Source organism: Mesorhizobium sp. P2_F5 (assembly GCF_056403715.1).
Genome location: NZ_JBFUEY010000007.1, coordinates 1 through 53,315, shown reverse-complemented (window position 1 = coordinate 53,315; position 53,315 = coordinate 1). Strand labels below are relative to the sequence as shown.

The window sequence follows — 53,315 nt, the reverse complement described above, 5'->3', positions numbered from 1 at the left end:
CGAGATCAACGCCGCCACCAGCGTCGAGACGACATCCTACTATGCCAGGGTGTTGTCCGACGACGTGCCGCTGGCCGTCGATATTCTTGCCGACATCCTGCAGGAGTCCGAATTCGATCCGCAGGAGCTGGAACGCGAGCAGCATGTGATCCTGCAGGAGATCGGCGCCGCGCACGACACGCCCGACGACATCGTCTTCGACCGTTTCACCGAGACAGCCTTCCGCCATCAGACGATCGGCCGCTCGATCCTCGGCACGCCGGAAACCGTCAAATCCTTCACCTCCAAACAGCTGCATAATTTCATCGAGCGCCAATATGGCGCCGAGCGCATGGTGGTGGTGGCGGCCGGCGACATCAAGCACGACAATTTCGTGCGCGAGGTGGAAAAGCAGCTCGGCGGCTTCCGCAGCAAGGCCGACAGCACGATGCCGCAATATGCGCAGTATGTCGGCGGCGATTTCCGTGAAGACCGCGACCTGATGGACGCCCAGATCGTGCTCGGCTTCGAAGGCCGCGCCTATCATGTGCGCGACTTCTACGCCTCGCAGGTGCTGTCGATGATCCTCGGCGGCGGCATGTCATCGCGCCTGTTCCAGGAAGTGCGCGAAAAGCGCGGCCTGTGTTATTCCGTCTATGCCTTCCACTGGGGCTTTTCCGACACCGGCATTTTCGGCGTGCATGCCGCGACCGGGCAGAGCGATATCGCCGAACTGGTGCCGGTCATCATCGACGAGTTGCAGAAGGCCGGCGAAAACATCCTGCAGGAAGAACTCGACCGGGCGCGCGCGCAATACCGCGCCGGACTGATCATGTCGGCCGAAAGCCCGGCCAGCCGCGCCTCGCAGATCGCCAGGCAGTTGCTTCTGTTCGGCCGGCCGATCGCCAAGGAGGAGTTGATGGAACGGCTGTCGGCGCTGACGATCGAGCGACTGACCGACCTGTCGTCACGGCTGTTTTCGACCAAGCCGACGCTGACCGCCGTCGGCCCCGTGGGTACGCTCGCGCCCTATGAGGCGATCCTCGATTCACTTGCGGGCACGCACACCACGGCCCGCAAGCTCGCCGTCTAAGTCCCCCTAAAGGCGCCCCGTGTTCGCGCTCCCTTTCTTTCGCCGTGACCTGCCGGCACTGAAGGGCGACCGGGTGACGCTGCGCGTGCCGTACACCAACGACTATCGCGAATGGTCGGCACTGCGCGGTGAAAGCCGCGGCTTCCTCGAACCGTGGGAGCCGCGCTGGACGCCCGACGAACTCGACCGCACCGCCTGGCGGCTGCGCATCGGCCGCTACCGCGAAGATTATGCGCAGGGAACCGCCATCGCTTTCTTCATCTTCGAGAAGGCCAGCGGCAAGCTCGCCGGTGGCATTACGCTGGGCAACATCCGCCACGGCGTCTCCCAAAGCGGCCATGTCGGCTACTGGATCGGCGAGCGTTTCGGCGGCCGCGGCCTGATGACCGACGCGGTCAAGGTGGTCTGCCGCTTCGCCTTCGATACGCTGAGGTTGCACCGGATCGAAGCTGCCTGTATTCCCGACAACGCCCGGTCGATCCGCGTGCTTGAAAAAGCCGGATTCCGGCGCGAAGGACTTTTGCGATCCTACCTCAGGATCAACGGCATCTGGCAGGACCACTACCTCTACGCCCGGATCGCGGACGATCCGCCGGGCGGTGGAACGAAGGACTGATTTTTGACGAATTTCCTGCGAAACGGGTCGCTGTTGGCCTTTGTTCTGGCGGCTGTCGTCACGCTCTGCGCGGCGCTCCCGGCCTTCGCCGTCGAGCCGATCAAGATTGCCCGTGACGATGTCGCGCTCGACCTGTCGCGCGCCGTCGAAATCTACGTCAATCAGGGCGAAAACTTCCAGGTGTCGACCGCGCCCGGCCCCGACGGCATCGTGCGGCGCATCGAGGTCGAGGCCAATGACGCGCGCTCGAGCGGTGACTGGGCGGTGTTTGCGCTCGCCAACACCACCGACCAGCAGCTCGACCGGCTGATCGTGGCGCCGCATTTCAGGCTGGTGAATTCGGGCATCTTCTGGCCCGATCTCGGTGCCACCCGCATCGCCGCGATCACACCCAGCGAGGGCTTCGCGCTCGACCGCCAGTCGAGCCCCGACGCCGACGTGTTCCGGGTGACGCTGAACCCGGGAACGGTGATCACCTTCATCGCCGAACTCGCCTCGCCCAAGCTGCCGCAGGTCTATCTCTGGGAGCCGGAAGCCTACAAGGACTCGGTCAATTCCTACACGCTGTTCCGAGGCATCGTCATCGGCATTGCCGGCCTGCTGGCGCTGTTCCTGACCATCCTGTTCGTCGTCAAGGGAACCTCGATGTTCCCGGCGACCGCAGCCCTTGCCTGGGCAGTGCTCGCCTATATCTGCGTCGATTTCGGCTTTTTAAACAAGATCATAGAGATATCGCCCGGAAATGAGCAGATGTGGCGAGCGGGAACGGAGGTGGCGCTTGCGGCGACCTTTGTGGTGTTCCTGTTCGCCTATCTCAACCTTAACCGATGGCACGGCCATTTCAGCTATGGCGCGCTGGTCTGGATCCTCGGCCTGGTGCTGATTGCGGGTGTGGCGATCGTCGATCCGGCCGTAGCCTCAGGCATCGCCCGTCTGTCCTTTGCCGCGACCGCGCTGACCGGGCTTGGCCTGATCATCCTGCTTGGTATTCGTGGTTATGATCGTGCGATCATGCTGGTGCCCAGTTGGGTGATGGTGCTGTTGTGGCTATGCGGTTCGTGGATGGCGATCACCGGCATGCTCGACAACGACATCGCCCAGCCGGCACTGGGCGGCGGGCTGATCCTGATCATTCTGCTCATCGGCTTCACCGTCATGCAGCATGCCTTTGCCGGCGGCGCGCTGCATCAGGGCCTGTTCTCCGATCTCGAGCGCCAGGCGCTGGCGGTGGCCGGCTCCGGCGACACCGTGTGGGACTGGGACGTGCTGCGCGACCGCGTCGTCACCAAGCCCGATGTCAGCATTCAGCTTGGCCTGGCGCCCAACAGCCTGGGGGGTGCGGCGCGCAACTGGCTGCCGGTGCTGCATGCCGACGACCGCGACACTTTCCGCACCACGCTCGACGTGGTTCTGGAACACCGGCGTGGCCGGGTGTCTCAGAATTTCCGCCTGCGCGGCGCTGACGGGCACTACCACTGGTTCTTGCTTCGGGCGCGGCCGGTGATCGGCTCGGATGGCGAAGTGATTCGCTGCGTCGGCACCATGGTCGACGTCACCGAGCAGAAAAAGTCCGAGGAAAGGCTGCTGCATGATGCCGTTCACGATAATCTGACCGGCCTGCCCAACCGCGAACTTTTGATGAACCGGCTAGAAGCCATCATCTCGATCGCGCGCACCGAAGAGAAGGTGCGCCCCACCGTCTTCGTCATCGACATCGACCGGTTCAAGCAGGTCAATGACGGGCTTGGCATCTCGGCCGGCGACACCATCCTGCTCACCATAGCGCGCCGCCTGCACCGGCTGTTGAAGCCGAAGGATTCGCTGTCGCGCTTTGCCGGCGACCAGTTCGCGCTGATGCTGCTTTCCGAACAGGACCCTTCGCGCATCGCCGCGGTCGCCGACGCCATCAAGCACGCCATCAACAACCCGATCACCTTCGCCAAGCGCGAGATCGTGCTGACCGCCTCGATCGGCCTGATCACCTGGACCTCGGCGCAGACTTCAGCGGAGGACATGGTCAAGGATGCCGAGCTTGCCATGCACCAGGCCAAGCGCTTCGGCGGTGACAGGATCGAGCCGTTTAGGCCCGCCTTCCGTACCGTCGGCACCGACCGGCTGCAATTCGAATCCGATCTGCGCCGCGCCATCGAGCGACGCGAATTCACCCTTGCCTACCAGCCGATCGTGCGGCTGGAGGACGGCAGCATTGCCGGCTTCGAGGCGCTGCTGCGCTGGGACCATCCGCGCCGCGGCATGATCCCGCCGGGTGATTTCATTCCGGTCGCCGAAAGCTGTGGCCTGATCGTGCAGCTCGGCCTGTTCGCCATGCAGCAAGCGGCCGAGGACCTCGCCGGCTGGCAAAAGCAGATCGGCGACACACCGCTGTCGGTGTCGGTCAACCTGTCCAGCCGCCAGCTGATCCGCCGCGACCTGGTCAGCGATGTCCGCTCGGTCATCGCGCGCGCCAATCTCAAGCCGCGCTGCTTCCGGCTCGAACTCACCGAGTCGCTGGTGATGGACAATCCCGAGCAGACCTCGCATGTGCTGACCAAGCTGAAACAGCTCGGCATCGGCCTGTCGCTCGACGATTTCGGCACCGGCTATTCGTCGCTCGCCTATCTGACGCGCTTCCCCTTCGACACCATCAAGATCGACAAGAGCTTCGTCGACGACGCGACGCCAAAGCGCGCGGTGCTGCTCAAATCCATGGTCAACATGGCGCATGAGCTCGGTCTGTCGGTGGTGGCCGAGGGCATTTCGGACGAAAGCGATGCGCTGGAACTGCGCCAGATGGGCTGCGAATACGTCCAGAGCTTCATGTTCGGCGCACCGATGCCCGGCGACCAGGTGCTGAAGGCGCTGAAGGAGCAGTATCCGATGACGCAGGCTTAGTGGGCCGACTCCAGCGTTTGGAGCCCTCTTGTTCGGGCTGCGACGATGGCGTCGGGTCTGCACGCCAAACGAATGGTTTTCATGCCCGGTTGTGCTCGGCGGTGAAGCGGTGGATGGTAGCCTGGAGGTCTGCAACCGACCGGAAGACGCTACGCTTGGGGAAGAATGGCCATGAAGCTCGGCTTTATTGGTGCGGGTGCAATCACCGAGGCCATCGTGCGTGGTCTGATGGAAGCGGAATTCCCACTTTCGGAGATTATCGTGTCGGCGCGTGGGGCTGCGACAGCAGCGCGATTGGCCGCATCTTTCGAAAAGGTGCGTGTTTGCAATGACAATCAGGAGATCGTCGATGTTTCCGATATCCTTTTTCTCGCGGTACGACCGCAAATCGCCGAGGAGGTCATTTCTCCTCTGGCATTCCCAGGGGACACGGCGATCGTCAGTCTAATCGCCATGCTGCCGGCCGAGAAGATCGCAGAGTGGATCGAGCACCCGGTCGATGTCACGCGTGCGATACCCTTGCCGTCTGTGGCCAACCGATCTGGCGTGACCGTAATCTATCCCGCTTCCGACCGCCTTACCCAGCTATTCGGCGCCCTGGGCACAGTGGTCAACGCGACTTCGATTGAGGAATTCAACGGCTATAGCGCCGCAGGCTCACTGATGGCGACCTACTTCGGTTGTCTGGAAACCGCAGTCCAATGGATGGTGGACCACGGCGCAGAATACGGAAGGGCAAGAACGTATATCGCACAGCTCTTTTTTGGTCTGGCGCAAACTTCGATCAAAGGCCACGCGACCTTCGAGACTCTCGTCGGCGCTCATTCGACTTCGCAAGGGCTGAATGAGCAGGCCTATCGCGTCTTCGTCGAAAGCGGTGGCACGGATGCCTTGGCGGCGGCAATGGAAAGCGTTGCAGCCCGGATAGACTCATCCTTCGCTTAGTGTTGCGATCGTGCGCACTGCCTCCCCCGATCGGACTCTTTCGTCTCGGTCAAACCACCCGATCAGGCGTGCCCAGCGGCGAGGCTGAGATGCGCCAGGTCGATGCCGATACTGGCCAGGATGCGGTCGTATTTGCGTTCGATGTCGGTGTCGAACAGAAGCTCCGGCGTGGCCGGACAGGTCAGCCAGCCATTCTCGGCGATCTCGGTTTCCAGCTGGCCGGCGCCCCAGCCGGAATAGCCGAGCGCCATCAGCGCGCGGCGCGGGCCACGGCCCGACGAGATGGCGCGCAAGATGTCGACGGTGGCGGTCAGGCAGATATCGTCGGAAACGGTGAGCGAGGATTCCACCCGGTAGTCGCCCGAATGCAGGACGAAGCCGCGGCTGCGGTCGACCGGGCCGCCATTGCGTACGACGAAGTCGCGGGCCTGCGCCGGCAGCCGGATCGCCTCCTGCTCGTTCATGATGCCGAGCTGCACCAGAAGATCGGGAAACAGCATCTGCTGCGTCTGGTTGATGATTAGGCCCATCGCGCCTTCGTCGCTGTGCGCGCAGATGTAGATGACCGAGCGCGTGAAGCGGTCGTCCTTCATGCCGGGCATGGCAATCAGGAACTGGTCGTCGAGAAAGCCGCGTCCGCCGGCCGTCTTTTTGTGGCGCAACAAGTCCATGGAAGGGAGCGTAACGCGTTTCCGACACGCCGAAAAGATGCGCCGCGCGCGATTCGCCCAAAGCCCAATGGCTGGAACAACGGATTCCTGATTACCAACTTCCCCCGGCTGATTGCTTGAACTCGACTGTTCCTTGCCCAAAGGTCACGCAAATATGATACGCAGAGCGCCATGAAAACATTGCGCGGCCATGAACTGACGATCAAATCACCGCCATGCAAAGCTTGAAAATCCTGCTGCTCGGCGCCGCAATCGGATGCGGAGCAGCCCTGCCCGCCGCGGCTTCCTCTTCGGACTGGTACAACAGCGAAGGCGGCAAGGTGCGCCTGGTGACCTCAGGCAAGGCCGATGAGGCCGGCCGTATCCATGGCGTGCTCGACATTGCGCTCAAGCCCGGCTGGAAGACCTATTGGCGCGATCCGGGCGATGCCGGCGTGCCGCCGCAGATCGATGTCTCGGCCAGCACCAACATCACCGATGCGGCATTTTCCTTCCCGCCGCCGCAGCGCCATGACGACGGTTACGGCAAATGGGCCGGCTACAACCATCCGGTTTCGCTGCCGGTGACATTCACCCTGTCGTCGCCTGGGGATGCAGCCGTCATCGATGCCGACATCTTTCTCGGCATCTGCGAGACGATCTGCATTCCGGTGCAGACGCGGCTGAGCGTCGATCCCGCCGCCGATCCCGACAATGCCGAGGATGCGGCACTGGTGAAGGCGGCCCTTGCCACCTTGCCCGCCCCTGCCAAGGCCGATTTCGGCATCAAGGTCTTGGCAGCTGACCATGAGACACTGGTCGTCGAGGCGACCTTTCCCGGCGATCCGGAGGCGGCGGATTTCTTCGTTGCCGGCGAACGCGACTACATGTTCGGCGCCCCGGCGCGCAGCGAAAAGGACGGCCGGCTGGTGTTTACCATTCCGATCCTCGACCGGCCGTCGACGACACCGACCGATGGCGGGTTGTATTATACGCTGACAAGTGCGCAAGGCGCGGTCGAGGGCGTCTTGCCTTTCCCATGATACATAACCCGATTCAGGCTTTCCCTTGATCCAGGGCTTGTCGGCGGTTGCGGGAGATGCCTGATTTCGCTATCGCAAGAAACCTTCCCTGCTTTTCACACGAGGACCATCATGACCATTGCCGTTGGCGATAAGCTGCCCGATGCGACCTTCAAGGAAATGACCGCCGACGGCGCCAAGGTGATCACCTCGGCCGAGATTTTTGCGGGCAAGAAGGTCGTGCTGTTCGGCGTTCCCGGCGCCTTCACGCCGACCTGCAGCAACAACCATCTGCCGGGCTATCTCGAGAACCACGATGCCATCCTGGCGCGCGGCGTCGACACCATCGCCGTCGTCTCGGTCAACGACGCCCACGTCATGGGCGCCTGGGCGAATTTCACTGGCGGTGAAGGTAAGATCCTCTATCTCGCCGATGGCAATGGCGACTTCGCCAAGTCGGTCGGCCTCGATTTCGTAAGCAGCGATATGGGGCTACGCTCGCGACGCTTCTCGATGATCGTCGACAATGGCAAGGTCACCGCGCTCAATGTCGAGACCAAGCCCGGTGTCGACACATCCGGTGCGGCTCACATTCTGAGCCAGCTCTAAACCGCGGCCGCGTCGGGTCATGCGCGCCATGGCCTGACCACGGCGCGCTTCCTGCCGGATTGCCTACTTTGGGGGACATCGACGATGTTTGACATCATCTGGCGCAGTGTTGCGATCGGCATCGGCGCCACGGTGCTGATGGATCTCTGGGCGATGTTCCTGCATCTGGCACTCGGCCAGCCATGGCCGAACTGGGGGCCGCCCGGCCGCTGGGTCTGGCATCTTAGGGAAGGCAAGGTCTTCCACGATGATATCGCCCATGCCGCACCCTATGCGCATGAGCAGGCGCTGGGCTGGGGCTTCCACTATTTCACCGGCATCGTCTACGGCTTCATCCTGGTGGCGCTGGTGGGCAGGGCATGGCTGGACGCACCGACCTTCCTGCCGGCCTTCATCCTCGGTATGGTCACCATTGGCGCCGGCTGGTTCCTGCTGGCGCCTGGCATGGGCGCCGGCTGGGCCGCCTCGAAGCGCCCCAGCCCGATGCAGATTCGCGCCTTCAACGTGATCTCGCACACGGTGTTCGCACTCGGCCTCTATGGCACGGCGCTGCTGATCCGTTAGGGACAACTCTATTCAGCGACGGCGCGCGGCTTCATCGCGGCGACAGTGTCGATGATCTCCTGACGCAGCGCGTCTTTCTCCGCCTCGAACTGCTCTCGTGTGATGCCCTGGCCGCCGGTGGCGGTGACACCGAATTCCTCCAGCGCGGATTCGTAGCGCGCCTTCCATCGGACCACGTGCCCGGTCACGGCCTGGGTGAGCGCCGGAACCGGGCCCGGATGAGCCGGCAGGCCGCATGACTGCGCGGTCCGCGCATCCGCCGCCAGCATGACGACGTTCCAATCGTCGAAGCCGATGAGATCCATCTGGGCATAGAGGAACGCCCCATGCTCGCCGTCCCAGATCGACTGGTCGATGACCAGAAAGGGCATGGCGCGGCAATGGCCGTGGCGTGCCGCCATCTCAGCGTTGAAGGTCTCGGTGCGCACCTGAAGCCGGTACCTGGCCGCAGCGAAGAGAGCGATGTAGTCATCCGCCGTGCGCATGATGTTGCGCTGGTCGTCCGGCGCGAAGCCGGCCTCACGCAGGAAGGAGCCGATCTTCGGATCGTCCCAGAGCTGCTTTGAGAAAACGCGCGTCACCCCGTCGCGATCCGGAGTCGGCCGCATCGTTTGTTTCAGCTCCGCAAAGCTTTGCTTGTCCTTGCCGAAAGTCCTGCGTCCGAACATCGCCGCAATTCCCCATACCGGGTTGATTGCCGCAATCTATCGCGCGGGCATGAAATCGGCTTTAAGCCAAAGCTTACAATTGCTGGTTTCTGGCCAACGCGAGCCGACTTAGCCAAAGGCGCATTTGGCATGCAGAAGCGATCAGAATAGACGGTTCAAATCTCGTCGCCCGTCGACCACCCGGACGATCTCCACAGCATCGACAGGGCCATCATCTGTATCCGGGTTCGTTTCGTAAAGCAGCAGGAACGGCGCCGCTACGAGCATTCGGGCCGAAGGCCTAATGTCGGGCCGCCTCACCCCCAAGCGCGGCTGATCCGAAAGCTGCATCGCCCGCGCTTCTATCCAATCATAGTAGCGGTCGGCGGCCCCGATATTCTCAACGCCGATTGTCGTATAAATGTCGATGAGGTCTGCTCTGGCCGCCGGCGACCAGACAATCCTAACGGTCGTTCGGCGAAGCTTCCGCCAGCTTTTGCCGGGCTTCCTTTCGCAGGGTGTCGAAGTCCAAGGGCTCGGGTTTTCCGCTTGCCTTGCCTTCATCCCAAAGCCGCCGCAACCGACCCACATCCTCCTGCCGCAGTTCGCGCTTGGCCAGCCAATCTCGCATCGCTTCGCGCACAATCTCGCTCGTGGTTGCGTATTCGCCCGCGTCCACAACCTCGCGCATGACGGCCGCCTGTCGCGTCGTGACGGCCACGCTTATTTTTTCAACATTTGCCATTGGGGCGTCATCCTTTGCTCAAAGGTAGTAAATAATACTCCTTTTGCTACCTGGGAACAATTGCTGGCTTGAGATTGACCGTATCCGAAGCCTTCGGCCAGATCAGCCACTTTGGAGCGGCGCCAGACTGTCGATTGGCCACCATCCGTGGACGACGCGAAGCGCGCCGACATCATAGGCGAAAAAGTTCCCACCTCCCGCCGGCTGGTCCGCCTCGCGGCTGATTTCGCGACCGCTAAGCGAGAGCAGCAGCAGCGTTCCGACGCCGCCATGGCCGACGAAGGCAATATCGCCGCTGCGGGCGATCTCGAGCACCGTTTCGACCTCGCGGACAATGCGCTGCTGGGCGTCGATGGCGCGCTCCCAGCCGCGGATGCTTGTGTGCGGGTTGGCGAAGAACTGGTCGGCGACTGCCTCGAACTCCGGCGGCGGCAGGAAGCCGGTTGCCGACCGATCGTTCTCATGCATGCGCTCCCTCACCTCGACCGCAAGGCCAAGATGTTTGCCAAGGATCTCGGCGGTCTCGATCGCTTTGCGCTCAGCCGACGAGACGACGCGCCGGATTGAGCCGACCCATGGCTGATCGAGCATGACCAACGCCCTCGCCCGCCCGATCTCGGACAGGCCCCAGTCAGGGACCGGAACGTTGGCATCGATCTGAACCTGAGGATGGGTGATGAAGTATGCGATCGGCACGGGTGAGGTGTTCCTGCCGTCAGCTCGAGCTCAATAACTCTGCGTCGAGCGCCGTGCTCTTGGGGCCGCCGGCTGCTTGTCGGATGCTGCCGGCTTCAGCGCGGCTGCAGGTTTCGGCGCGGCAGGTTTGGCCGAGCCCTTCTTGAACGGCGCCATACCTTCACGCGCGAGCTCATCGGCGCGTTCGTTCTCGGTATGGCCGGCATGGCCCTTGACCCAGTTCCAGGTCACTTTGTGGCGCCTGTTGGCCTCGTCCAGCGCCTGCCAGAGCTCGCCGTTCTTGACCGGCTTCTTGTCGGCGGTCTTCCAGCCGTTTTTCTTCCAGCCATGGATCCATTTGGAAATGCCGTCCATGACATATTTGCTGTCGGTGTGAAGCTCGACGGCGCACGGTTCCTTGAGCGCGTTCAGCGCCGAGATGGCGGCCAGCAGTTCCATGCGGTTGTTGGTGGTCTCGGCCTCGCCGCCCGACAATTCCTTGGTCTTGCCGTTGAAGCGCAGGATGGCGCCCCAACCGCCGGGACCAGGATTGCCCGAGCAGGCGCCGTCGGTGAAGATTTCAACCTGCTTGGTCATGTCAGTCCATATTCCGAAGGAGACCTGATCGCGCGGTGGAAGCGCATGCGGCGAATATATTCGGTCGGATCGCGCTTCATGACCAGCCCGCCATCAGGAACGGTTAGCCAGTCATAGAGCCGGGTCAGCATGAAGCGCAGCGCCGAGCCGCGGGCCAGCATCGGCAACGCCGCTTTCTCAACAGTGCTCAAGGGCCGCACGCTCTGATAGCCGGCCAGCAGCGCCGTGCCCTTGGTGAGATTGAAGGAAAAATCCTTCTCGAAACACCAGGCGTTGAGGCAGGTGGCGACGTCATAGGCGTAGAGGTCGTTGCAGGCGAAATAGAAATCGATCAGGCCGGACAGTTTTTCGCCGAGGAAGAAGACGTTGTCCGGGAACAGGTCGGCATGGATGATGCCTTGCGGCAGGCCCTGTGGCCAATGCCGTTCGAAATCGGCGAAATCGGCGTCGACCTCGGCCGCAAGTCCCGGCTCGACCTCGTCGGCGCGGCCACGCGAGGCATTCCAGAGCTTGCGCCAGCCGTCGATGGCAAGCGCGTTGTCGCGCGTCATCGCAAAATCCTGGCCGGCCAGATGCAAGGCGGCCAGCGCCTTGCCGACCTCCGCGCAATGCGCCGCTGTCGGCCGCCTGAGCGACAGGCCTTCGAGGAAGGTGATGATGACCGCCGGCCGCCCGGCCAGCGTGCCGATGACGGTGCCGTCATGCGCGGTCACCGGCAGCGGGCAGGAAATGCCTTTGCGAGCGAGATGGCCCATCAGGCCGAGGAAGAACGGCAGGTCGGCCTTGTCGACGCGCTTCTCGTAGAGCGTCAATATGTAGGCGCCGCTCGATGTGTGCAGCAAAAAGTTCGAATTCTCGGTGCCTTCGGCAATCCCCTTGTAGGACAAGAGTTCGCCGACCGGATAAGCGTTGAGGAACGCGCCGAGTTCGCCCTCGTTGACATCGGTGTAGACCGCCATGGGCTGTTCACGCGGCTCCGTTGACGAAGGCCATGTCGGCCCGCGTCAGTTCGACATCGCGCAGAACCCGCATGACTGGAAAATCCTCCGTTTCGGTCGCCGTGATCGCGAGATCAATGGTCACCTCGAAGCGCTGGCGGAAGGCATCGATGATTTCGTCGACGATGATCTCCGGCGCCGACGCGCCGGCCGACAGGCCGAGCGTCGAAATGCCCGTGATGTCATTCCACGGAATTTCGGCGGCGCGCTGTACGAGAAGCGACATGGTGGCGCCGGCGCGCTCCGCCACTTCGACAAGACGGCGCGAATTGGAGGAATTGGGCGCACCGACGATCAGATAGAGATCGGCGCCGGCGGCGGTTTCCTTGACCGCTTCCTGGCGGTTGGTGGTGGCGTAGCAGATCGATTCGGCGGCCGGCGCATGCAGTTGCGGGAAGCGCTCCTGCAATGCCCGGATGATGCCAGCGGTGTCCTCGACCGACAGCGTCGTCTGGGTGACGAAGCCGAGCGCCTCGGGGTTCGCGGGCGCAAAGGTCGCGGCGTCGGCTTCGGTTTCGATCAGCGTGACGGCGCCTTCCGCCAACTGGCCCATCGTGCCGATCACTTCCGGGTGCCCGGCGTGGCCGATCAGAAGCACATGGCGACCGAGCCGCTGATGGCGCATCGCCTGCTTGTGCACCTTGGAGACCAACGGGCAGGTGGCGTCGAGATAGAAGAGTTCGCGCGCCTGGGCATCGGCGGGCACCGATTTCGGCACGCCATGGGCCGAGAAGACCACCGGCGACTTGCGATGCTCGGCCGGGATCTCCGAGAGTTCCTCGATGAACACCGCGCCAAGGCTTTGCAGGCCCTCGACGACATAGCGGTTGTGCACGATCTCGTGGCGGACATAGACCGGCGCGCCGTATTTCTTCAGCGCCAGCACGACGATCTGGATGGCGCGGTCGACGCCGGCGCAAAAGCCGCGCGGCTGGCAGAGCCGGATCGTCAGAGGAGGCTTGGTCTTGGTGTGAAGCATGAATCCGGGCCGTTGTTCAGAGGCGAAATGAGGTGTGCACCCCTGCCCTGTCAAGGGCAGCTGACATCATTCGGCTTTTGCCGGACGGCGCAGCCTGATGATCAGAACCGCGGCAAGGGCGGCTGCCAGGCCATACCAGGTGAAGGCATATTGCAAATGAGAATTCGGCAGGTCGATGATGGTGACGCCACCGACAGGCAGCCCGCCGGGGTTCGGCGTCTTGTCGGCGTCGATGAAGATCGCCACCAGCGCGGCACCCGCCGGCAGGCCGGCGCTCGCCGCCATGACATCACGGTCCTTCCAGTAGAAGATGTTTTTCGCCACATCATTGTCGGGCAGCATCATCGACGGCTTGGCCGGCAACGGATTGCGCGCCAGCCCGGTGACCGTGACCTTGCCCGTCACCTGGCCTTGCGGGCGCTTGGCGGCATCCTTGAGATCATAGGGCACGAAGCCGCGGTTGATCAGGACGAAGCGGCCGTCGTCGAGCGCCAGCGGCGTGTAGACATTGAAGCCGGCGTCACCGTCCCAGGTGGCGTAGAAATGCCGCTCGCCGGAGTGCAGGAACGTCCCGCTGACGGTTACCGGCGTGTAGTCGACATCGCCGGTGGCGGTGAATTCATTCTCGACGTCCACCAGCGGCCGCGGCGCAGAGTGAGTGCGCTGGTCGATGGTCGCCAGCAGGCCTTCCTTCCAGTGCAGGCGCTGCACCTGCCAGGTGCCAAGCCCCAGCAGGATGACGAACAGCACCAGGCCGAGGCCGACCAGCAACGCCGCCGTCGGCCGCGAACGGCCGGTGGCTTTGGCCAACGCCTCGCTCATTGCTCGTGGTCCAGCCGGCCTTCGGCAGCCTTGTTGGCATATTGCAGCGTCAGCAGCACGCCCTTGATCAGCCTGAGCGCCGTCAGGCACAGCGCCACCGCCAGCGGTATCCAGATGATGAAATGCAGCCAGAGCGGCGGGCTCAGCGTCACTTCCACCCACAGCGCCAGCCCGACAATGATGAAGCCGATGATCAGGATGACGAACACCGCCGGGCCATCGCCGGCATCGGCATAGGAATAGTCGAGGCCGCAATTCATGCAGCGCTTGCCGACGGTCAGGAAGCCGGAGAACAGCCGCCCTTCGCCGCAACGCGGACAGCGGCCGTGCAGGCCGGCCGAAATCGGCTCGACGGGTGGCCAGATCGCCTTGTCTTCGCTCATGCTTTACGGCTCGATTTCGATCGGTGTTCCATCCGGCACCATAGTCCAGATTTCATCCATGTCTGAGTCGGTAACCGCAATGCAGCCATCGGTCCAGTCGACCAATTGAAGCAGCCAGCCCCATCAGCCGAAACCGTAAACTATGGATGGGCGCCAAAAAGAAGAAAGACGGCCGCATTGCCGCAGCCGCCTCTCTGATTCCTTGAGCGCTGATCCCCCGATGAAAGCCGTCAGTGGCCTTCGATTAGCGCGCCGGACGATCCCCAGACATAGATCGCGCTGAACAGGAACAGCCAGACCACGTCGACAAAGTGCCAGTACCAGGCGGCGGCCTCGAAGCCGAAATGCTGCTTGGGGGTGAAGTCGCCCTTCATGGCACGGATCAGGCAGACAGCCAGGAAGATGGTACCGATGATGACGTGGAAGCCATGGAAGCCGGTCGCCATGAAGAAGGTGGCGCCGTAGATGGAATCCTTGAAACCAAACGGAGCGTGGATGTACTCGTAGGCCTGCACCATGGTGAACAGCATGCCGAGGCCGACCGTCAGCACCAGGCCATTGATCAGCCCCTTGCGATCGCCGTGGATGAGCGAATGGTGCGCCCATGTCACGGTGGTGCCCGACAAAAGCAGGATGATGGTGTTGTAGAGCGGCAGATGGAAGGGATCGAGGACTTCGAGACCCTTCGGCGGCCAGACGCCGCCGGTAAACGCGGTGCGGGCATATTGCTGCGCCTCGCTCGGGAACAGGCTGGCATCGAAATAGGCCCAGAACCAGGCAACGAAGAACATCACTTCCGAAGCGATGAACATGATCATGCCGTAGCGCAGATGCAACGACACGACACGCGTGTGGTGGCCCTCATGCGCTTCCTTGATGGTGTCGGACCACCAGGCGAACATGGTGTAGAGGACGATGATCAGGCCGACGAAGAACAGCCACGGATTGGCGATGTTGTGGCCAAAGATCGGAAAATCGCCGTTCTTGAGATACTGCATCCAGGCAACGCCGCCGACGGCGGTCACCAGCGCCCCGATGGAGCCAAGGAAGGGCCATGGGCTCGGGTTGACGAGATGGTAGTCGTGTTGTGGTTTTGCGTGCGCGTCTGCCATATCAACCCCCGAGATTTGCTTCGGTATCTGAAACTTTGGTGGTGCTGTCCGGCGCCGACAAGGCGACCGGTTTGTTCTTTTCGACCGGAAACATGGTGTACGACAGGGTGATCGTCTTCAAGTCCTTCAGTTCCGGCACGTTGACGATATCAGGATCCACATAGAACACGACCGGCATGTCCAGCGTCTCGCCGGGCTTCAGCGTCGTGTCGATAAAGCAGAAACACTCCACCTTGTTGAAGTATGGGCCTGCCAGTTCCGGCTGCACGTTGAAGGTGGCGCGGCCGGTGATGGCGCGGTCGAATTTGTTGGTGGCGCTGTAATGCGCCTGCGTGGTCTCGCCGATCTTGATGGTGACCGAGCGGGCGACCGGCTGGAACTGCCAGGGAATGCCGTTGGTGTTGGCGTCGAAGCGGACGGTGATGTCACGGTCGAGGACGCGGCCGGCAAACTGCTTTTCGGCGCGCTGCGTGGTGCCGCCATAGCCGGTGGCCTGGCAGAACATCTTGTAGAGCGGCACCGCGGCATAGGCCATGCCGATCATGCCGCCGAAGAAGGCAACGCAAACAGCGGCGACGACTCGGTTGGTGTTCTTCTTTTTGGGATCGGTCACGGTCTGGCGGGTCATCATCGGCCTCACATTCATCCGGTATGGCCGAATTTCACGATCGTCGCGGCATAGAAGATGACGACCAGCACCGCCAGGGCCACGCCGATGGCCGCCGAACGGTTGCGCCGCGCCTTCTTCTGGCTCTCGGTAAGCGTGACCAGTTCAAGCTTCTTGTCGATCATGGTCATGCTCCACCGATGGCCAAGGCGCGACCGACGACACAGTCGGCGAGGTAGATGGCGAAGATGGCAAAGAGGTAGAGCAGCGAATAGGCAAACAACGCCTTGGCCGGCTTCATGACACGGTCGTCGTCCGTCATGCGCAGCACCTTCCAGGCATACCAGACGAAGCCGGCGCCAAGCGCCAGCGAAGCCATACCATAGAAGGCGGTGGTGAAGCCGAGCACCCAGGGCAGCACGCCGATCGGCGCCAGGATCAGCGCATAGGCAAAGATCTGACGCCGGGTCGAGGCCTGGCCGGCGATAACAGGCATCATCGGGATGCCAGCCTTGGAGTAGTCATCGGACTTGAACAGCGCCAGCGCCCAGAAGTGCGGCGGCGTCCACAGGAAGATGATCAGGAACAGGACGAGGCTCTCGAGGCTGACCGTCCCAGTCACCGCCGCCCAGCCGATCACCGGCGGGATGGCGCCGGCGGCACCGCCAATGACGATGTTCTGCGGCGTCGAGCGCTTCAGCCACATCGTGTAGACGACGGCATAGAAGAAGATGGTGAAGGCGAGCAGCGCCGCCGACAGCCAGTTGACCAGCACACCCAGCGTCATCACCGACAGCACCGACAGCACAAGCCCGAAGCTCAGGGCTTCGCCGGGCAGGATGCGGCCGGAAGGCACCGGGCGGCTGGCGGTCCGGCTCATCACCGCGTCGATGTCGGCGTCGTACCACATGTTGAGCGCGCCCGAGGCGCCGGCGCCGATGGCAATGGCCAGGATGGCGATCACCGCCAGCAGCGGGTTGATGGTCACGGGCGCCGCCACCATGCCGACAAAGGCCGTGAACACCACCAGCGACATGACGCGCGGCTTCAGCAGGGCGAAGAAATCGCCCGCGGTTGCTTCCGACATGCGAAAGCCCGCTTCGTCAATCATTGGGTCGTCGACCAGGGCCATGCGTAGTTGAGTCCAATCATTCCGTTGGCCAAAACCGCCGGCGGGCCGGCGGTTTCGTATTCAGCTGCCTTACTTGATCTTCGGCAGCTGTTCCCACTGGTGGAAGGGCGGCGGCGAAGGCAGCTGCCATTCGAGCGTCGTTGCACCTTCGCCCCATGGATTGGCGCCGGCGACCCGCTTCTTCTGGAAAGCCTCGAAGACGCAGTAGAGGAAGATCAAAACGCCGACGGCCGAGATATATGAGCCAATGGACGACACATAGTTCCAGCCGGCAAACGCGTCCGGATAGTCGATGGTACGGCGCGGCATGCCGGCGAGACCGAGGAAGTGCTGCGGGAAGAAGATCAGGTTGACGCCAACAAACGTGACCCAGAAGTGGGTGTTGGCGATCACCGGCGAGTACATGTAGCCGGTCATCTTCGGGAACCAGTAGTACCAGCCGGCGAAGATGGCGAAGACAGCGCCCAGCGACAGCACATAGTGGAAGTGCGCAATGACGAAATAGGTGTCATGCAGCGAGCGGTCGAGGCCGGCATTGGCGAGCTGGACGCCGGTGACGCCACCGATGGTGAACAGGAAGATGAAGCCCAGCGCCCACAGCATCGGCGTCTTGAACGAGATCGACCCGCCCCACATCGTCGCGATCCAGGAGAAGATCTTCACGCCCGTTGGCACCGCGATGACCATGGTGGCGAAGACGAAATAGCGCTGGGTGTCGAGCGACAGGCCGGTCGTGTACATATGGTGCGCCCAGACGATGAAGCCGACGGCACCGATTGCCACCATGGCGTAGGCCATGCCGAGATAGCCGAACACCGGCTTCTTCGAGAAGGTCGAGACGATGTGGCTGATGATGCCGAAGCCCGGCAGGATCAGGATGTACACTTCCGGATGACCGAAGAACCAGAACAGATGCTGGAACAGGATCGGATCGCCGCCACCGTCCGGCGCGAAGAAGGTGGTGCCGAAATTGCGGTCGGTAAGCAGCATGGTGATGCCGCCGGCCAGAACCGGAAGCGACAAGAGCAGCAGGAAGGCAGTGACCAGCACCGACCAGGCAAACAGCGGCATCTTGTGCAGCGTCATGCCCGGCGCGCGCATGTTGAAGATGGTGGTGATGAAGTTGATGGCGCCGAGGATCGAGGAGGCGCCGGCAATGTGGATCGACAGGATCGCCAGATCCATAGCCGGTCCGGGCTGGCCGGAGGTCGACAGCGGCGGATAGAGCGTCCAGCCGCCACCGACGCCAAAGGCGCCGGGCGCGCTCGGCATGAACATCGAGGTGAGCAACAGGATGAAGGCCGGCGGCAGCAGCCAGAACGAAATGTTGTTCATGCGCGGGAAGGCCATATCAGGCGCGCCGATCATGATCGGCACCATCCAGTTGGCGAAGCCGCCGATCAGCGCCGGCATGACCATGAAGAAGATCATGATCAGGGCGTGCGCGGTGCCGAAAGCGTTGTACATGCTCTTGCCGCCGTCGATGGCGGCATCGCCGTTCATGCCGTAGACCATCTGCGCCAGGCCGGTGAATATCTGGATGCCCGGCTCCTGCAGCTCCATACGGATGACGACCGAAAGCGCGCCGCCGACGATGCCCGCGAAGATCGCGAAGATGAGATAGAGCGTGCCGATGTCCTTGTGGTTGGTGGAGTAAACCCACCGGACCCAGCCATGATAGGGCTTGTGGTCGTGGTCGTCGTGAGCTGCAGCATCTGCCATGGTCGGCTCCGTTCCCTAATTCTTGCTAACCCGCGGCATCAATTGCCGGCGGCCGCTACCTTGTTGGTACCGTCGACCTCGGCCATCAGCGCCTTGTTGGCGCCGGGAAGGTCGGTCTTGGCTGCTGCCAGCCAGGTCTTGTACTGCGCGTCGGAGACGACACGGATGGCGATCGGCATGAAGGCGTGGTCCTTGCCGCAGAGCTGCGAGCACTGGCCATAATAGAGGCCTTCCTTCTCCGCCTTGAACCAGGTCTCGTTGGTGCGACCGGGAACCGCGTCCATCTTGATGCCGAAGGCCGGCATGGCGAAGGAATGGATGACGTCGGTCGCGGTGATCAGGACGCGGGTCATGGTGTTGACCGGCACCACCAGCTCGTTGTCGACCGCCAGCAGACGCGGGTAGACCTTGCGGTCTTCCTTGCCGATCGCCGCGCGATCGGCATCCTGAAGGACGGCCGAGTTGAAGGAGAGCGTGTTCTCGGTCTGGTACTCATAGTCCCAGTTCCACTGATTGCCCGTCGCCTTGACGGTCAGCTTGGCTTCTTCCGGCGGCGTGTACTGCGCGGTCAGGAGCTGGAACGAGGGAATGGCGATGAAGAGCAGGATCACGACCGGCCCGACCGTCCAGATAATCTCAATCAGCGTGTTGTGGCTGGTCTTGGACGGAACAGGGTTGACGCTTGCCCGGAACCTGAAGATGCACCAGGCGAGAAGGGCCAGCACCAGGGCGGTGATCGGGACGACGAACCACATCGTGTAGTTCCCGAACCACTCGATCTGCCGCATCATGTCGGTCGCCGGCGGCTGAAAACTGGTCTCCCACGGCTGCGGCTGGGCCGCATGGGCGGAGGCACCGGCGAAAAATGCGACGGCAGCACCTGCTGCTGCCATCAATTTGGCGCTTGCTGGGAATTTTCTCATCGCCCTCATCATCTCCCGGTTCCTCGCGATCGTGGCGTAGGAATAACGTACATCGCCGGGATGGGAATCCCGGACAGTCCCAAGGCTGGTTCAAACCATACTCTATTTCCCTCCGCAAGAAAGGAGCGGACAAAACCGTGCGGCATTTTTGCGCGCAAGCGCGACCACACCGTTTCAGCGGCCTTTTGCCCCGCGCGTATCGTCGACAGATGGGCTATGCGGGCTCGCGGCCGGAATGCGCCCGACGGTCGCAATTCGGGCGAATTTGCTAGGGAAAAGCGCATTATTGCGCTTGCCGGGACTGACCGGCGGTCGCCCTATCCTTTACTTGGCCTTGGCGCGGCTTAAAGTGCCGTGATTCGCAATGGAGCCGTCATGACCTCTTGGCTTTCGAGAAACGCTTGGCATTCGAAAAGCGCTTGGCTTTCGAGAAGCGGGGCGAAGGTCATCTTTCTCGCCGCCCTGATCGGTATCGGCTCGGCCGCAACCGGCGTCGCCAATTCAGCGCAGCCGAGCGGCACGGTCAAGTCGACGCACGGCGCGTGGTCGATCATCTGCGACACGCCGGCCGGCGCCACCTCGGAACAATGCGTGATGATGCAAAACGTCGTCGCCGAGGATCGCCCGGAAATGGGACTTTCGGTCGTCGTGTTGCGCACGGCAGATAACAAAGCCGAGATCCTGCGCGTGCTGGCGCCGCTCGGCGTGCTCCTGCCCAACGGGCTCGGCCTCAATGTCGATGGCAAGGACATCGGCCGCGCCTATTTCGTGCGCTGCTTCCAGGACGGCTGCTATGCCGAGGTCATTCTCGAAAAGCCGCTGCTCGACACGCTGAAGACCGGGACGTCGGCCACCTTCATCGTCTTCCAGACGCCGGAAGAGGGCATCGGCATCCCCGTCGACCTCAAGGGCTTCGCCGACGGTTTTGCCGCTCTGCCCTGAGCTTGTTGTCCAGGCGGTCGCCGGCTAGCGATTCTCATTGCGGATTGTGCAGGCGCGTCTTCGCGCCTACATCGTGGCAACAACCATTCCTCGCGTGAACGGACCTGCCATGAACAGCCTGATCGGCCAATTCGATATTTCAGACGATCGCATCAAGCAAATCGTCGCCGAGACCCTTAACGGCGCCGACGACGGCGAGCTGTTCCTCGAATACAGCGAGAGCGAAGCGCTGATGTTCGACAATGGCAAGCTGAAGACCGCCAATTTCAACACCGATCAGGGTTTTGGCCTGCGCGCCGTGGCCGGCGAGGCCAGCGGTTACGCCCATTCCAGCGATCTGTCCGAAGCGTCGCTGCTGCGCGCGGCGGACGCCGTCTCAACCGTCAAGGGCGGCTATTCCGGCACGCTTGCCGCCGCACCCGCGCGCACCAACCGCCATCTCTATGGCGACGAGAACCCGATCCCCTCGCCTTCTTTCGAGGTCAAGGCCAAGCTGTTGCAGGAGATCGACGCATGGCTGCGGGCAGAGGATCCGCGCGTGCGCCAGGTGACGGCCTCACTCGCGGCGTCCTGGCAGCATGTCGAGATCGTGCGCGCCGACGGCCAGATGGTGCGCGATATCCGGCCGCTGGTCCGCATCAACGTCTCGGTCATCGTCGGCGATGGCGACCGCCAGGAAAGCGGCTCCTACGGCATGGGCGGGCGCAAGGCGTTCGGCGAGTTCCTGGTCGAGGACAGCTGGAAGCATGCCGCCAAGGAGGCGCTGCGCCAGGCGCTGGTCAACCTCGAAGCCATCCCGGCGCCGGCCGGCACGTTCGACATCGTGCTGTCCAGCGGCTGGCCGGGCGTCATGCTGCACGAGGCCGTCGGCCACGGGCTGGAAGGCGATTTCAACCGCAAGAAGACGTCAGCGTTCGCCGGACTGCTGGGCCAGCAGGTGGCGGCCAAGGGCGTCACCGTGGTCGATGACGGCACCATGCCCGAGCGGCGCGGCTCGCTGACCGTCGACGATGAAGGCACGCCATCGGCCCGCAATGTGCTGATCGAGGACGGCAAGCTGGTCGGCTACATGCAGGACCGCCAGAACGCCCGGCTGATGGGCATGAAGGCGACCGGCAACGGCCGGCGCGAAGGCTATGCGCACCAGCCCATCCCGCGCATGACCAACACCTACATGACATCTGGCGACATGGAACCGGACGAGATCATCGCCTCGGTCAAGAACGGCATCTATGCCGTTTCCTTCGGCGGCGGCCAGGTCGACATCACCTCGGGCAAGTTCGTGTTCGGCTGCACCGAGGCCTACATGATCGAGAACGGCAAGGTGACGCAGCCGATCAAGGGCGCCATGCTGATCGGCAACGGGCCGGACGCCATGCACCGCGTGTCGATGATCGGCAATGACATGAAGCTCGACAACGGCATCGGCATGTGCGGCAAGGCCGGACAGGGCGTGCCTGTCGGCGTCGGCCAGCCGCATCTGAGGATGAACCAGATGACGGTCGGCGGCACCAGGGTTTGAGGATACAAATCCGGCCGGCTTGAATAGCTGCCGCAATAAGACTATCTTACCTTTGTCTTACACAAAGGTGTGCCGCGATGGCTGCGACAGAAAAGCTTATAACGACCGTCTCCACCAAAGGACAGGTAATCCTGCCCAGCGCGATCCGGAAACGGAGGGACTGGGGCGCGGGCACGCGCCTTCAGGTCGAAGACACGCCGGACGGAGTGCTTTTGAAATCGGCGCCGGCCTTTGCCCCGACGCGACCAGAAGATGTCTTTGGCGTCCTACCGCACAGTGGCAGGCCGAAGACGCTGGAGGAAATGGACGCGGGCGTCCTTGCTGAAGCACGACGGCGCCATGCTCGCGATTGATACCAACGTTGTCGTCAGGTATCTGACGAACGACGATCCCGAGCAGTCCCCGCGAGCCCGGCGGCTGATCGACGGTCAACCCGTCTTTGTCACCGTCACGGTGATCCTGGAGGCTGAGTGGGTGCTGCGCAGCGCCTATGGTTATGATCAGGCCTCGATCGTCAATGCACTGCGGGTGTTCGGCGGGCTTCCCGCTGTCGAGATAGAGGATGCTGCGATTGTCTCTTCCGCGCTCGATCTAGCCGAGACGGGAATGGATTTCGCCGATGCGCTCCATCTGGGCAAGTCCTCGCACTGCTCTGCGTTTGTGACCTTCGACCGCAAGTTCATTAAGGCCGCACAAGCGGCCGGGTACGAAAGCGTCCACGAAGGCTAGGATGCGAGCCGATTACGTCTTGCGGGGAGCGGCAAACTCAAGCACGGCGTTGTGAAAAATCGGCGGATTAACGTCGCCTTTTCGGCTTCTCCAGCAGCGCCACGGCCTCGACATGCGGCGACCACAGGAACTGGTCGATCGGCGTCACGCTTTTCAGGACATAGCCGCCGTCCATAAGGATACGCAGGTCCCGGGCCAGCGTCACCGGGTTGCAGGAGACGGCGGCGACGAACGGCACGTCGGAACGGGCGATCTGTTTCGACTGGTCCTCGGCGCCGGCGCGCGGCGGGTCGAAGACGACGCCGTCGAAGGCGTTCAGCTCCTTGAACGTCAGCGGCCGGCGGAACAGGTCGCGGCGCTCGCCGGTTACCCGTTTCAGGCCGGTCGCGAAGCGTGATCCCCGGTCGAGCGCCGAAAGGGCGGCGGCGTCGCCTTCGACCGCATGGACCTCGGATTTCGCCGCAAGCCGAAGTGCAAAGCTGCCGCAACCGGCGAAAAGATCCGCGACCTTCTTGGCGCGTTTCAAATGTCCGCCAACGAGGTCGGCCATCGTCTGTTCGGCGGCTTCGGTGGCCTGCAGGAAGGCGCCGGGCGGCACGGCGACAGCGACGGTGCCAAACATGACCACCGGCTTTTTCGGCTCGATGACGATCTCGTCGTCGATCGAAAGCCGGGCAAATCCATTGGCCATGACGAAGTTGGAGGCGACCCGACGCTGGTTCTCGCCCAGCTTGCCCGACTCATAGACCGCGACGTCAAGGCCAGAACCCGTCACAGTGACGGCCATCCGGAACGATTTGGTCGTGGCGCAAACCAGGTCGGCGACGGATCGCAAGCGATCGAGCGCGGCGACGATCTCCGGCAGCGAGATCGGGCATTCCTCGATCGGAATGATTTCCGGCGACAGATGGCGATGGAAGCCGAGCAGCATGCCGGTGTCGGCACGCCTTGCGGCAAGCACGACGCGGCGGCGTGTGTGTGGCGCACACGGCACCAAGGCGCCGATGTCGCCGGCAATGCCCTTCAAGGCATGCACGACCTTGTCGCGTTTCCATTGCTGGTAGGAGTCGGCTTGCAGATGCTGGACGGCGCAGCCGCCGCATTCGGTGAAATGCCGGCAGGCCGGCTCGATGCGCAGTGGCGAGGCCTCCAGCACCGCCATCAGCGTGGCCCGGTCCCTTTCGCGCGCCGCGGTGACGGTTTCGCCGGGCAAGGTGAAGGGGATGAACAGCTCGCCGGTTTCCGTCTCGGCGACACCATCGCCTTGCGAGCCCAATCTCTTGATGGTGAAGCGCGTGCTCATCGGTCCTTGATCCCACCGAGCAGGAATTCGCGGTTGCCGTCGCCGCCTTCGATCGGCGACATGTGCAGACCCAGTGTACGCCAGCCAGGGACGCCTTCGAGCCATTCCTGCAGCAGGCCGGCAACGCGGGCGGCGTCATAGGGGTCTTTCAGCAAGCCGCCCTTGCCGATCGCCTCGCGGCCGGCCTCGAATTGCGGCTTGACCAGAAATACCGCGCGAGCGCCGTCCCGTGCCAATGCCAATGCCGGCGGCATCGCCAGTTTCAGCGAAATGAAGCTGACGTCGGAGACGATGAAATCAGGGACACGGCCGCCGAGATCGGCAGCCGTGAGCTCACGCGCGTTCAAGCCCTCGATCACGGTGACGCGCGGGTCGGACGAGACACCGGGATGCATCTGGCCGTGGCCGACATCGATCGCCGTGACATGGGCCGCGCCGCGTTCAAGCAGAACCTGGGTGAAGCCGCCGGTCGAGGCGCCGACATCAAGGGCTTCGGAGCCCGAGGGATCGAGACTGAAATGGTCGAGCCCGGCGATCAGCTTCAGCGCCGCGCGTGAGACATAGCTCTGCGCGGGATCGTCGATGGCGATGAGACATTGTGGCAGAACCGTCTGGCCGGGCTTGCGGGCGATCACTCCGTCGACCGTCACGGTGCCACGCTCGATCGCGTCACGGGCGCGCGAGCGGCTCGCGCACAAGCCGCGCTGGACGAGCAGTTCGTCGAGCCGCTGGCGTGTGCTGGCTGGCAGAGGGGAGTTCATCGGCCTTCATGGCGAAAGCCGGTCGCGAAGGCAAGGACATTGGGACGAGAGAGGCGAGAGAGGCTGGCCGGCCCATGCCGCGCGATGGGCGGTGTGTACGCGATATGTGGTTCTAGAAAATGGTACGTGAAACCGGCCGTTCGACGGCGGGCACCAGGCCATCACCCGCGTCGCCCGCGGCCTGCTTGCGCGGCGGCTCGGCAGGCACGACCGGCGCATCCGGCACGACGACGAGCTGCGGCACCTGCTTGTAGGAGAAGCCGCCCCTGATGTTTCCCATCTTGCCGGCGACGATCTCGACCACCGCTTGTTCGAGCTTACGGTCGTAGCGCGTTTCGGCCACGGCCGGCGCGGCGATGACGGCCAAAAGGGCCACGCCGCACAGAAGCGTTCGCATTGTTTTTAACTCCCTGCCTTGGTCGGGTTCTAGCAGGGCGGCGTTGAAAAACGGCCAAAAGACACGGTAAGCGAAACGCCAAACAGAAGCGTTAACAGAACGTTACGGAAGAAAGCCGGCAAACCGCTTCAAAGGCTTGAGATTTTGATTCAGGCGCGCTGCGCGTGGGCCGAATGGCCAAGCGCAACGAACACCGTGCGCACGATGCCGGCGGCATCGAGCCCGGCATCGGCATACATTTTTTCCGGCTTGGCGTGGTCGGTGAACTCGTCCGGCAGCACCAGCGGCCGCACTTTGAGGCCGCTTTCCAGCAGGCCTTCATGGGCGAGGAACTGCAGCACATGGCTGGCGAAACCGCCGATAGCGCCCTCTTCCACTGTCACCAGCACTTCGTGCGAGCGGGCGAGCCGGCGGATCAGATCCTCGTCGAGCGGCTTGGCGAAACGGGCGTCGGCAACCGTCGTCGACAGCCCGGCAGCACCGAGTTCCTCGGCCGCGATCAGGCAATCCTGCAGCCGCGTGCCGAAGGACAGGAGCGCCACCTTGGTGCCTTCCCTGACGATGCGGCCCTTACCGATTTCGAGCACCGAGCCGCGCTCCGGCATGTCGACGCCGACGCCATTGCCGCGCGGATAGCGGAAGGCGATCGGGCCCTCATCATAATAGGCGGCGGTGCGCACCATGTGGCGAAGCTCCGCTTCGTCGGCGGCCGCCATCACCACAAAGCCCGGCAGCGTTGCCAGGAAAGTGGTGTCGAAGGCGCCGCAATGGGTAGCGCCGTCGGCGCCGACAAAACCGGCGCGGTCTATCGGGAAGCGCACCGGCAATTTCTGGATCGCCACGTCATGGACGACCTGGTCGTAGGCGCGCTGCAGGAAGGTTGAGTAGATGGCGGCGAAGGGCTTGTAGCCTTCGGTGGCGAGGCCGGCGGCAAACGTCACCGCATGTTGCTCGGCGATGCCGACATCGAAGGTCCTGGTCGGGAAAGCCTCGCCGAACAGATCGAGGCCGGTGCCGTTCGGCATGGCGGCGGTGACGGCGACGATACGGTCGTCGGCGCGCGCTTCCTGGATCAGGCTTTCGGCGAACACCTTAGTGTAGGCCGGTGCATTGGCCGGCGCCTTGGTCTGCGCGCCGGTGATGACGTCGAACTTATTGACGCCGTGATATTTGTCGGGTGCAGCCTCGGCCGGGCCGTAACCCTTGCCCTTCTGGGTCACGACATGGATCAGCACCGGGCCGTCGGCATTGTCGCGGACATTCTTCAGGACCGGGATCAAATGCTCGAGATTGTGCCCGTCGATGGGGCCGATATGGTAGAAGCCGAGCTCCTCGAACAGCGTGCCGCCGGTGACGTAGCCGCGCGCATGCTCGACCGCCCGCTTGATGGCGCGGTCGGCGCGCTTGCCGAGATAAGAGGTCAGTTTCTTGCCGAAATCGCGCAGGCCGAGATAGGTCTTCCCTGAAGCCAGCCGCGCCAGATAGGCGCTCATGGCGCCGGTCGGCGGCGCGATCGACATGTCGTTGTCGTTGAGGATGACGATCAGCCGGGCATCGAGCGCGCCGGCATTGTTCAGCGCCTCGAAGGCCATGCCGGCCGACATGGCGCCATCGCCGATGACGGCAATGACATTGTTGTTGCCACCGGCGAGGTCGCGCGCCATGGCCATGCCGAGGCCGGCGGAAATCGAGGTCGAGGAGTGCGCGGCGCCGAACGGGTCGTATTCGCTCTCAGTGCGACGGGTGAAGCCGGACAGGCCACCTTCCTGCCTGAGCGTGCGGATGCGGTCGCGGCGGCCGGTCAGGATCTTGTGCGGATAGGCCTGGTGGCCAACATCCCAGATGACGCGGTCTTCCGGCGTGTTGAAGACGTAGTGCAACGCCACCGTCAGCTCGACGACACCAAGGCCGGCGCCGAGATGCCCGCCCGTATGCGAGACGGCATCGATCAGCTCGGCGCGCAACTCCGAGGCCAGCTGCGGCAGCTCGCTTTCGTCAAGCTTCTTCAGGTCGGCGGGAATGCGTACCTTGTCGAGAAGCGGCGTATGCAGCGTTGCGTTCACTGTTAAAGGACCTGCTCAGCTAAGATGCGCGTCGATCATGGGCGAAATATGCCTGCGCCGCCCGAATGTAAATGCGTGTCAGTGACGCGGGTGAAGCTGGCGTTAATTGTCCGGTAACGGAATGAACTCTTCCTCGTCTCCAGGAACGATATCGAAGCGGCCCGTCTTCCATTCCTGCTTGGCCTGTTCGATGCGCTCCTTCGAAGACGAGACGAAGTTCCACCAGATATGGCGTGGGGAGCCGAGCGATGCCCCGCCAAACAGCATGAAATGCGCGCCACGCTCGGACGAAACAACAATTTCGTCCCCGGGCCGGAACACCAGCAGCCGCTCGGCCGGAAAGCGGTCGCCCGAGATCGAGACATCGCCGTCCAGCGTGTAGATGGCGCGTTCCTCGGCGTCGGCGGGAATTTTGACGCTGGCGCCGGGCGCCAGGCGCAAATCGGCGTAGAGCGTTTCGGTGTCGGCTCTTACCGGCGAGCGAAGCCCCTGGAAGTCACCGATCACCACGCGGCCACTGACGCCCTCGGCGTCGATTTCAGGAAGAAGGAGCGCCGCGGTGTTCTCGAACACCGGCGCCACTTCCTCCTTGCCGTCGGGCAAGGCCAGCCAGGTCTGCAGGCCGGAGACCGACATCGGCGCGCCGCGCAGTTCTTCGGGCGTGCGCTCGGAATGGACGATACCGCGGCCGGCCGTCATCAAATTCACGTCGCCGGGCTGGATGACCATTTCGGTGCCGAGCGAATCGCGGTGCCTGATGTTGCCGTCGAACAGATAGGTGACGGTGGAAAGTCCGATATGCGGGTGGGGCCGGACATCGAGCGCCTGGCCGGCGCGCAATATGGCCGGACCCATGCGGTCGAAGAAGATGAAGGGACCGACCAGCCGCCGCTTTGCCGTTGGCAGCGCCCGGCGAACCTGGAAGCCGTCAATGTCCTTGGCGTTCGGAATGACCATCAGCTCGATCTGGTCGCTGGCGAAGGCGTCGCCAGGCTCAGGGTCCTTGCCGGGGAAGAAACTCATCTGGATTTCCTCAGGCGAAGCGCAACGCCGATTTGGCTTTTGCCTTGGCCGCCACCTCTTCGCGATTGCGCGGATGATGGTTGGTTTCGAGCGAATGCAGCAATTCATGCGCCGATTCAGCGATCGCCTCGACGGCGCGGTCGAAGGCCGCCTGGTTACGCTGCGAGGGCCGCGTCGTTCCGCTCAATTTGCGCACGAACTGAAGGGCTGCATCGCGGATCTCGTCATGGGTTGCCGGCGGATCGAAATTGAACAGGGTCTTGATGTTTCTGCACATGCTTGAACTCCTTACCTGCTTTCTCTGCCCGCCCCGTTTGACAAATTACTCCGCGTCGAGCGGCTCCGTTCCCACCGGCTTGCCGTCGCGCGACAGCCGGATCTTCTCGACCTTGTCTTCGGCCGACTTGAGCAGCCGGTCGCAATGGGCCTTCAGCGCCTCGCCGCGCTCATAGATCTTGATCGACTGATCGAGCGGCACGTCGCCGCGTTCGAGATCATCGACGATCTTTTCCAGCGCGTCGAGTGCCTGCTCGAAGCTCATCGCCTTGACGTCTTCGTTTGCTTCGCCAGCCATACCCTATCCCTTCATCAGCCGCCCGACATGGGCGGCGACCGAAAATGCCAAACCCTGCAGATCGTAGCCGCCCTCGAGCAGGCTGACGAGCCGGTTGCTGCTGTGGCGCCCGGCGCGTTCCAGCAGCTGGCCGGTCGCCCAGTCGAAATCGTCCTCGCTGAGGTTGATCTCAGCCAGAGGATCGCGATGGTGGGCGTCGAAACCGGCGGAAATGATGATCAAATCGGGGGCGAAATTGTCGAGCGCCGGCAGGACGCGCGACAGCAAGGCATCGCGAAACATGTCCGAGCCGGTCTGCGGCGCCAAAGGTGCGTTGACGATGTTGCCCGCACCGGTTTCGTTCTTGGCGCCGGTGCCGGGATAAAGCGGCATCTGGTGCGTCGAACAATAGAGCACCGACGGGTCGTCCCAGAAGATATCCTGCGTGCCGTTGCCGTGATGCACATCCCAATCGACGATGGCGACGCGCTCGGCGCCGTGTTTCCTTTGCGCATAACGCGCCGCGATCGCCGCGGTGTTGAACAGGCAAAAGCCCATCGCCGTGGTCTTTTCGGCGTGGTGACCGGGCGGACGCGCGGCGACGAAGGCATTGGCAACGCGGCCCTCGAAGACGTCGTCGACGGCGGCATTGGCCGCACCGATCGCGGTGACCACCGCCTGCCAGCTTTTCGGACTGGCGCTGGTGTCGGCGTCGATCGGGACGATGCCGCTTTCGGGGATCGCGGCGCGGACGCGGGCGACGAAATCCTCAGGATGCGCATAAAGGATGGTGGCCTCGTCACCCGCCGGCGCCGTCACCCGATCGAGTGCGGCAAAGGCCTCGTCGTCGAGCACGCGCTCTATGGCGCGCAGGCGATCTGGCCGCTCGGGATGACCGGGCGGCGTCAGATGTTCGAGAAAGATCGGATGGGTGTAGAGCCTTGTGACCATGACCCGATATAGGCGCGCCCGGCCGCTTTGACCATGGTTTGGCGCCGCGCCATCAAGACGTTCAACAGAGATTAAGTGCTCGGCTGCGTCCAGCGCGAGCCGCCGAAGGAAGCCAGCGCCTTGTCCTTGAGTTCCCTGAACTTGGACGACGCCTCGGCCAGCCGCCGGTCCCATTCAGCGTTCGGCACCTGGCCTTCGATGGTCTTGAAATAGACCTGCATCAGGCAAGCGATTGCGAAGGGTTCGATGAAGGCCGCCTTGAAGGCCCAGGCAAGGAGGATGGCGAGCACGAACGCCCAGCCGCCAAGCTGCCCCGGTATGAACCACATGATGGCGGCGGCCGGCGCCAGCATCAGCAGGAAGATGACGAAGGACACGCCCCACATGATGACAGCCAGCCAGACGGCGTTCTTGACCATGGTCTTGCCGTTCTGGGCGTAGAGCACGACGCCTTGCCGGGCGGTTTCGAAGGGCGAGGACGAGTTGATGCGGATGTTGTAGCCGAGGATGATCTCGTCGACATAGGTCAGCGACAGGCGGATCACCGTGTTGATGAAAGCGACCAGGCCGCCGAGGCCCGGAATGGGCAGGAAAGCGGCGATGCCGCCGATAAGGCCGGTGATGGCGCGGATGGCGCCCTTGACCAGCTGGTCGACCACGAACAGGATGTTGGCCTCGGCAAAACGCTCCTTCACCACATCCTTGGCGTAGGCGATCTGGTCCTGGCCATTGGGAATGTCGCGGCCGTCGATCAAATGGACCATGACGGCGATATGGCCGGCCTTGACGACGTAGAGGATGTATTCGCGGACCCAGTAGAGGGCGATCGAAACGACGCCGATGCCGACGATGCCGCCCCAGAGCGCAAAGGACAGCGGGCCGTCGGGATCGGTGGAGATGTGGCCGACGCCATAGCCGACCGAGGCGCCGCTGCCGGTCGCCACGATGTAGGCCAGCGTGATGCCGAAATAGACGATCATGCGAAAGACGATGAACGGCCATGTCCTGATCATGATGGACACCGACCTGCCGATCTCGAAATCCCACATACCCCGAATCTCCCCTCAGAGATGGAGGCGGAGGATGAACCCGGGTCCGGAATTGTCAATCTCGGCAAATGCCGGGTCTCGGCTGGTAAGAGTTCAGACCGGCTGCGAACCCTGCTTTTTGAGCAGTCCTTCGAGCAGTTGCTTGAAGGCCACCACCACGGTCTTCGACGTCGCTTCGGGGTCGCTCGAATTGGCGATCCGCTGCGCCGCCTGGCTGCTGGCGCCGTTGATCAGCCGCGCGGCGGTTTCGGGGTCGACGCCGGGCACGACCACCCCCTCCTGTTGCAGACTGGTCAGATGATCGGTCATTGAACCGACGCAGGCATTGGCATTCGGCCATTGCGCTGGATCCCCCAGAACGGCCGGGCCATCCCTGAACATGATGCGCTGAATCTCCGGCTCCAGCGCCATCTCGATATAGGTTGTGCATTCGTCGACGAAATGCTGCCAGCGGCTCGGCGCTTTCGACGCGATCTCATTTATGCGAACCGCCATCTCGCCGTCGATTTCGGCGATGACCGCCTGCAGCAGCCCCTTCTTGTCGCCGAAATGATGGTAAAGAGCGCCGCGCGTCAGCCCGGCTGATGCGGTGAAGTCGTCCATCGAGGCTTCGGCATAGCCGATCGTGCCGAAAGCGTGGCGGGCCGCCGTGATCAGCTTGGCGCGCGTTTCGGCAATCATCTCCTTGCGGGGTCTGTGCATGGCTCTGGACCTATCCACATACGCTTCGTATGCCAATTGACATACGCGACGTATGAACTATTTAACAATCATACGCATCGTATGTAATTGTCGAATTGGCCTTTGTCGAGGAACCAGCCATGCAAAACCCATACTCGGAAATCTTTCGCGCCCCCGGAGCCAAGGGCTTTGCTGCCGCAGGCTTCCTGGCGCGCCTGCCGATCGCCATGGCGCCGATCGGTATCGTCGCGATGCTGGCGCAGACGCGCGGCGAATACTGGCTGGCGGGTGCGGTGTCGGCGACCTTCGCGCTGAGCAACGCTTTCGTGGCGCCGCAGATCTCACGGCTGGTCGACCGCCTCGGCCAGACGCGGATCGTGGTTCCCACCACCATCGTCACCGTGCTCGCCTTCGCGGTGCTGATTGCGGCAGCCAATCAGGACTGGCCGGAATGGACACTGTTCGTTTCGGCGCTGGCTGCCGCCGCCATGCCCAGCATGCCAGCAATGGTGCGCGCGCGCTGGACCGAGATTTTTCGCGGCCGGCCGCAGATGAACACCGCTTTCGCCTTCGAGTCCGCGGCGGACGAGCTGGTCTACATTGCAGGGGCATCGCTGTCGGTGGGCTTGAGTGCCGCCCTCTTCCCGGAAGCTGGTGTTCTGGTCAGCACACTGTTCCTCGCCATTGGCTCGACAGCCTTCATCCTGCAGCGTTCGACCGAGCCGCAAGTGCGTCCGGTGGATCATGTCACGAGCGGCTCGGCCATTCGGCTACGGCCAGTGCAGATCATCACCTTTGCCCTGATCTTTGTCGGCGCGACCTTCGCCACGACGGAAGTGAGCACGGTGGCGATCACCAAGGAGCTCGGCCAGCCCGGCGCCGCCAGCCTCGTCATCGGCGTCTATGCGCTGGGATCGTTCGTGCTTGGCCTCGTCGTCGGCGCGCTCAATCTGAAGGCGCCGCTGCAACGCCAGCTGGCCATCGCGGTCGCGCTCGTCGCGCTCGGCACGCTGCTGCCGCTCACCGCTGGCACTGTGCCGCTGCTGGCGCTGACCGTGTTCGTCAGCGGCGTGGCGATCTCGCCGACCTTCATCACCGCCTTCGGCCTGATCGAGCGGCACGTGCCGGAAGCGATGCTGACCGAAGGCATCACCTGGGTGATGACCGGCATCGGCATCGGCATGGCGCTCGGCTCGTTTGCCGCCGGCGCGGTGGTGGATGAGTTCGGCGCCCGGAACGGGTTCTGGGTTTCGGTGGCTTCAGGCACTATTGCACTGGTCACCGTGCTCGCCGGCCAGCGCAGCCTGGCCACCCACACATGCGATCTGGACGGCTGCGACGCTGCCGCCGTTCCCGCGGAATAACGTGGACAAGCATTCAGCCGTTTCGATAATGCCGACGTTTTAGAATTGGCGGCGACCTCCGGGACGTCGTCATCCCAGGGCGAAGCAGGAGCGAAGCTCCGTCGCGGAGACCCTGGAATCCATGCCGTTACCTCTGCCGTAGAGTGCAGCGGAGCAGAATTCTGAACCGTAGCGGCACGTAAAAGTCGCGGCATGGATCCTCGGGTCTGCGCCGCGTCGCTGCGCTCCTTGCTTCGCCCGTGGATGACGAAGAGATGGGCGTCTCATGCCAATCTCCGAAGCAAGCGACTCTAAACGCAGGCGCTTGCGATCCGCTAAGCCCAGCGCCTGGGATTAGAAAATCTCGGTCTTGGCGATGTGAATACCAAAGCCCTCAAGCCCGACATAGTGGCGCTCGCGAGAGGCGATCAGGTTGATCGAGGAAATGCCGAGATCCTTCAGGATCTGGGCGCCAAGGCCGATTTCGCGCCATTCGTTCTCGCGGCGGCGCGCCTCTTCGTGATCCTCACGGTCGCCGCTCTGCGGCCGCTTGCGCTCCTGATGGGCGACGCCGACGGAACCCTCTCTGAGATAGACGATGACGCCGCGCTTGCGCTCGCCCATCGCTTTCATGATGGCGTCGAGCCGGTGGCTGGTGCCGAACACGTCGGTCACCACATCCTCCGAATGCAGCCGCACCGGCACATCCTCGCCGTCGCGGATATCGCCGAAGACGATGGCGACATGGTGCATCGAATCCCAGGGCAGTGTGTAGGTGAAGACCTGCGCCTTGCCGCCAAGCGTGTCGATCTCGGAACAGGCGACGCGCTCGACCAGTGTTTCCTTGCGTTGCCGATAGGCAATGAGGTCGGCGACCGAAACCTGCTTTAGGCCGTGTTCCTCGGCAAAGCTCGCCACCTGCGGGCCGCGCTTGACGGTGCCGTCGTCATTGACCAGTTCCGAAATGACGCCGACCGGCGGCAGGCCGGCAAGTTTGCACAGATCAACCGCGGCTTCGGTATGGCCCGAGCGCATCAGCACGCCGCCTTCGCGGGCGATCAGCGGGAAGATGTGGCCGGGACGGACGAAATCCGAGCCACCGACATTGCCATTGGCGAGGTTGCGCACGGTCAGTGTGCGGTCCTCGGCCGAAATGCCGGTCGTGGTGCCATGCTTGAAATCGACGCTGACGGTGAAAGCGGTGGTGTGGGCGGAATCATTGTCGGCGACCATCGGCGACAGGTTCAGCCGCTTGGCCTCCTCGCGCGGCATCGGCGTGCAGACGATGCCTGAGGTGTGGCGGATGATGAAGGCCATCTTTTCCGGCGTGCAGTGCACGGCGGCAACGATCAGGTCGCCCTCATTCTCGCGCCCGTCATCGTCCATGACGACGACGATCTCGCCGCGTTCGAAGGCGCGGATGGCTTCGACGATTTTCTTCTGATCGTAAGGCATTGGCTCGCTTCGCTCGTAGGAAATAGGGATTGGGCAGTAGGGATTAAGGAAGAAAAAGGGCTGTCGGGCTGGCCTACTGCCTATTCCCTACTGCCTATTCCCTTTCCCGTCTGTCCTCGATGCCGCAGATAATGATCGGCGATGGCGCAGGCAACCATGGCTTCGCCGATCGGCACGGCGCGGATGCCGACGCAGGGGTCATGGCGGCCCTTGGTCATGACGTCGACGTCGTTGCCGTCCTTGTCGATGGATTTGCGCGGCGTCAGGATCGACGAGGTCGGCTTGACGGCGAAGCGGGCGACGATGGCCTGGCCGGTCGAGATGCCGCCCAAAATGCCGCCGGCATTGTTGGACAGGAAGACCGGCTTGCCGTCATTGCCCATGCGCATCTCGTCGGCATTCTGTTCGCCGGTGATGCGGGCGGCTTCGAAACCGTTGCCGATCTCGACGCCCTTGACGGCGTTGATCGACATCAGGCCGGACGCAATGTCCTGGTCGAGCTTGGCGTAGATCGGCGCGCCGAGGCCGGCCGGCACGCCGTCGGCGACGATCTCGATGACCGCGCCGACCGAGGAGCCGGATTTGCGGATGCCGTCGAGATAGCTGGTGAAGATCGGAACCGAGGCCGGATCGGGGGTGAAGAATGGGTTTTCGGCGTCACCGATGAAATTCCAGTTCCAGTTGGCGCGGTCGATCGATTTTTCGCCCATCGAGACCAGCGCGCCGCGCACCACCATGCCGGGCACCACCTTGCGGGCGAGCGCACCAGCAGCCACCCGCGCTGCCGTCTCGCGGGCTGAGGAGCGGCCGCCGCCGCGATGGTCGCGCACGCCGTATTTGACGTCATAGGTGTAGTCGGCGTGGCCGGGCCGGTACTGGCGGGCGATCTCGCCATAATCCTTGGAGCGCTGGTCGACATTCTCGATCAGCATCGAGACCGGCGTGCCGGTGGTGATCATCGTCTCGCCGTCGTCGTCGAGGATGAAGCCAGACAGGATCTTGACCTCGTCGGGTTCGCGGCGCTGCGTCACAAAACGTGACTGGCCAGGACGGCGCTTGTCGAGTTCGGTCTGAATATCTTGCCGCGTGAAGCGGATGCCGGGCGGGCAGCCGTCGACGACGCAGCCTAGCGACGAGCCATGGCTTTCGCCCCAGGTGGTGACGCGGAACAGATGGCCGAACGTGTTGTGAGACATGGAATTTTGCCCTGCCCGGCAGCGGAACCGGATCAAGGGTGCGTTCTATTGGCGTTTTCCCCAGGGGTCAAACTGTGATCCGGCGGTTTTAGTTTTGACACATTCGGTTGGTTTCTGCTCTCTTCCATCCGCCCGTTGAAAAGCTCGCCGCTACCTGTGCAGGCGCAATGACAAAGAGGACGACGATGCGTACCCTGATCGGCGCTGCTGCCGCCATGTTGCTGATTTCCACCGCCGCCTATGCTGGCCAGACCGAAGGCTTGATCAAGAAGGTCGACAAGGACGCGCTGACGCTGACGCTGGAGGACGGCAAGTCCTACAAGCTCAACGCCGAGACCGATCTCGACTCGCTGAAGCCCGGCATGGATATCGTCATTGCCTATGACGTGACGAATGGCGAGAACGTCGTCACCGACATGGAACTGCCGGATACCGAATAGTATTTATGTCCGGAGCGCACCAAACAGGACGAGCGTCCTGTTTGGTGGCGATTGGCTGTTCGAGGTTTTAGGCTTCCAGCCCTAAAGCCATTGCAGACGCCCGTCCTGCAGCCTGAGCACGCGGTCCTGCGGCATTTCCAGGTTTGCCGCTTCGTGCTCGGAAACACCTTCCACCATCCTGAAGAGGGTCCGCATGACGCCGCCATGCGTGACGCAGACCGTCTGGCGGTCCAGCGCGTCGAACCAGGGCTTCACCCGTTCGAGCAGCATCTGGTAACTTTCGGCGCCCTCGCCCGGCGGCTGGAAATTCCACTTGTCGCGCCGGCGCGCCTTCGGCGAGCCGGGGCTGTGCGCCTCAAGTTCGGCAAAGGTAAAGCCCTGCCAATCGCCAAAGTGCACCTCGACCAGTCGCGGGTCGGTGCGGTAGGCGTCCGGATCGAGCCCCATTGCCGCGCGCAGGCGCTGCATCGTCTCACGCGTCCGCTTCATCGGGCTGGCGACAAAATCGAAATCGCCGGGATTGTCGATCAGTCCGGCCAACCGCCGTCCGTTGCGGGTCGCCTGCTCGCGGCCGAGCGCATTGATATCGGTGTCGGCCTGGCCCTGCAGCCGGGCCTCTGCATTCCACTGCGTCTGGCCGTGGCGCACGATGTAGACGAGCGGAACCATCAGGTCTTCCGGGTGTCAGGGCGGGCAAGCGGAAACTGCGGCAGGACTATTCCTTGACGGTCGAAATGTCCGGCGCGTCGACCGCCTTCATACCGACGACATGATAGCCGGAATCGACGTGGTGGACCTCGCCGGTGACGCCACGCGACAGGTCGGACAGGAAATAGACGCCGGAATCGCCGACTTCTTCCTGGGTGACGGTCTGCTTCAGCGGCGAATTGTATTCATTCCACTTCAGGATGTAGCGGAAATCGCCGATGCCGGAGGCGGCCAAGGTCTTGATCGGGCCGGCCGAGATGGCGTTGACGCGTATCTTCTTGCCGCCGAGGTCGACGGCGAGATAACGCACGCTGGCTTCCAGCGCGGCCTTGGCGACGCCCATGACGTTGTAGTGCGGCATCACTTTTTCGGCGCCGTAATAGGTCAGCGTCAGCAGCGAGCCGCCATCGGTCATCAGCGCCTCGGCGCGCTTGGCGATGGTGGTGAAGGAATAAACCGAAATGTCCATGGTGCGCAGGAAATTGTCGCGCGTCGTCTCGACATAGCGGCCGGTCAGCTCGTCCTTGTCGGAGAAGGCGATGGCATGGACGAGGAAGTCGAGCTTGCCCCAATGCTTGGCGACATTGGCAAAAACTTCATCCAGGCTCGCCGGGTCGGTGACGTCGCAATGGCCGGCGACAAAGGCGCCCAGTTCCGCCGCCAGCGGCTCGACGCGCTTCTTGAACGCCTCGCCCTGATAGGTCAGCGCGATCTCGGCGCCATGGTCGACGCAGGCCTTGGCGATGCCGTAGGCGATCGATCTGTTGTTGGCGACGCCCAGTATAAGCCCGCGCTTGCCGGCCATAAGGCCCTGTCCACCCGCCATGTCAGCGCTCTCCGAAAGATTTTCTGCTTTGGAGTGCCTATCGCACAGGCAGAAAGGCGCTTCAAGCGCAGACGGGCCGCGCGTTCAATTCAGACACAAGGCAAACAACGATTGGGGGTATGTAACGTGTTTGTGAGCTTCAAATGGCTCACTGCGGCCAGCGCGCCCCGACGGCCCAGGCCCGCGACCGACCAGCCGAATCGGTCGGTCGGCACCGGATGCGACCCTATTCCGTCACTTTGCGCCAGGGAATGAGCATTCCCACCTGCTTGCGGTAGAGGCGGTACTGATCGCCGAACATCGCGATGAGATCGCGTTCCTCGAGGAAGATGCCGAGCAGGATGTAGCCGGTGCTGCCCACCGCGAAGAGCAGATGGCCCCATGTCATCGACGGCGTCGCCCAGAAGGCCAGAAGAAACCCGACATAAAGCGGGTGCCGGACCCATTTGTAGAACAGCGGTGTCCTGAACACCGGCGGCGCCGGTTCCGTCTTGCGCAACGCCGCCAAGGCCTGGCGCAGGCCAAACAGTTCGAAATGGTTGATCAGAAAGGTGCTGATCAGCAGAACCGCCCAGCCGAGCCAGAACACGCACTGGATGATGGCGACCCACATCGGATTCTCGACCGTCCAGACGGGACCGGGGATTGGCCGCCACTGCCAGTAGAGCAGCAGCAGGATGAGGCTGGCCAAAAGCACATAGGTGCTGCGTTCAGCTGTGTGCGGGACAATCCGCGTCCACCAGCGCTTGAACACCGGCCGCGCCATGATGCTGTGCTGGGCGGCGAAAAGACCGAGCAGCAAGGCGTTGATGATGATGGCTTCGACCGGGTTTCCCGCGATTCCCGAATCGATCGATTTCGGTACGGCTGTATTGCTGACAAAACCAACCGCATAGAGAAACGAGCCGAGGAAGATCAGGTATGCGGCAACGCCGTAGATAAGGGTGATTACGCCCGCCATGACTGCCCCTCCATGCAAGCACCAATATTCGGTCGGTCGACCGAATTCGCGTCAAAAACCATAAATCTTATAGCAAGTCAACTTGATCGGTCGCTCGACCGAGATAGAGTGGCGCGACGTCCAGCCCGGACAGGAGAAGCTATGACCCGCCCAGATTGTGCCGCTACATGCGGTAGGCACGCCGCATGACGGACGCTGCCGAACCCGTTGCTTCACCCCAGAACAAGCCGAAGCGCGACACCCGCGCCGAACTGATTTCGGCAGCAGAGCTGTGCCTCTATCGAGGCGGCTATGCCGATCTGTCGACGCGCCGCGTTGCCGAGATCGCCGGTGTTCCGCTCAGCCAGATCCACTATCATTTCGGTTCCAAGGAACGGCTGTTCCTGGCCCTGCTCGATCATCTGAACGAGGGGCTGTTGAAGCGCCAGGCGGAGACGTTTGCTGCGCCGATGCCGCTATGGCAGCGTTGGGAGCGCGCCTGCGATTTCCTCAATGAGGATCTGGCCTCCGGCTATGTCCGGATCCTGCACGAGATGATCGCGGCAAGCCTGTCGAGCCCCGAAATCGCCAAGGCGGTGCGCCGTGACCTGCGCGGCTGGTTCGAACTGCTGGAGGGACTGGCGCAAGAGGCGGAGCGGCGGTTCGGCGGCCTCGGGCCATTTTCCGCCGCCGAAGTGACCAGCTTGGTCAGCGCCGCCTTCCTCGGCAGCGAGACGATGATCCTGCTGGAGATCGAGAGCCCACATGTCCCGGTGCGGCAGGCGTTGCGTCGCTTCGGCGAAACCATCCGACGGATGGAGGAAGCTGCGCCCGACGCCTAAAGCGTTTTCACCGTTTCACGGAAACGGCGAAACGCTCTATCTCTTTGTTTTGACGCAATTCCCTAGGGAAAGCGCTACGCGCTTTTCCCGGGAAAACCGCTCACACTTTTCCTGGAATTGCTCTAGCAGGCGAAATGAAGCCGCGTCAGCCTTTGCGGCCGCGCATCAGCGCTTCGAGCTCGCCGTCGCCACCTTCCGGCAACATGATGCGGACATGGGCGTAGAGATCGCCATGGCCGCCGGCCTTTTCCGGCAAGCCCCTGCCCTTCAGCCGCAGCACCTTGTCTGAGCTCGACCAAGCCGGAACGTTGACCGCCAGCCTGCCGGTCGGCGTGTCGACCGGCACCTTGGCACCCAGCACCGCATCGGCCAACGCTACCTCCAGATCGGCATGCAGGTCGCGACCCTCAATGCGGTAGCGCGGGTGCCTGCGGATGTGGATCTTGACCAGCGCATCGCCCGGCTGTCCCGGCCCCTGCTCGCCCTGGCCCTTCAGCCGGATGGTCTGGCCGTCTTCGACATAGACCGGCAGCTTGACTGCGATCTTGCGCCCGTCGGGGAACATGGCGGTCACCTTTTCGGCGGTCGCCATCTCCTCGATGGTGACGTCGAGCGTCACGTTCAAATCTGCGGCCGTCGCCTGCTGGCGGCGGTCGCCGGCACCGGCGCCGCGCGCGCCGGAAAAGGCGTCACCAAAGATCTGGCTGAAGATGTCGCTGTTGCCGTCGAACGGATCGCCGCCCGGACGGCCCGAACGGAATTCGAAGCGCGAGCCGCCGGCGCCCTGCTGGCGGCGAAAGCCACCGAACGGATCGCCGCCGGCTGCGCCCTCAAAACCCTGGAATTTCGGCTTGCCGTCGGCGTCGATCTCGCCGCGGTCGAACGCCCCGCGGTTCTTCTCGTCGCCGATCACTTCATAGGCCTGGTTGGCAGCGGCAAACCGGTCCTTCGCCTTGGGATCATTCGGATTCTGGTCCGGATGATGCTTCTTAGCGAGTTTGCGGTAGGCCGATTTTATGTCCTTGGCCGATGCGTTCTTGGCAACGCCCAGCACCTCATAGGGGTCGCGCATGCGTCCTGCCCTGGAAAAAGAGTGAATCCAACTTGCCCCTTATATGCGCTTGCATAGGAAGAAATTCCAGTAGCGCACAGGCTTATCAAGGCTGAAATTGCGGTGCCAGTAAGTCTCGAAAATCAGAACGGTTTGAAGTCCTGCATGTGCCAGCCGCCGGCGCCGGCCATGCACAGTTCTCCCTTGAACAAAGCCACGCCATCGAAGCTTTCGCGCGAGGCGGTGAAGCTGCGGCAAGTCTGGCCGTTGTCCTGCAACTCGGCCAGTTCGGTGATGGAGCCGCGCGAGCCGGTGTCGGCATTCGCCCACGGCACGGCCTGACCCCGAAGCTCCTCGATGTCGGCCGAAGAGACCGCATTGCCGATCGTGGTCTGGTCGGAAGCGCTATCGGCGTCCGTTGATGTCGTCCTCACCGGCGCACTTGAGGTGACGATGGAACGGTCGACTTCGGCCTTTTCCAGGCTGAAGCCGCCGGCGCCGCAGGCGGCAAGTGGCAAGGCGACGATCACGATCACGGCTTTCGAACTGGCCGAAGCGATAGCGCTCCATTGCCCGCTGTCAAAAGCTTGCGCGATACGCGACAATCGGCAACCTCCTGAAGCTCGAGACAATTTGAGAAAAACTATGAGTGACACTGAGTTAACAACTGGTGACTTTACCGAGGCCGCCGAGCCGTTCCGGCTCTTTGCCGAGTGGCTGGAGGACGCCTCCAAGAGCGAAATCAACGACGCCAACGGCGTCGCGCTGGCAACCGTCGATGCCGATGGCATGCCGGATGTGCGTATGGTTCTGCTCAAGGGGTTCGATGAAAGCGGCTTTGTCTTCTACACGAATTTCGAGAGCGCCAAGGGCCGCGAGATTCTTGGCAGCATGAAGGCGGCGATGTGCTTTCACTGGAAATCGCTGCGCCGCCAGGTGCGCATACGCGGGCCGGTGGAGATCGTCAGCGACGCCGAGGCCGACGCCTATTACGCGACGCGGCCGCGCGGCAGCCGCATCGGCGCCTGGGCCTCGAAACAGTCGCGGCCGCTGGAAAGCCGCTTCGCGCTGGAGAAAGCGGTGGCCGAATACACGGCGCGCTACCCGATCGGCGAAATTCCCAGGCCCAAGCACTGGTCGGGCTTCCGCATCGTGCCGCAGGCGATCGAGTTCTGGCACGACCGGCCGTTCCGGCTGCACGACCGCCTGGTCTTTTCGCGCAACGCCGAGGGCGGCTGGGACAAGACGCGGCTTTATCCCTGAGGATTGCGATCGTCGGCGCAGCCGGAAATCAATCGTTCTCCAGCTGGAACAGCAGGAAATGCGGCCGCTCGCTGGCGACGCCAACCGCCGGCCTTATGGCCGCTGTCTCGGCACCAGGAATGTCTCGCGCAGATTGAGCGTGTCGCCAGTCTTGGCGCCGGAGAAAATCGCTGAAATGGAGGTCGGCACATTGTCCGGCGTTTTCAGCGAGACAATGGACTGACGCCTACCGCCACGCCACCATCTGCGGCAGGTTGAACGGCGTGATGATCTGGATGTTGGCCATGCCCGACACAGGCGATTTCGGCAGCAGCCCGTGCGCACGCATGACATGCAGGCAGGCGTTGCGCATGTCCTGGCCGAGATCGTGATGCAGCACAGCACTGATGCGCCCGGCATGCAGCAGCGCGACGTTGTCGGCATCGAGATCATGACCGACGAAAGCGCGGCAGGCGCGGCCAAGTGAAGCGAAAGCCTCGATGACAGCCAGGTTGCCGCCGCCGATCGAATAGACGCCGGCAATGTCGGAATGCTGGCGCAAAGCATCGCGCGCGAGCCGGCCGGTGTCGCGGTCGAGGCCATGGCCTTCGCTGACCTCGACGACGCCAAGCCCGGGGTAGCGCTCGCGAAGCGCCTGCCTGAAGCCGATCTCGCGCTCTTCCTCGCCGCGGAAACGGTTGCTTGAAATGGTCACCAGGATGCGCGCCGGGCCGCCGCCGAGCCATTCGCCCAGGAGGTAGGCCGCTGTCTCGCCCGCCGCGCGGTTGTCCATTCCGACATAGGCTTGCCGTCCCGTATCAGGGAGATCCGTCACCAGCGTCACAACCGGGATGCCGGCTGCAACAAGCCGCGCAGCGGCGGCCCTCACCTCCGTGAGATCCGGCGCCTTGAGGAACACGCCATTTGAGCCCCGGCGCTGCAGCGCATCGATGATCCCGACGGTAGTCTCGACGTTACGGGTCTCGGCGAGATGATAGCGGGCGCGGAAAATCGCCGGCTGCAAGGACGGCATCGCCTGCTCCAGCCCCTGCCGAACCGCCTCGCTGAAGCGGGCGGGCGCCTCCATGACGACATCGAGCACGAATTTGCGGCCGGAAAGGCCGATCTGGTCGCGCTGCTGTTCAAGCTCGCCAATGGCCTGCTTCACCCGCCGCACCGTGTGCTCGCGCACGCCCGGCCGGTCGTTCAGCACACGGTCGACGGTGGCGAGGCTGAGCCCGGCCTGGAGGGCGATGTCCTTGAGGAGAAACGCGCGCGACATGTCTTGAGGTGTTTTTGAGGTGTTTGCGAGGCAACAAGCACAGCAGGCTGTTGTATACGGCAATCACAATCAGAACCGCAACAGGAGGATGCGTCATGAAGGCCGACAACCTAGCCAGGATCCGGTCCGCGAAGGTTTGGCTGACCAAACGGCAATGCGACATCGAGGATTTTCGCGCGCTTGTCGAGCAGAAGACGGACGCCGCCGACTATCCCTTCGCCGCTAGTATCGAAAAGAACGTGCCGGTCTATGATGGTGACGCCGTGCGCGAGGCGGTGGGCGATCCGGAAACCCGCAAGGCGCTGCTGGCCGAATGGGTCGAGGCGCTGACCGACGGGCCGGGCGTGGTGGCGTTCAAGAAGGCGTTTGCCGACACCGCGCCGATCGACGCGGCAACGACGCTTTTCAACGACATGATTGCCGAACAGCATGCCTCGGGCACCGGCGGCGGCGACCATTTCGCCAAGCCTGGCGCCAATGACCGCATCTGGAATGCGCTCGAAAAATTCTGCCTGCGCGATCCCGCCGCCTTCGCGGCCTATTACGGCAATGAGATCATCGCGCTTATCTCTCAGGCATTGCTCGGTCCGGCCTACCAGATGACGTCGCAGATCAATTGCGTGAACCCTGGCGGCGCGGCGCAGTCGGCGCATCGCGACTATCATCTCGGCTTCCAGTCTGCGGAAGTCATCGAGCGCTATCCGGTGCATGTGCATCGCATCTCGCCGGTGCTGACGCTACAGGGAGCCGTCGCCCATTGCGACATGCCGCTGGAGAGCGGTCCGACGCTCTACCTGCCCTACTCGCAAGCCTATTTGCACGGCTACCTCGCCACGGGCCTGCCCGAGTTCAAGGCCTATTTCGCCGAGCATCATGTTCAGCTCGCCCTGGAAAAAGGCGACGCGGCGTTCTTCAACCCGGCTTTGTTCCATGGCGCCGGCAACAACCGCTCCACCAACATTCGCCGCATGGCCAACCTGCTGCAGGTCTCGTCAGGCTACGGCCGGGCGATGGAAAGCGTTGACCGCACCCGGATGAGCCGTGCGCTCTACCCGACCGTTCAGAAAATGCTGGCTGCAGGTGCGATCTCGAAGGAAGCAGCCGTGAATGCGATCGCCTCGACGGCCGAGGGCTATTCCTTCCCGACCAACCTCGATCGCGACCCGCCGATCGGCGGGCTGGCGCCGGAGACGCAACAAGCGCTGTTCCATCGTGCGCTGGAGGCCGGCTGGGCGCCGGATGCCTTTGGCAAGGCACTGGACGAACAGGCCAACAAGAAGCTGACCTGAGAGGTCAAGGGCGCCCGCCGTAGTGCGGGCGCCTATCCCTTTTTCCGCGTCATGAACGCGGTCAGCGCGGCGCGCGCTTCATCGGACTTCAATCGTTCAAAGAAATGCCCGCTCTCGACCTTGATGCGGGCGACGAGCTCATCACGCGGGGCGCGCATCAGATCGCGCGCTATCTTCAGCGCCTCTGGCGGCTTGGCGGCGATGGCGCCAGCCGCCGCCAGCACCGCGGCTTCGAGGGCATGTTCCTCGACCACTTCATAGATGAGCCCGGCGGCCTTGGCGCGCTCGGCGGAAAAGCCTTCGCCGAGACCGAGCAGGGCGAAGGCGCCCTGCCGGCCGAGGATGAGGGGCGCCAGCAGGCTGGAGCCAGCCTCCGGCACGAGGCCGAGATCGACGAAAGGTGTACGGAAGACGGTGCGTGGCGTGGCGAAGGTGAGATCGCAATGCAGATTGAGCGTGGTGCCGATGCCGACCGCAATGCCGTCGACGCCCGAGACAATCGGCTTCTCCGTTTTGGCCAGCGCCATCAGGAAGTCCCAGACCTCGTTGCCGCCTTCGCCGCCGGTGGCGATGACGAGGAAGTCGGCGAGATCGTTGCCGGCCGAGAAGGCGCCGGGAACGCCAAGGAAGACATGGACGCGGACCGCCGGATCGGCATCGCCTTCGGCCAGCGCCGCCGACATTTTGGCGTACATGGCGCGCGTCAGTGCGTTCTTCTTGTCCGGGCGGTTCATACGGATGATCTGGATGGCGCCCTGGCGCTCGACGAGAATGTGGTCTGTCACGGTCATTTTTCCCTGGTGAGCGCTTTGAGTATTCAGGCTGAAATCAGCGCCTTGCCGGCAAAGGCGAGGCTTTCGGCGCCATCGATGACGCGCTCCTTCAAGGCGCTGACCTCGCCAAGCAGGTTTTCAGCAAAGAAGCGGCAAAGGGCGATGCGGTTCTGCTCGGCAAGTCCGCCGCGCGCCAGATAGGCGCCGCCGGCTGCCAGCGAGATCAGCCTGAGATACGGCGTCGCACCGGCCTGCGCTTCGTCCAGACGGCCGTCGGCCAGCAGCTTCTGCAGGAAACGCGTCGCCTCGCTCAGATCGTCGAGCGCCCGATCGAGGCCTTCAGCGGTGCTGCCGAACCCTTGCAGGTTCGAGGTCCGCACTTCGTCGGCGACCGCCTTCAGTTCGGCGATGTAGCCATGCACATGCTCGCCGCCGCCAAGCGGCAACTTGCGGACCACCAGGTCGATGGCCTGGATGCCGTTGGTGCCTTCATAGATCGGCGCGATGCGGGCATCGCGATAGAGCGCTGCAGCGCCGGTCTCCTCGATGAAGCCCATGCCACCATGCACCTGGACGCCGAGCGAAGCGACGTCGACGCCGACATCGGTGGAGAAGGCCTTGGCCAGCGGCGTCAGGAGATTGGCGCGATCGCGCCAATGCGCTGCTTCCTCGCCTGTCGAGACACGCGCGAGGTCGATGGCGTGCGCGCAGGAGTAGGAGATGGCGCGGGCTATCTGGGTCAGCGCCTTCATGGTCAGGAGGTTGCGCTGCACGTCGGGGTGATGGACGATCGGCGCCATGCCGGCACCTGTGTAATCCGATGCCTTGCCCTGGCGGCGCTCATTGGCATAGGCGATCGCCTTCTGCGTCGCGGCTTCAGCCACCGCCACGCCCTGCATGCCGACGCAAAGCCGGGCATTGTTCATCATGGTGAACATGCAGGCGAGCCCCTTGTTCTCCTCGCCGATCAGCCAGCCGATAGCGCCGGGCGTGGCGCCTCCAAAACCGTCGCCATAGATCATGGTGCAGGTCGGCGAGGCGTGGATGCCGAGCTTGTGCTCGAGGCCCGAACAGAAGACGTCGTTGCGGGCGCCGAGCGAGCCGTCATCATTGACCAGGAATTTCGGCACCAGGAACAGCGAAATGCCGCGCGTGCCGGCCGGCGCGTCTGGCAGCCGCGCCAGCACGAGATGGACGATGTTGTCGGTGAAATCGTGCTCACCATAGGTGATGAAGATTTTTTGGCCGAAGATGCGGTAGGTGCCGTCGCCGGCAGGTTCCGCGCGGCTGCGCAAGGCAGCGAGATCGGAGCCGGCCTGCGACTCGGTCAGGTTCATCGTCCCCATCCACTCGCCGGAAACGAGCTTCGCCAGATACTTTGCTTTGAGCGCCTCGGAGGCATGTTTGTCGAGTGCTTCGACCGCGCCCATGGTCAGCGTCGGGCCGATGCCGAAGGCCATGGCGGCGGAGTTCCACATTTCGAGCGCGGCAACGCCGAGCATGGTCGGCAGGCCCTGGCCGCCGAATTCTTCCGGTCCCGACAGCGCATTCCAGCCGCCGTCGATCCAGCTGCGGTACAGCGCCTTCCACCCGGGCGGCGTGGTCACAGTGGCATCCTTCAGCACCGCGCCGTGCTCGTCACCGATCTTGTAGAGCGGCGCCACCTCCTCGCTGGCGAAGCGGCCGGCCTCGGACAGGATGGCATCGACAAGGTCCTCGCCGAGATCGCCAAACGCACCGCCATCGAGCGCCGGTTTGAGGCCGGCAACATGCTTCAGCGTGAACGAAATGTCGTCGACAGGCGCCTTGTACATGCCGCTTTCTCCTCCGCTGCTGGCCCCTTCGATCCTAGAACCAGGGCTGACGCAAAACCATCCGCCTTTGGGCCGCCTCCGGCTTTCTTTTTACGTAAACGTCAAACTTTGTCACGCGGATTTTGCAATCTTTTCCGGTCGCGTTAGACTTCGGCAGAGCCGACGCCCGGCGCCGAAGCAAACCGGAACCTGCCATGCTTGCCAGACCCGAGACATACCGTTGCATCGAATGCGGTCTGCCGTATCAGGCAAGCGGCTTCTGGTATTATCATGGCGAGCTCGAAAGAGGCCCCGCCTACTGGACCGATCGCGGCATATTGTGCTCGCCGCAATGCTCGCTCGCCCATTACCGCAAGCGCGCCGCTGAAGGCACGCTGCCGCAAGCGCCGGCGCCTGATCCGCTCGAGGTGCAGACCGTTACGCGGCGGTGACGAAGGAACTGGCAATCTCCCCCCTCGTGGGGGAGATGCCCGGCGGGGCAGAGGGGGGCGTGAAGGAACGCCAACCTTGTTCACTTCCCAACCAATCGGGGACAAGCCGCAACTGCGATCGATTGAGAGGTCAGAGGGACAGCGCCCTCCTCTGTCCTGCCGGACATCTCCCCCACGAGGGGGGAGATCGGATTTCACGCCGGCTTTCGCCAGTCACCCCGAAAGCATTTCCTTAACCATAGCAGTTCACCATCGGTGTTTGGTCAGCGGGGATCCCCTGTTTGAAAACGCCGGCGCATCTTCTTCGCCGCTCAGCGATCGCTCTCGCGGCGATGATGGCGCTGATATCGGCGGCAAAAGCTTCCGATTTCTCGGAGCCTTGGCGGGATGGCGACCGCGCGCTTGTCGTCGATGCCTACGAATACAATTCCATCAACTGGGCGCAGCTTGCCACCGACAAGCGCGTTGTCGGCTTCATCAACAAGGCCTCGGACGGGCTGCCACCGCCCTATTTCTGCTATGGCGACGAAACCACGGTCAAACTCTGCAAGACGCTGTGGAAACGCTATGCGGTGACGCGCGAACTGTTCCAGACGCGTAAGGTGGTGGCCAAGGCGCTCGGGCTGAAATGGGGCGCCTATCATCTTGCCCGCCCCGGCAATCCGGTCGAGCAGGCCAACAATTTCATCGATTTCGCCGAACCGGCGCCGGACGATCTCTTGGCCCTCGACCTCGAAGGCAATGACCCCTCGCAATGGATGTCGCTGGAGGATGCCGAGGAATTCGTGCGCCAGGTGCACCGGCGGCTCGGCCGATTCCCGATACTCTACAGCAACGGCAAGACCGCCCAGTTCATCGCCGACAACCGCTATCAATATCGGCTGTTGTCGCAGCTGCCGCTCTGGTATGCACGCTACAAGCCCGACATCGACGTGCATTTTCCGATGGGCAACTGGCAGGGCTATGCGCTGTGGCAGTTTTCGGCGCAGGCCAATTGCGGCCGCCTGCGCTGTCCGTACCGCGTCGCCGGCACGCCCAACGACATCGATGTCAACGTCGCGCCGATGGATGCAGCCACCCTGCGCCAGCAATGGCCATTCGGCGGCCTGATCGACGTGCCGGCCGACTACCTCGCCTCGATCCCGGTGCCGGTCTCACGCGAGGCGGGGCTGGCCGGCAAAGTCACCATCACCTATGCCGATGTGGCGACGCCACCGACGGTCGAGGAAATGGTGACGGTGCTCGGCGCGCGTTGGCAGACATTTCGCGCTGCTTTCCGCATGCCGGTGGTCAAGACTGTGCCGCGCCGCGCGCGCTTCGGCATTGCCGAGTATGTCGCCTGGAAGCGGACCACGTATCGTTCAGACGCTCTGCTTGAGGCCGCCTTTTCGCAGGCCGCCGATCCGGTCAGTACGGCCTCGACGGAACTGGTTCGCGAGCGCTGAAGCCTGCCGATATTACCCGACCGCGCCGGCCTTTTCGCGCGCCACTGCCTGCCAGCCTATGTCGCGACGGCAAAAGCCTTGCGGCCAGTCGATGCGGTCGAGGGCGGCGTAGGCGCGGCTTTGCGCTTCGCCGACCGTCTTGCCTGACGCGGTGACGTTGAGCACGCGGCCGCCATTGGCGACCAGCGCGCCGCCATTGATGGCGGTGCCGGCATGGAAAATCTCAACGCCATCGCCAGCGGCTTCGTCGAGGCCACGAATGACCGAGCCCTTTTCCGGCGTGCCGGGATAGCCTGGCGCCGCCATCACCACGGTGAGCGCTGCCTCGTCGCGCCAGCGCACCGAGCTGTGCGCCAACTGGCCATCGACGGCTGCGTTGAGCAGCACGAGCAGATCGTCCTTCAGCCGCATCATCAGCACCTGGCATTCAGGGTCGCCGAAGCGGGTGTTGTATTCGATCAGCTTCGGCCCCTTGTCGGTGATCATCAGCCCGGCGAACAGAATGCCGGCGAACGGCGCGCCAAGCTCGGCCATGCCGCGCATGGTCGGCTCGACGATCTCGCGCATGGTGCGCTCGACCATCTCAGGGCTCATCACCGGCGCTGGCGAATAGGCGCCCATGCCGCCGGTGTTGGGGCCGGTGTCGCCGTCGCCGACGCGCTTGTGGTCCTGCGCGGTGCCGAAGGGAAGTGCCGTGGTGCCGTCGCACAGGCAGAAGAAACTTGCCTCCTCGCCCGTCATGAATTCTTCGACCACGACCTCGGCGCCGGCGTCGCCAAAGGCGCCGTCGAAACAGGCATCGAGCGCGGCGCGCGCCTCGTCCAGCGTCATGGCGATGGTGACGCCCTTGCCGGCGGCGAGCCCGTCGGCCTTGATGACGATCGGCGCGCCGACCTTGTCGACATAGGCCTTGGCGGCGGTCAGATCGGTAAAGCGGCCATAGGCGGCAGTCGGGATGTTGTATTTCGCGCAGAGGTCCTTGGTGAAGCCTTTCGAGCCTTCGAGCCTTGCCGCCCGTTTCGACGGGCCGAAGACGCGGATGCCCTGATCGCGCAGATCGTCGGCAATGCCGGCGACCAGCGGCCCTTCCGGCCCGACAACGACGAGGTCGATCTTATTGTCCTTGCAGAAGCTAGCCACAGCAGCATGGTCGGCGATGTCGAGCTTGACCAGTTCGGCCTCGCGGGCGATACCCGGATTGCCGGGCGCGGCGTAGAGCTTGGTCAAAAGCGGCGAGGCCGAGAGCTTCCAGGCCAGGGCATGTTCGCGGCCGCCGGAGCCGATCAACAAAACGCGCATGCCAATGTCCCTTGTCATTTCACGACAGGGACTGCGCTATTGCGCCGGGCGGCGCGGGTCAAGAGCTTTACCTTGCACTATGCCGGTTGCGCACGTCGCGCGCACCGGCAACCGAAGTGAGCCGCTCAACTCTGGAAGACGACCGGGAACCAGTCCTCGCGCAATTTCTGGCCGGGCTTCATGTCATGGCCGGGATAGGGCGGCGAGGTGCGGCCGGGGCGCTCGACATAGCGAGCGTCGTCGCCGACCCAGCGCAGCGACAGCGCCCGGCGCCGTGCCGCCGTCGGATTGCCGCGCGCGCCATGTGCGGTCCGGAAGTCGAACAGGATGGCGTCACCCGGCTCCATCTCCCATTCCAGCACCTTCAGCGATGGGTCCTTGTCGGGATCAGGCACCGGCAGATAATCACCCTCGCCGGCATAGAAATTGCTGTCGTCGAGCCAGCGCACCGGCAGGATCATCTTGTCCCATTTGTGCGAGCCGGCGATCAGCCGCAGCGTCGCTTCCTTGACCGGATCGATCGGGATCCAGAAGCTGACGGTCTGGCTGCCATCGACGAAATAGTACGGGATGTCCTGGTGCCAGGGCGTCGGCTTCTGCGTGCCGGGCTCCTTGACCAGCACATGGTCGTGGAAGAACTGGGCGCTGCGCGATTGCATCGCGGCCGCGGCCAGTTCGGCGGCCGGCGAGTTGCGCACCACGTCGACGAATTCGGGAATGCGCTCCCAGTTGCAGTAATCGTCGAAGAAGCTGCCCTTGCCGTTGGCGATATCGGATGCCGTGGCGCTGCGGTTTTGCATGTTGCGCTCGATGCCGGCGGCGATGGTGCCGACCCAATCCTTGAACACCCCACGTACGCAGACGGCGCCGTCGCGCTGGTAATCGGCAATCGCTGCAGCATCGATATGTCTGGCGGCCATCTCATGTCTCCCCTGTTTCGATGGCCGACTATCGCAGCCGCCGCATATCGCGTAAAATAATAACTTCTCATCTCTCTTATAGCTTTGGCCTATGAACCTGACTCTCACCCAATTGCGTTACCTCGTTGCCGTCGCCCGGCATGGCAGCGTTACCGCGGCCGCCCGGATGCTGAACGTCTCACAGCCGTCGATCTCGGTGGCGATCGACAATGTCGAAGCGACGCTCGGCCAGAAGCTGTTCGTGCGCCAGCGTGGCAGCGGCATCGCGCTGACCTCGTTCGGCCGCGGCGCGGTGGCCAAGGCAAAGCAGGTGCTGGCCGAAGCGGACGAACTGGTTGGGCTCGGCACGCGTGACGCCGATGTCGGTGGCGAACTGGTGCTCGGCTGTTTCGAAGATCTGGCCCCCTATTTCGCGCCGGCGCTGATCCGCGCCTTTTCGCACCGCTGCCCGGCGGTCACTGTGGTCGTGCGCGACGAGACTTTCGAGACACTGGGCCGGCGGCTCGGCGATTCCGCCATCGATCTCGGCCTGACCTACGATCTCGGCCTGCCCTCGCACTTCGCCCGCATCCTGCTGCATGAGTTGCGGCCGCACGCGCTGCTGCCGCAATGCCACGCGCTGGCCAGCCAGGCCAGCGTCAGCCTGGCGGAGCTGGCGACCCATCCGCTTGTTACCACCGACCAGCCGCACAGCTGGCAGCATATGCTGGACCTTTTCCTCAGCCGCGGCCTGTCGCCGGTCTCGCAGTCGACGACGAGTTCATTCGAACTGCAGCGCAGCATGGTCGCCAACGGCTTCGGCGTCGCGGTGAGTTACACCAGGCCCTATGGCGACAGGAGTTATGACGGCCTGCCGCTGGTCTGCAAGCCGCTGTCCGATCCGCTGCCGATGCAGCGCATCATCCTCACCCATGACACAAGGCAGAGGCTGTCGAAGGCGGCGCTGGCCTTCATCGAGGTGGCGAAGGAATGGTTTGCCAGCCACGATGTTTTCACCGCCTGAGCGACAATGCGGCCGCTTGACGGCGCTCGCCGCTACTGCCACTCCAGCACGATGGAAACCATCCAGTCGAAAGCGGCCCAGGGCCGTGTCGCCGACGCGCCGAGCGGCCATTGGGTCTACAAGATATTGCCGCGCTGGCTGTGGCCCTACGCGCAGCTTGCCCGCTGGGACCGGCCTATCGGCTGGCAATTGCTGCTGTGGCCTTGCTGGTGGTCGGCGGCACTGGCGGCCAGCGCCTATCCGCGCGCAAGCGACCCGCTGCTCACATTGCTCCCGTCGCCGTGGTTCCTGGCCCTGTTCTTTGTCGGCGCCGTCGCCATGCGTGGCGCCGGCTGCACCTATAACGATCTGGTCGATCAGGACATCGACAACAAGGTCGAACGTACACGGTCGCGGCCGCTGCCGGCCGGGAAGGTGACGCGCCGCCAGGCCTGGGCGTTTCTGGTCATCCAGGCGTTGCTGGGCCTTGTCGTGCTGTTGCAGTTCAACGACTTCGCTATTCCGCTCGGCATCGTCTCGCTGGTCATCGTTGCCGTCTACCCCTTCATGAAGCGCTTCACCAACTGGCCGCAATTCGTGCTTGGGCTGGCTTTCTCCTGGGGCGCGCTGATGGGCTGGGCGGTGGAGTTCGGCGATCTCGATGGCCCCGCCATCATGCTCTATATCGGCTCGATCCTGTGGGTGATCGGCTACGACACGATCTATGCGCATCAGGACAAGGAAGACGACGCCATTGTCGGCGTGCGTTCGACGGCGCGGCTGTTCGGCGACAACACCAAGACCTGGCTGGTCGGGCTTTATGGCGGCACGCTGGCCTGCTTTGCCATTGCCTTCGCCTCGGCGCAGGCGCCGGTGGTGGCGCTGGCCGGGCTGATCGCCGCCGGCGCCCATATGGCGCGGCAGATAGCGGTTCTGGATATCAACGATCCCGACCAGTGCCTGCGGTTGTTCAAATCGAACAACCAGGTCGGCTGGCTGATCTTCATCGGCCTGATCGGCGGATCGCTGTGGGTGGCGCTGAAGCCGCTGGTGTAGCACCTTTTTCCTTCTCCCCCTGTGGGAGAAGGTGGATCGGCGCGCAGCGCCGAGACGGTTGAGGGGTGCTGGAAGGAATGAGGCGTTGGCGTTCCCTGGAACACCCCTCATCCGACCTCGCTTCGCGAGGCCACCTTCTCCCACAAGGGGAGAGCGACTGTCTTGTCAGTCAAGCGGTTTGCCATGGTTTTTGGTCCCGGATCATTGCGTTGAGGATTGTGAGCAGCTTTCGCATTGTTGCGACGACGGCGACGATCTTGGGTTTGCCGGCGGCGACGAGACGATCGCGGAAGAG

General features: G+C 63.3%; 58 protein-coding genes and 2 pseudogenes (1 of these 60 running past the window's edge). 20 read left to right on the top strand and 40 right to left on the bottom strand.

All coding sequences use genetic code 11. From position 1 onward, the window contains the following. The 4 genes from AC1DYO_RS12130 to AC1DYO_RS12115 all read left to right on the top strand — a co-directional run. On the top strand, positions 1–1,072 hold the 3' portion of the coding sequence (locus AC1DYO_RS12130) for a M16 family metallopeptidase (protein ID WP_477263422.1). The gene continues 221 nt to the left of window position 1, outside the view; 1,072 of the gene's 1,293 nt are visible here — the last part of the coding sequence; its start codon lies beyond the left edge, outside the window; its stop codon occupies positions 1,070–1,072. A 19-nt stretch (positions 1,073–1,091) separates the two neighbouring features. Next, entirely contained in the window at positions 1,092–1,688 is a 597-nt protein-coding gene (locus tag AC1DYO_RS12125) for a GNAT family N-acetyltransferase (RefSeq protein WP_181058308.1), read from the top strand. Positions 1,689–1,691: 3 nt separating this feature from the next. Continuing rightward, positions 1,692–4,580: an EAL domain-containing protein gene (locus AC1DYO_RS12120; RefSeq protein WP_477263420.1), complete on the top strand. Its 2,889-nt coding sequence runs from the start codon at positions 1,692–1,694 to the stop codon at positions 4,578–4,580. Positions 4,581–4,751: 171 nt separating this feature from the next. Then, a complete protein-coding gene (locus AC1DYO_RS12115) occupies positions 4,752–5,525 on the top strand; it encodes a pyrroline-5-carboxylate reductase (protein ID WP_477263418.1) in 774 nt (257 codons plus the stop codon). Positions 5,526–5,587: 62 nt separating this feature from the next. Here AC1DYO_RS12115 and AC1DYO_RS12110 read toward each other — a convergent pair whose 3' ends face one another. Next, the gene (locus tag AC1DYO_RS12110; RefSeq protein ID WP_477263416.1) at positions 5,588–6,196 is read right to left on the bottom strand and encodes a YqgE/AlgH family protein; all 609 of its coding nucleotides are present in this window, start codon (positions 6,194–6,196) and stop codon (positions 5,588–5,590) included. A 215-nt stretch (positions 6,197–6,411) separates the two neighbouring features. On the opposite strand from AC1DYO_RS12110, the gene AC1DYO_RS12105 reads away from it, so the two are divergent. The 3 genes from AC1DYO_RS12105 (at position 6,412) to AC1DYO_RS12095 (ending at position 8,370) form a co-directional block, all read left to right on the top strand. Then, complete coding sequence (locus AC1DYO_RS12105; RefSeq protein WP_477263414.1) at positions 6,412–7,218, top strand: protein-disulfide reductase DsbD domain-containing protein; 807 nt, start codon at positions 6,412–6,414, stop codon at positions 7,216–7,218. A 111-nt stretch (positions 7,219–7,329) separates the two neighbouring features. Further along, positions 7,330–7,806 (top strand): redoxin family protein, encoded by a 477-nt coding sequence (locus AC1DYO_RS12100; protein WP_477263412.1) that lies wholly within the window; start codon positions 7,330–7,332, stop codon positions 7,804–7,806. An 84-nt stretch (positions 7,807–7,890) separates the two neighbouring features. Further along, on the top strand, positions 7,891–8,370 hold the full coding sequence (locus tag AC1DYO_RS12095) for a DUF2938 domain-containing protein (protein ID WP_477263410.1): 480 nt from the start codon (positions 7,891–7,893) through the stop codon (positions 8,368–8,370). A gap of 8 nt (positions 8,371–8,378) precedes the next feature. Here AC1DYO_RS12095 and AC1DYO_RS12090 read toward each other — a convergent pair whose 3' ends face one another. The 16 genes and pseudogenes from AC1DYO_RS12090 to coxB all read right to left on the bottom strand — a co-directional run bounded on the left by AC1DYO_RS12090 (position 8,379) and on the right by coxB (position 19,721). Beyond that, entirely contained in the window at positions 8,379–9,038 is a 660-nt protein-coding gene (locus AC1DYO_RS12090; RefSeq protein ID WP_477263408.1) for a hypothetical protein, read from the bottom strand. A 141-nt stretch (positions 9,039–9,179) separates the two neighbouring features. Beyond that, complete coding sequence (locus AC1DYO_RS12085; RefSeq protein WP_477263867.1) at positions 9,180–9,479, bottom strand: type II toxin-antitoxin system RelE/ParE family toxin; 300 nt, start codon at positions 9,477–9,479, stop codon at positions 9,180–9,182. 1 nt (position 9,480) lies between these two features. Beyond that, positions 9,481–9,762, bottom strand: a complete 282-nt coding sequence (locus tag AC1DYO_RS12080) for a ribbon-helix-helix domain-containing protein (RefSeq protein ID WP_477263406.1) — start codon at positions 9,760–9,762, stop codon at positions 9,481–9,483. 102 nt (positions 9,763–9,864) lie between these two features. Beyond that, positions 9,865–10,458 (bottom strand): histidine phosphatase family protein, encoded by a 594-nt coding sequence (locus tag AC1DYO_RS12075; protein ID WP_477263404.1) that lies wholly within the window; start codon positions 10,456–10,458, stop codon positions 9,865–9,867. 30 nt (positions 10,459–10,488) lie between these two features. Beyond that, the gene (rnhA, locus tag AC1DYO_RS12070; protein WP_477263402.1) at positions 10,489–11,034 is read right to left on the bottom strand and encodes a ribonuclease HI; all 546 of its coding nucleotides are present in this window, start codon (positions 11,032–11,034) and stop codon (positions 10,489–10,491) included. After that, the gene (locus AC1DYO_RS12065) at positions 11,031–11,993 is read right to left on the bottom strand and encodes a homoserine kinase (RefSeq protein ID WP_477263400.1); all 963 of its coding nucleotides are present in this window, start codon (positions 11,991–11,993) and stop codon (positions 11,031–11,033) included. The genes rnhA and AC1DYO_RS12065 overlap by 4 nt, the downstream gene beginning before the upstream one ends. Positions 11,994–12,000: 7 nt before the next feature. After that, positions 12,001–13,011 carry a 4-hydroxy-3-methylbut-2-enyl diphosphate reductase gene (gene ispH / locus AC1DYO_RS12060; RefSeq protein ID WP_477263398.1) on the bottom strand — a complete coding sequence of 337 codons (1,011 nt, stop codon included), beginning with the start codon at positions 13,009–13,011 and terminating at the stop codon, positions 12,001–12,003. Between the two features lie 66 nt (positions 13,012–13,077). Continuing rightward, a complete protein-coding gene (locus AC1DYO_RS12055; RefSeq protein WP_477263396.1) occupies positions 13,078–13,833 on the bottom strand; it encodes an SURF1 family protein in 756 nt (251 codons plus the stop codon). Next, entirely contained in the window at positions 13,830–14,216 is a 387-nt protein-coding gene (locus AC1DYO_RS12050) for a DUF983 domain-containing protein (protein WP_477263394.1), read from the bottom strand. Before AC1DYO_RS12050 ends, AC1DYO_RS12055 begins: the two co-directional genes overlap by 4 nt. 3 nt (positions 14,217–14,219) lie before the next feature. Beyond that, a pseudogene (locus tag AC1DYO_RS12045) lies at positions 14,220–14,339 on the bottom strand (L,D-transpeptidase family protein); the annotation flags it as partial. Positions 14,340–14,446: 107 nt separating this feature from the next. Next, on the bottom strand, positions 14,447–15,328 hold the full coding sequence (locus tag AC1DYO_RS12040; protein ID WP_181058321.1) for a cytochrome c oxidase subunit 3: 882 nt from the start codon (positions 15,326–15,328) through the stop codon (positions 14,447–14,449). Between the two features lies 1 nt (position 15,329). Continuing rightward, positions 15,330–15,956: a cytochrome c oxidase assembly protein gene (locus tag AC1DYO_RS12035; RefSeq protein ID WP_477263392.1), complete on the bottom strand. Its 627-nt coding sequence runs from the start codon at positions 15,954–15,956 to the stop codon at positions 15,330–15,332. Between the two features lie 14 nt (positions 15,957–15,970). Further along, positions 15,971–16,120, bottom strand: a complete 150-nt coding sequence (locus AC1DYO_RS12030) for a hypothetical protein (protein ID WP_181058533.1) — start codon at positions 16,118–16,120, stop codon at positions 15,971–15,973. 2 nt (positions 16,121–16,122) lie between these two features. Next, on the bottom strand, positions 16,123–17,067 hold the full coding sequence (locus tag AC1DYO_RS12025) for a heme o synthase (protein WP_477263390.1): 945 nt from the start codon (positions 17,065–17,067) through the stop codon (positions 16,123–16,125). A gap of 69 nt (positions 17,068–17,136) precedes the next feature. Continuing rightward, positions 17,137–18,789, bottom strand: a complete 1,653-nt coding sequence (gene ctaD, locus AC1DYO_RS12020; protein WP_181058324.1) for a cytochrome c oxidase subunit I — start codon at positions 18,787–18,789, stop codon at positions 17,137–17,139. A gap of 38 nt (positions 18,790–18,827) precedes the next feature. Beyond that, positions 18,828–19,721: a cytochrome c oxidase subunit II gene (gene coxB, locus AC1DYO_RS12015; RefSeq protein WP_235984292.1), complete on the bottom strand. Its 894-nt coding sequence runs from the start codon at positions 19,719–19,721 to the stop codon at positions 18,828–18,830. A gap of 366 nt (positions 19,722–20,087) precedes the next feature. Between coxB and AC1DYO_RS12010 the strand changes: the two genes are divergently transcribed. The 4 genes from AC1DYO_RS12010 (at position 20,088) to AC1DYO_RS11995 (ending at position 22,905) form a co-directional block, all read left to right on the top strand. Continuing rightward, complete coding sequence (locus tag AC1DYO_RS12010; RefSeq protein ID WP_477263388.1) at positions 20,088–20,654, top strand: invasion associated locus B family protein; 567 nt, start codon at positions 20,088–20,090, stop codon at positions 20,652–20,654. 109 nt (positions 20,655–20,763) lie between these two features. Beyond that, positions 20,764–22,176 carry a metalloprotease TldD gene (tldD, locus tag AC1DYO_RS12005; RefSeq protein WP_477263386.1) on the top strand — a complete coding sequence of 471 codons (1,413 nt, stop codon included), beginning with the start codon at positions 20,764–20,766 and terminating at the stop codon, positions 22,174–22,176. 77 nt (positions 22,177–22,253) lie between these two features. Beyond that, positions 22,254–22,529 carry an AbrB/MazE/SpoVT family DNA-binding domain-containing protein gene (locus tag AC1DYO_RS12000; protein ID WP_477263384.1) on the top strand — a complete coding sequence of 92 codons (276 nt, stop codon included), beginning with the start codon at positions 22,254–22,256 and terminating at the stop codon, positions 22,527–22,529. Continuing rightward, positions 22,516–22,905, top strand: coding sequence for a type II toxin-antitoxin system VapC family toxin (locus AC1DYO_RS11995; protein WP_477263865.1), 390 nt, complete (start codon positions 22,516–22,518; stop codon positions 22,903–22,905). The genes AC1DYO_RS12000 and AC1DYO_RS11995 overlap by 14 nt, the downstream gene beginning before the upstream one ends. A gap of 67 nt (positions 22,906–22,972) precedes the next feature. Here AC1DYO_RS11995 and AC1DYO_RS11990 read toward each other — a convergent pair whose 3' ends face one another. From AC1DYO_RS11990 to AC1DYO_RS11945, 10 genes are all read right to left on the bottom strand, one after another. Further along, complete coding sequence (locus AC1DYO_RS11990; RefSeq protein ID WP_477263382.1) at positions 22,973–24,208, bottom strand: class I SAM-dependent RNA methyltransferase; 1,236 nt, start codon at positions 24,206–24,208, stop codon at positions 22,973–22,975. Then, positions 24,205–24,969, bottom strand: coding sequence for a TlyA family RNA methyltransferase (locus AC1DYO_RS11985; RefSeq protein WP_477263380.1), 765 nt, complete (start codon positions 24,967–24,969; stop codon positions 24,205–24,207). Before AC1DYO_RS11985 ends, AC1DYO_RS11990 begins: the two co-directional genes overlap by 4 nt. A gap of 112 nt (positions 24,970–25,081) precedes the next feature. After that, entirely contained in the window at positions 25,082–25,366 is a 285-nt protein-coding gene (locus tag AC1DYO_RS11980; protein WP_477263378.1) for a hypothetical protein, read from the bottom strand. Positions 25,367–25,515: 149 nt separating this feature from the next. Beyond that, entirely contained in the window at positions 25,516–27,429 is a 1,914-nt protein-coding gene (dxs, locus tag AC1DYO_RS11975) for a 1-deoxy-D-xylulose-5-phosphate synthase (RefSeq protein WP_477263376.1), read from the bottom strand. Between the two features lie 102 nt (positions 27,430–27,531). Beyond that, entirely contained in the window at positions 27,532–28,452 is a 921-nt protein-coding gene (locus tag AC1DYO_RS11970) for a pirin family protein (protein ID WP_477263374.1), read from the bottom strand. A gap of 10 nt (positions 28,453–28,462) precedes the next feature. After that, on the bottom strand, positions 28,463–28,729 hold the full coding sequence (locus AC1DYO_RS11965) for a DUF2277 domain-containing protein (RefSeq protein WP_112563862.1): 267 nt from the start codon (positions 28,727–28,729) through the stop codon (positions 28,463–28,465). A 45-nt stretch (positions 28,730–28,774) separates the two neighbouring features. Beyond that, positions 28,775–29,026 carry an exodeoxyribonuclease VII small subunit gene (locus AC1DYO_RS11960; protein WP_112396785.1) on the bottom strand — a complete coding sequence of 84 codons (252 nt, stop codon included), beginning with the start codon at positions 29,024–29,026 and terminating at the stop codon, positions 28,775–28,777. Between the two features lie 3 nt (positions 29,027–29,029). Continuing rightward, positions 29,030–29,956, bottom strand: a complete 927-nt coding sequence (locus AC1DYO_RS11955; RefSeq protein ID WP_477263372.1) for a histone deacetylase family protein — start codon at positions 29,954–29,956, stop codon at positions 29,030–29,032. A gap of 71 nt (positions 29,957–30,027) precedes the next feature. Then, positions 30,028–31,005: a hypothetical protein gene (locus AC1DYO_RS11950; protein WP_477263370.1), complete on the bottom strand. Its 978-nt coding sequence runs from the start codon at positions 31,003–31,005 to the stop codon at positions 30,028–30,030. Between the two features lie 93 nt (positions 31,006–31,098). Then, positions 31,099–31,707, bottom strand: coding sequence for a TetR/AcrR family transcriptional regulator (locus AC1DYO_RS11945; RefSeq protein ID WP_477263368.1), 609 nt, complete (start codon positions 31,705–31,707; stop codon positions 31,099–31,101). Positions 31,708–31,826: 119 nt separating this feature from the next. Here AC1DYO_RS11945 and AC1DYO_RS11940 point away from each other — a divergent pair, with 119 nt between their 5' ends. Then, positions 31,827–33,050: an MFS transporter gene (locus tag AC1DYO_RS11940; protein ID WP_477263366.1), complete on the top strand. Its 1,224-nt coding sequence runs from the start codon at positions 31,827–31,829 to the stop codon at positions 33,048–33,050. Between the two features lie 333 nt (positions 33,051–33,383). Here AC1DYO_RS11940 and ribB read toward each other — a convergent pair whose 3' ends face one another. Both ribB and aroC read right to left on the bottom strand, forming a co-directional pair. Continuing rightward, a complete protein-coding gene (gene ribB / locus AC1DYO_RS11935) occupies positions 33,384–34,484 on the bottom strand; it encodes a 3,4-dihydroxy-2-butanone-4-phosphate synthase (protein ID WP_477263364.1) in 1,101 nt (366 codons plus the stop codon). An 80-nt stretch (positions 34,485–34,564) separates the two neighbouring features. After that, on the bottom strand, positions 34,565–35,680 hold the full coding sequence (gene aroC / locus AC1DYO_RS11930) for a chorismate synthase (RefSeq protein WP_477263362.1): 1,116 nt from the start codon (positions 35,678–35,680) through the stop codon (positions 34,565–34,567). 185 nt (positions 35,681–35,865) lie between these two features. On the opposite strand from aroC, the gene AC1DYO_RS11925 reads away from it, so the two are divergent. After that, positions 35,866–36,120 carry a DUF1344 domain-containing protein gene (locus tag AC1DYO_RS11925; protein WP_023747552.1) on the top strand — a complete coding sequence of 85 codons (255 nt, stop codon included), beginning with the start codon at positions 35,866–35,868 and terminating at the stop codon, positions 36,118–36,120. Between the two features lie 81 nt (positions 36,121–36,201). Here AC1DYO_RS11925 and AC1DYO_RS11920 read toward each other — a convergent pair whose 3' ends face one another. The 3 genes from AC1DYO_RS11920 to mddA form a co-directional block, all read right to left on the bottom strand. Beyond that, the gene (locus AC1DYO_RS11920; RefSeq protein WP_477263360.1) at positions 36,202–36,789 is read right to left on the bottom strand and encodes a histidine phosphatase family protein; all 588 of its coding nucleotides are present in this window, start codon (positions 36,787–36,789) and stop codon (positions 36,202–36,204) included. Positions 36,790–36,835: 46 nt separating this feature from the next. Then, positions 36,836–37,654 carry an enoyl-ACP reductase FabI gene (fabI, locus tag AC1DYO_RS11915; RefSeq protein WP_477263358.1) on the bottom strand — a complete coding sequence of 273 codons (819 nt, stop codon included), beginning with the start codon at positions 37,652–37,654 and terminating at the stop codon, positions 36,836–36,838. Positions 37,655–37,880: 226 nt separating this feature from the next. Continuing rightward, a complete protein-coding gene (gene mddA, locus AC1DYO_RS11910; RefSeq protein WP_477263356.1) occupies positions 37,881–38,615 on the bottom strand; it encodes a methanethiol S-methyltransferase in 735 nt (244 codons plus the stop codon). 185 nt (positions 38,616–38,800) lie between these two features. Here mddA and AC1DYO_RS11905 point away from each other — a divergent pair, with 185 nt between their 5' ends. Further along, entirely contained in the window at positions 38,801–39,436 is a 636-nt protein-coding gene (locus tag AC1DYO_RS11905; RefSeq protein WP_477263354.1) for a TetR/AcrR family transcriptional regulator, read from the top strand. 145 nt (positions 39,437–39,581) lie between these two features. On the opposite strand, the gene AC1DYO_RS11900 is transcribed toward AC1DYO_RS11905, so the two are convergent. Together AC1DYO_RS11900 and AC1DYO_RS11895 are read right to left on the bottom strand one after the other, a co-directional pair. Beyond that, positions 39,582–40,508, bottom strand: a complete 927-nt coding sequence (locus AC1DYO_RS11900) for a DnaJ C-terminal domain-containing protein (RefSeq protein ID WP_477263352.1) — start codon at positions 40,506–40,508, stop codon at positions 39,582–39,584. 122 nt (positions 40,509–40,630) lie between these two features. Next, positions 40,631–41,092 carry an RT0821/Lpp0805 family surface protein gene (locus AC1DYO_RS11895; protein ID WP_181058349.1) on the bottom strand — a complete coding sequence of 154 codons (462 nt, stop codon included), beginning with the start codon at positions 41,090–41,092 and terminating at the stop codon, positions 40,631–40,633. A gap of 40 nt (positions 41,093–41,132) precedes the next feature. Between AC1DYO_RS11895 and pdxH the strand changes: the two genes are divergently transcribed. Continuing rightward, positions 41,133–41,750 carry a pyridoxamine 5'-phosphate oxidase gene (gene pdxH, locus AC1DYO_RS11890; RefSeq protein ID WP_477263350.1) on the top strand — a complete coding sequence of 206 codons (618 nt, stop codon included), beginning with the start codon at positions 41,133–41,135 and terminating at the stop codon, positions 41,748–41,750. A gap of 226 nt (positions 41,751–41,976) precedes the next feature. On the opposite strand, the gene AC1DYO_RS11885 is transcribed toward pdxH, so the two are convergent. Further along, the gene (locus AC1DYO_RS11885; RefSeq protein ID WP_477263348.1) at positions 41,977–43,011 is read right to left on the bottom strand and encodes a LacI family DNA-binding transcriptional regulator; all 1,035 of its coding nucleotides are present in this window, start codon (positions 43,009–43,011) and stop codon (positions 41,977–41,979) included. Between the two features lie 95 nt (positions 43,012–43,106). Between AC1DYO_RS11885 and AC1DYO_RS11880 the strand changes: the two genes are divergently transcribed. Next, complete coding sequence (locus AC1DYO_RS11880) at positions 43,107–44,300, top strand: phytanoyl-CoA dioxygenase family protein (RefSeq protein WP_477263346.1); 1,194 nt, start codon at positions 43,107–43,109, stop codon at positions 44,298–44,300. Between the two features lie 32 nt (positions 44,301–44,332). Here AC1DYO_RS11880 and AC1DYO_RS11875 read toward each other — a convergent pair whose 3' ends face one another. Further along, the gene (locus tag AC1DYO_RS11875; protein ID WP_477263344.1) at positions 44,333–45,085 is read right to left on the bottom strand and encodes a crotonase/enoyl-CoA hydratase family protein; all 753 of its coding nucleotides are present in this window, start codon (positions 45,083–45,085) and stop codon (positions 44,333–44,335) included. Between the two features lie 32 nt (positions 45,086–45,117). Next, positions 45,118–46,887, bottom strand: coding sequence for an acyl-CoA dehydrogenase family protein (locus AC1DYO_RS11870; protein ID WP_477263342.1), 1,770 nt, complete (start codon positions 46,885–46,887; stop codon positions 45,118–45,120). 194 nt (positions 46,888–47,081) lie between these two features. Between AC1DYO_RS11870 and AC1DYO_RS11865 the strand changes: the two genes are divergently transcribed. Beyond that, positions 47,082–47,318 carry a hypothetical protein gene (locus AC1DYO_RS11865; RefSeq protein WP_477263340.1) on the top strand — a complete coding sequence of 79 codons (237 nt, stop codon included), beginning with the start codon at positions 47,082–47,084 and terminating at the stop codon, positions 47,316–47,318. Between the two features lie 332 nt (positions 47,319–47,650). Further along, complete coding sequence (locus AC1DYO_RS11860; protein ID WP_477263863.1) at positions 47,651–48,763, top strand: glycoside hydrolase family 25 protein; 1,113 nt, start codon at positions 47,651–47,653, stop codon at positions 48,761–48,763. Positions 48,764–48,775: 12 nt separating this feature from the next. Here AC1DYO_RS11860 and purD read toward each other — a convergent pair whose 3' ends face one another. Together purD and AC1DYO_RS11850 are read right to left on the bottom strand one after the other, a co-directional pair. Beyond that, complete coding sequence (gene purD / locus AC1DYO_RS11855) at positions 48,776–50,062, bottom strand: phosphoribosylamine--glycine ligase (protein ID WP_477263338.1); 1,287 nt, start codon at positions 50,060–50,062, stop codon at positions 48,776–48,778. Between the two features lie 125 nt (positions 50,063–50,187). Beyond that, positions 50,188–50,982, bottom strand: coding sequence for a phytanoyl-CoA dioxygenase family protein (locus AC1DYO_RS11850; RefSeq protein WP_477263336.1), 795 nt, complete (start codon positions 50,980–50,982; stop codon positions 50,188–50,190). A 91-nt stretch (positions 50,983–51,073) separates the two neighbouring features. Here AC1DYO_RS11850 and AC1DYO_RS11845 point away from each other — a divergent pair, with 91 nt between their 5' ends. Next, positions 51,074–51,985 (top strand): LysR family transcriptional regulator, encoded by a 912-nt coding sequence (locus tag AC1DYO_RS11845; protein ID WP_477263334.1) that lies wholly within the window; start codon positions 51,074–51,076, stop codon positions 51,983–51,985. A 51-nt stretch (positions 51,986–52,036) separates the two neighbouring features. Further along, positions 52,037–53,020, top strand: coding sequence for a 4-hydroxybenzoate octaprenyltransferase (gene ubiA / locus AC1DYO_RS11840; protein ID WP_477263861.1), 984 nt, complete (start codon positions 52,037–52,039; stop codon positions 53,018–53,020). A gap of 169 nt (positions 53,021–53,189) precedes the next feature. Here the strand turns inward: ubiA and AC1DYO_RS11835 are convergent. Then, a pseudogene (locus AC1DYO_RS11835) lies at positions 53,190–53,315 on the bottom strand (IS110 family transposase); the annotation flags it as partial.

What these genes read in the sequence shown, in the direction of transcription:
- AC1DYO_RS12115 (WP_477263418.1), top strand. Translation starts at nt 4,752, where the DNA reads ATGAAGCTCGGCTTTATTGGTGCGGGTGCAATCACCGAGGCCATCGTG.
- AC1DYO_RS12110 (WP_477263416.1), bottom strand. Translation starts at nt 6,196, where the DNA reads ATGGACTTGTTGCGCCACAAAAAGACGGCCGGCGGACGCGGCTTTCTC.
- AC1DYO_RS12105 (WP_477263414.1), top strand. Translation starts at nt 6,412, where the DNA reads ATGCAAAGCTTGAAAATCCTGCTGCTCGGCGCCGCAATCGGATGCGGA.
- AC1DYO_RS12100 (WP_477263412.1), top strand. Translation starts at nt 7,330, where the DNA reads ATGACCATTGCCGTTGGCGATAAGCTGCCCGATGCGACCTTCAAGGAA.
- AC1DYO_RS12095 (WP_477263410.1), top strand. Translation starts at nt 7,891, where the DNA reads ATGTTTGACATCATCTGGCGCAGTGTTGCGATCGGCATCGGCGCCACG.
- AC1DYO_RS12090 (WP_477263408.1), bottom strand. Translation starts at nt 9,038, where the DNA reads ATGTTCGGACGCAGGACTTTCGGCAAGGACAAGCAAAGCTTTGCGGAG.
- AC1DYO_RS12080 (WP_477263406.1), bottom strand. Translation starts at nt 9,762, where the DNA reads ATGGCAAATGTTGAAAAAATAAGCGTGGCCGTCACGACGCGACAGGCG.
- rnhA (WP_477263402.1), bottom strand. Translation starts at nt 11,034, where the DNA reads ATGACCAAGCAGGTTGAAATCTTCACCGACGGCGCCTGCTCGGGCAAT.
- AC1DYO_RS12065 (WP_477263400.1), bottom strand. Translation starts at nt 11,993, where the DNA reads ATGGCGGTCTACACCGATGTCAACGAGGGCGAACTCGGCGCGTTCCTC.
- ispH (WP_477263398.1), bottom strand. Translation starts at nt 13,011, where the DNA reads ATGCTTCACACCAAGACCAAGCCTCCTCTGACGATCCGGCTCTGCCAG.
- AC1DYO_RS12055 (WP_477263396.1), bottom strand. Translation starts at nt 13,833, where the DNA reads ATGAGCGAGGCGTTGGCCAAAGCCACCGGCCGTTCGCGGCCGACGGCG.
- AC1DYO_RS12050 (WP_477263394.1), bottom strand. Translation starts at nt 14,216, where the DNA reads ATGAGCGAAGACAAGGCGATCTGGCCACCCGTCGAGCCGATTTCGGCC.
- AC1DYO_RS12040 (WP_181058321.1), bottom strand. Translation starts at nt 15,328, where the DNA reads ATGGCAGACGCGCACGCAAAACCACAACACGACTACCATCTCGTCAAC.
- AC1DYO_RS12035 (WP_477263392.1), bottom strand. Translation starts at nt 15,956, where the DNA reads ATGACCCGCCAGACCGTGACCGATCCCAAAAAGAAGAACACCAACCGA.
- AC1DYO_RS12030 (WP_181058533.1), bottom strand. Translation starts at nt 16,120, where the DNA reads ATGATCGACAAGAAGCTTGAACTGGTCACGCTTACCGAGAGCCAGAAG.
- AC1DYO_RS12025 (WP_477263390.1), bottom strand. Translation starts at nt 17,067, where the DNA reads ATGGCCCTGGTCGACGACCCAATGATTGACGAAGCGGGCTTTCGCATG.
- ctaD (WP_181058324.1), bottom strand. Translation starts at nt 18,789, where the DNA reads ATGGCAGATGCTGCAGCTCACGACGACCACGACCACAAGCCCTATCAT.
- coxB (WP_235984292.1), bottom strand. Translation starts at nt 19,721, where the DNA reads ATGAGGGCGATGAGAAAATTCCCAGCAAGCGCCAAATTGATGGCAGCA.
- AC1DYO_RS12010 (WP_477263388.1), top strand. Translation starts at nt 20,088, where the DNA reads ATGACCTCTTGGCTTTCGAGAAACGCTTGGCATTCGAAAAGCGCTTGG.
- tldD (WP_477263386.1), top strand. Translation starts at nt 20,764, where the DNA reads ATGAACAGCCTGATCGGCCAATTCGATATTTCAGACGATCGCATCAAG.
- AC1DYO_RS12000 (WP_477263384.1), top strand. Translation starts at nt 22,254, where the DNA reads ATGGCTGCGACAGAAAAGCTTATAACGACCGTCTCCACCAAAGGACAG.
- AC1DYO_RS11995 (WP_477263865.1), top strand. Translation starts at nt 22,516, where the DNA reads ATGCTCGCGATTGATACCAACGTTGTCGTCAGGTATCTGACGAACGAC.
- AC1DYO_RS11990 (WP_477263382.1), bottom strand. Translation starts at nt 24,208, where the DNA reads ATGAGCACGCGCTTCACCATCAAGAGATTGGGCTCGCAAGGCGATGGT.
- AC1DYO_RS11985 (WP_477263380.1), bottom strand. Translation starts at nt 24,969, where the DNA reads ATGAACTCCCCTCTGCCAGCCAGCACACGCCAGCGGCTCGACGAACTG.
- AC1DYO_RS11980 (WP_477263378.1), bottom strand. Translation starts at nt 25,366, where the DNA reads ATGCGAACGCTTCTGTGCGGCGTGGCCCTTTTGGCCGTCATCGCCGCG.
- AC1DYO_RS11970 (WP_477263374.1), bottom strand. Translation starts at nt 28,452, where the DNA reads ATGAGTTTCTTCCCCGGCAAGGACCCTGAGCCTGGCGACGCCTTCGCC.
- AC1DYO_RS11965 (WP_112563862.1), bottom strand. Translation starts at nt 28,729, where the DNA reads ATGTGCAGAAACATCAAGACCCTGTTCAATTTCGATCCGCCGGCAACC.
- AC1DYO_RS11960 (WP_112396785.1), bottom strand. Translation starts at nt 29,026, where the DNA reads ATGGCTGGCGAAGCAAACGAAGACGTCAAGGCGATGAGCTTCGAGCAG.
- AC1DYO_RS11955 (WP_477263372.1), bottom strand. Translation starts at nt 29,956, where the DNA reads ATGGTCACAAGGCTCTACACCCATCCGATCTTTCTCGAACATCTGACG.
- AC1DYO_RS11950 (WP_477263370.1), bottom strand. Translation starts at nt 31,005, where the DNA reads ATGTGGGATTTCGAGATCGGCAGGTCGGTGTCCATCATGATCAGGACA.
- AC1DYO_RS11945 (WP_477263368.1), bottom strand. Translation starts at nt 31,707, where the DNA reads ATGCACAGACCCCGCAAGGAGATGATTGCCGAAACGCGCGCCAAGCTG.
- AC1DYO_RS11940 (WP_477263366.1), top strand. Translation starts at nt 31,827, where the DNA reads ATGCAAAACCCATACTCGGAAATCTTTCGCGCCCCCGGAGCCAAGGGC.
- ribB (WP_477263364.1), bottom strand. Translation starts at nt 34,484, where the DNA reads ATGCCTTACGATCAGAAGAAAATCGTCGAAGCCATCCGCGCCTTCGAA.
- aroC (WP_477263362.1), bottom strand. Translation starts at nt 35,680, where the DNA reads ATGTCTCACAACACGTTCGGCCATCTGTTCCGCGTCACCACCTGGGGC.
- AC1DYO_RS11925 (WP_023747552.1), top strand. Translation starts at nt 35,866, where the DNA reads ATGCGTACCCTGATCGGCGCTGCTGCCGCCATGTTGCTGATTTCCACC.
- AC1DYO_RS11920 (WP_477263360.1), bottom strand. Translation starts at nt 36,789, where the DNA reads ATGGTTCCGCTCGTCTACATCGTGCGCCACGGCCAGACGCAGTGGAAT.
- fabI (WP_477263358.1), bottom strand. Translation starts at nt 37,654, where the DNA reads ATGGCGGGTGGACAGGGCCTTATGGCCGGCAAGCGCGGGCTTATACTG.
- mddA (WP_477263356.1), bottom strand. Translation starts at nt 38,615, where the DNA reads ATGGCGGGCGTAATCACCCTTATCTACGGCGTTGCCGCATACCTGATC.
- AC1DYO_RS11905 (WP_477263354.1), top strand. Translation starts at nt 38,801, where the DNA reads ATGACGGACGCTGCCGAACCCGTTGCTTCACCCCAGAACAAGCCGAAG.
- AC1DYO_RS11900 (WP_477263352.1), bottom strand. Translation starts at nt 40,508, where the DNA reads ATGCGCGACCCCTATGAGGTGCTGGGCGTTGCCAAGAACGCATCGGCC.
- pdxH (WP_477263350.1), top strand. Translation starts at nt 41,133, where the DNA reads ATGAGTGACACTGAGTTAACAACTGGTGACTTTACCGAGGCCGCCGAG.
- AC1DYO_RS11885 (WP_477263348.1), bottom strand. Translation starts at nt 43,011, where the DNA reads ATGTCGCGCGCGTTTCTCCTCAAGGACATCGCCCTCCAGGCCGGGCTC.
- AC1DYO_RS11880 (WP_477263346.1), top strand. Translation starts at nt 43,107, where the DNA reads ATGAAGGCCGACAACCTAGCCAGGATCCGGTCCGCGAAGGTTTGGCTG.
- AC1DYO_RS11870 (WP_477263342.1), bottom strand. Translation starts at nt 46,887, where the DNA reads ATGTACAAGGCGCCTGTCGACGACATTTCGTTCACGCTGAAGCATGTT.
- AC1DYO_RS11865 (WP_477263340.1), top strand. Translation starts at nt 47,082, where the DNA reads ATGCTTGCCAGACCCGAGACATACCGTTGCATCGAATGCGGTCTGCCG.
- AC1DYO_RS11860 (WP_477263863.1), top strand. Translation starts at nt 47,651, where the DNA reads ATGATGGCGCTGATATCGGCGGCAAAAGCTTCCGATTTCTCGGAGCCT.
- purD (WP_477263338.1), bottom strand. Translation starts at nt 50,062, where the DNA reads ATGCGCGTTTTGTTGATCGGCTCCGGCGGCCGCGAACATGCCCTGGCC.
- AC1DYO_RS11850 (WP_477263336.1), bottom strand. Translation starts at nt 50,982, where the DNA reads ATGGCCGCCAGACATATCGATGCTGCAGCGATTGCCGATTACCAGCGC.
- AC1DYO_RS11845 (WP_477263334.1), top strand. Translation starts at nt 51,074, where the DNA reads ATGAACCTGACTCTCACCCAATTGCGTTACCTCGTTGCCGTCGCCCGG.
- ubiA (WP_477263861.1), top strand. Translation starts at nt 52,037, where the DNA reads ATGGAAACCATCCAGTCGAAAGCGGCCCAGGGCCGTGTCGCCGACGCG.